Consider the following 54,771-nt stretch of genomic DNA (forward strand, 5'->3'; position numbering starts at 1 on the left):
AGCGGTCGTGAACAGATGCACCCAGGCCATACCGTCTGAAGCGGGCTCGAACTCGACGCGGCGGTCAGCCTCGGAACGCGCTGCACGTGCCGTGATGGACTCCGGGTGGAGTCGCTCGCGAAGGTCCTTCGCGAGCTGCTTCAGCCGCGCAACGGTAGACCGTTCCGCGATGGGAAGGACCTCGGCGAGGAAGGAGACACGGCCGACGGTCGGGACCTCGCGGAGCTGGTCCGTGATCGTGCGCGCATGCCGGCCGGAGATGAGGCCAGCCTCCAGTGCCGCCAACNATGCAGGACTGTCCGCTCGGCCGAGCGGGTCGCCATCGCGAGCATCGCGCACGTCGAGCGGCGCGACAGTGCCCGCCGCTCCGCGGGCGGGTAGATGGCGGGAACCACCGTGTCTGCGAGGGCGTCCGCGTACGCAGCAGATTTGGCGAGCAGGCGCGCTTCACGCGCGTCGAGCACGGCGCGGAGCCGGCCGATCTCCGCGTATTCATCCGAGAACTCCGCGAGCTGCGCGGCGTACTCGTCGCCAGCTCGAACTGCGAAGGTGGTGGTCTCGGTCATGACTCCAGTCCACCATGGACCACTGACATTCCAGATGCCGAGTTCGGGAGGGTGTGGAGATGCCCCGATGAGCACTTCGACTGGCTCAGTGACCGGGGTTAGTTGGCGGGAGTCGGTCGGGACGCGGCCCTGCCGCTCGGCACACCTCGACAGGCTCGGTGACCGGGTCTGTCGGGTTCGGCGAGCCTCGCGCAGGCCACGCGACCGCCCCCACCGCACACCGACGACCCACCGGCAGTACGCTGCTGAGCACACACGCCGTCACGATGGAGAGACCGCATGAGAGCCCTACGCATCACCGCCCCGAACACGGCGACCGTCCTCGACCGACCGGACCCGCAGCCCGGCCCCGACGACGTCCTCATCCGCATCGAACGCGCCGGAATCTGCGGCACCGACGTCGCCCTCTTCCGCGGCACGATGCCCTACCTGGCCGACGGCCGCACCACGCTCCCGCTCCAACCCGGGCACGAGTGGGCGGGCCGCGTGGTCGCGGTGGGCGACGACGTCACCACGGCGACCCCGGGAGACCTCGTCACGGGCGACACCTTCATCGGCTGCGGACACTGCGAACGCTGCACATCCGGACGCCACCACCTCTGCCCGGAACACCTCGAACTCGGCGTGCTCGGCCAACTCGACGGCGCCCTCGCGGAACTCCTCGTCCTCCCCGAACGCGCCGTGCACCGCCTCCCACCAGGCGTCGAAGCCGACCTCGGTGCGATGGTCGAGCCGGCCTCCTGCTCGCTCCGCGGCGTCCGCCTCACCGAGGCCGGCCCCGGCGACCGCGTACTCGTGTGGGGCGCGGGGACCCTCGGCATGTTCGCCGCGCTCTTCGCCGCCGAGTCCGGAGGCACCGTCACCGTCGCCGCCCGACGCGAATCCGACCGGGGGTTCGCAGCCGGGTTCGGCCTCGACACCCGCGATCCGGCGGAGCTCGGCGACGAACGGTTCGACGTCATCATCGAGGCGACCGGCTCCGGCGAGGTCACGCGTCGCCTGCTCGACAACGCCACCGCGGGCGTCCGCATCGCCCTGCTCGGGGTGCCCGCCGGTGACGCCGGCCTCCCCTCCGGCACGCTCATCGCCCGCGACGCGACCGTCCACGCCGTCCTCGGCGGTTCGGCGTGCATCGACGAAGCCGCCAGCCGGTTCGCCGCCATGCCCGACACCGTCCGACGCCTGATCGGCACCGTGATCACCCTCGACGAGGTCCCGCAGGTGCTCGCAGACGGACTCCCCCGGGCGACGGGAGCCGGACCGAAGACGCAGATCCGGTTCTGAAGGGGCTGGAGCCCCGCACCCTCACACGGAGTCGCGCTCCACCAACCCGCACGGGATCGTCGTCATCTCGGGGACGTCCTCACCGGCGATCAGCCGGTGGAGGGTCTGCACGAGCAGCGCCCCCTTCTCAGCGGTGCGGAGGTCGACGGTCGTCAACGCCGGGTAGGCGTCCGCCGCGAACACGTTGTCGTCGACCGAGGTCATCGCGATCCGCACAGGCACCGGGATCCCCCGGTCGCGCAGCACCCCGAGCGCCCCCGTGGCCATCTGCGCGGATGCCGCGAACACCGCATCGACCGGCCGCCCGGCGGCCAGCAACCGCTCCATCGCCCGGGCACCGCTCGTGGGCGTGAAGTCGCCCTCCTCCTGGAGCCCCGGCTCGAGCCCGGCGGCACCCAGCGCGCGTCGCCACCCCGCCAGACGGTCGACGCCCGCCGCCGTGTCGAGCGGACCGGTGATCGTCGCGATGTCACGCCGCCCCGCCTCGACGAGCCGTCGCGTCGCGAGCGCACCCGCCTCCACGTTGTCGACGTCGACCACGTGCCCTGGCGGGTCCGTCGGTTCGACCCCACGGACCCCGAAGACCACCGGGAGTGAGGCCGCGAGCTTGGCGTACGCCTGCATGCTCGTGTGATGGGACAGCACCAGCGCCCCGTCGACGTTGCCGCCCGTGAGGAACCGACGCGTCTTGTCGGGGTCGACGTCGGATTCGATCAGGAGCGTCAGGGTGTAGTCGGTCGACGAGGCGTACATGGCGGCGCCCTGGATGACCTCGGCGAAGTACGGGTCGGCGAAGAACTCCGCCGTGCGCTGCGGGATGACCATCGCGATCGTCTGCGCCCGCCGGCGGACGAGGCTGCGGGCCGCGCGATTGGGCACGTAGTGCAGTTGCTCGACGGCGGCGTTCACGGAGGCCACCGCCTCCGGGGTCACCTGGGAGGAGCCGTTTATGACCCGGGAGGCGGTGGACTTCGAGACGCCGGCGAGCGCCGCGACCGCGATGAGTGTGGGGACGGTGATGTCCGCATCGGTGTCGATGGTGTGTCTCCTCAGTCGTGCCGGTGTGAAGACACCTTATGCGGCGCGGGCGTCACCCCTTGACCGCGCCCTGCATGATCCCGGCGACCAACTGCTTGCCCGCGAGGATGAAGAGGATCAGCAGGGGGATGACCGACAGCACCGCGCCGGCGAGGACGAGCGAGTGGTCGGGCGTCTGTCCCCCGCTGGCGCTCAGTGCGGCGAGCGCCGTCTGCACGCTCGGGTTCCGCGGTCCGAGCACGAGGAGCGGCCAGAGGAAGTCCGTCCACGCGGCCATGAAGGTGAAGAGGGCGAGGACCGCCATCGCCGGGCGTGCGGCCGGGAGGGCGACGTGCCAGAAGGTGCCCCACATGGAGGCGCCGTCGACCCGGGCCGCTTCGATGAGCTCGTCGGGGATGACGTCGACGAGGTATTGGCGCATGAAGAACACGCCGAACGCGGTGACGAGTCCCGGGATGATGACGGCCTGCAGCGTCCCGACCCACTGCCATTCGGCCATGAGCATGAACAGCGGGATGATGCCGAGCTGGGTGGGGATGGCCATGGTGGCGATCACGGCGAGCAGCAGGCCGTTGCTCGCCCGGAACTTCAGCTTCGCGAAGGAGTACCCCGCGAGTGTGGAGAAGAAGACGACGGAGACGGTGATCGCGCCCGAGATGATGACACTGTTCGCGAGGGCTTGGAGGAAGGGCGCCGACTCGAACACCTTCGTGGCGTTGCTGAGGAAGTTCGGGCCGGGGAGGATCGCCGGCGGCACCAGGTTGGTGTCGGACGACTGCCGGCTGGAGATGACGAACGACCACCACAGCGGGAACGCGGAGACCGCGAAGAAGGCGATGAGGATGGCGTAGGTGAGGACGCCGGGCCGTTCGTGGTCCTTGCCCTTCCGGTACTGCGGTTCCGCGGATGTCACCGGTGGTGCGGTCCGGGTGCGTTCCATCAGGGTGCTCATGCTCGTCCGCCTCGCTGCTCGGTGGTGCTCGTGGTGTCCGCACGGCTCGTGGTGTTCGCACGGCGCTTGGTCGACGTGGTGGTGATCGCCCGCGTCGTGATGAGGGGGTCGCGCACCTTCGGGATGCGCACCGGGCGTGCGTCGTTCGTGCGGATCGCCCGGGTGATCGCGAAGTTGATCAGCCCGGCGAGGATGATCACGAGGAACAGGATCCACGCCGTCGCGGAGGCCCGCCCGAAGTCGCGTCTCGGGAAGGCGAGTTCGTACAGGTAGAGCACGATCGTCTGGAACTGCCGGTCCGATCCCCCGTTGCTCCGAGGGTCGAACAGCTTCGGTTCCGTGAAGATCTGCAGCCCGCCGATCGTCGAGGTGATGACGACGAAGATGAGCGTCGGCCGGATCATCGGGATCGTGATCGACCAGAACCGTCGGATCTTGTTCGCGCCGTCGAGGGCGGCCGACTCGTAGACGTCCCGCGGGATGGCCTGCATGGCCGCGAGGAGGATGAGGGCGTTGTACCCGGTCCAGCGCCAGTTCACCATGCTCGCGATGGCGACGTGGGACGGGAAGACGTCGAACGCCCACCGGATCGGGTCGAGCCCGAACGCCTCGAGGAGCCCGGCGATCGGTCCGTGGTACTGGTTGAAGATCTGCAGGAAGATGACGGCGACGGCGACGGGCGCGACGATGTACGGCAGCAGGATGCTCATCCGCCAGAAGGTGCGTCCGCGGAGCGTCTGGTCGAGGAGCGCCGCGATCACCGTCGCGATGACGAGCTGCGGGACGGCCGACAGCAGGAAGATGCTGATCGTGTTGCCGAACGCGTTCCAGAAGAACGGGTCGGAGAGGACCGAGACGTAGTTGTCGAGTCCGACGAAGTCGCCCTGCCCCTTCAGCAGGTGCCACTCGTAGAGCGACACGTTGAAGGTGTAGACGATCGGGAAGATGCCGATGAGGGCGAAGAGGATGAAGAACGGCGCGATGTACAGGTACGGCGACGCGCGGTAGTCGAAGCGGTTCAGCTTCTGTCTGAAGGTCAGCGCGGCCGGTGGCCGGCGGACGGTTGCGGTGCTGGTCATGGCTCTGCCAATCCGAAGGAGGGAGCGGGAGGGGTGCCGGGGCGTCCGCGTGCGAACGGACGCCCCGGCGAGCTGCGTCGGAGAGGAGGTCAGCCGACGAGCTGGTCGAGCAGCTTGACCGCCTCGTTCCAGGCGGTCTCACCGTCGGTGATCTCGCCCTGGCTCACGCGGTCGAGGATCGGACCGAACACGTTGTCCTGGATGTTGGAGTCCTCGGGACCCTTCACCTGGGCGACGACGCCTTCGGATCGTGCGGCGAAGATCTCGCCGACCGGTGCGTCGTTGAAGAACGGGTTGGTGGAGCCCTTCACGAGCTCCTGCCCGTCGAGCGTGCTCGGGAACGGTCCGGCGAGTTCGAACGACGCAGCCTGTGCCTCGGGGGACGCGAGCCAGAGGGCGAGCTCGGCCGCCTCCTCCTTGTGCTCGGAGTTCTCGGCGACACCGAGGAACGCGCCACCCCAGTTGGCCGCACCGCCGGGCATCACGTCGGCGAAGTCCCAGCCGCTGTCGGTCGTGCCCTCGTCGTAGTAGCCCTGCACGATGCCGAGCATCCAGCTCGGGCACATGTAGGTGGCGAACTTGCCCTCCTTGGCCTCCGGGCCGACGTCCCAGCCGGGGAGACCGGCACCGAGGCCGGCGTTCTCCGCCTCGACGATCTTCTCGAACTGTTCCTTGAGCACGTCGTTGCCCTCGATGTTCAGGGTCTCGCCGTCGGCCTTGTAGTAGCCCTCCTCCTGCTGGTTCACGAACGAGTTCCAGAAGAATCGGGGGCTGTGGTAGAACGCCTGGCCGGTCGCGGCGACGTACTCCTCACCGACCTCGAAGAAGCGGTCCCAGGTCGCGTCCTCACCGCCGAGGTACTCGGCGACCGCGGCCCGGTCGCTCGGCAGGCCGGCGGCGGCGAAGAGGTCGCCTCGGTAGCAGATGCCCTGCGGGCCGATGTCGAGACCGGCGCCGATCACGCGGCCTTCGGCGTCGGTGCCCTGCTCGTACTTCCAGTCGAGCCAGGTGTCCTTGACGTCCTCGATGCCGTAGTCCCGCAGGTCGACGAAGGAGTCGCTCACCTCGGAGATGGTCCCGAGCCAGCCCTCCTCGATGGCGACGACGTCGCTCAGGCCGGTGCCCGCGGCGATCTTCGCGTAGGCGTCGTCACGCGCGGCTCCACCACCCTCGAGGTTGGTCGCCTCGATGGTGATGTTCGGGTGCTCCTCCATGTACTGCTCGTAGTTGGCGTCGACGCCCATGGTGCCGAACGTCGTGACCGAGAGGGTGATCTTCTCGTCTCCGCCACCGCCTGCGGGCGAGCTGCACCCGCTGGCCAGGACGGCGAGGATCGAGGCCCCCGCGATGGATGCGGCGGCGATGCCGCGGCGCGTGCTGTTCACAGTCACTCCTTTGTGTGTGCGCTTCGGTGGCCGCTGAACCCGTCTGCAGGGTCCGCGGTCCAATCCCGTGGGAACGTTCCCACGGGCATGCAGGACACACTAAGCGCTCGTTCGGACGAGGTCAAGAGAGCGCTCTCATTTGTTGCAGAACCGGTTGCTCCGCGGTGAACGCTCGGAGACGGGGAGATGCGGGCAGACGTTCAGCGTTCCGATTCGATCCAAATCATGATCGACTCATACCCATGACCGGCTTTGATTCAGGCTTCCTCGACATCGACGAACCGCTCGCCCTCCCGGCCCCGAACGACCCGCAGGAACGCGCTCGACTCCGGCGCCTCGACTACACGCACTTCTCCGTCCTCCTCGACCCCGACCGCCGGCTCGCAGCAGCCACCGGGGTCGACATCGACGGTGCCGCCCTGCTCGACCTGGGTCGCGGCGACGACTGGCACCTCGACGAGCGCATCCCCGCCGACGAGCAGGCGGGACCGGAGCTCTACGCGCGGAACGACCTCGACCGCGGCCACCTCGTGCGCCGCCGGGACCCGGTGTGGGGTCCTGCGGACGTCGCCCGCCGGGCCAACGTCGACACCTTCTGCTACACGAACGCGGCTCCGCAGGCCGCGGACTTCAACCAGTCCCTCGAGCTCTGGAACGGCCTCGAAGACCTCGTCCTCGAGTACGCCTCGGCCGGACGGCTGCGGCTGTCCGTCTTCACCGGCCCCGTGTTCGCCGACGACGATCCGCTCTACCGCGGCATCCGCATCCCGAAGCGGTTCTGGAAGGTGGCGGCGTGGTCGTCGGCCGGTGCGCTCGCGGCCTCCGGCTACCTCCTCGATCAGTCCGCGCAGCTCGACGACATCGACCTCGACGAGCCGACGGCCACGGGTGATCGCGACGACGATGCCGTACCGCCACTCGGCCCGTTCCGTACCTTCCAGCTGCCGATCCTCGACCTCGTGAGCATCACGGGCCTCGACTTCGGGCCGTTGAGCCGGGCGGACGTCCTGGAAGCCGCCCCGGCGACCGTCCGGCCCGACGTCGACACCTGGATCGAATTGGAACGGCCCGACGACCTGCGGTTCTGAGCCGATGGAGCCGGCCCGGCATTCCCGGACTACCGATAAGGCGAGCCTCAGTTAGGGTTACCTTGGTTCCTCGGATCAGCGTGCCTATGCTGCACGGGTGAGCGCATCACGCGCCGCATCGCCGAAGGAGTCTCCCGTGCACGAGCAACGCCTGTCCACCTCCGTCCTCGTCATCGGAACGGGCGGCTCCGGTCTCCGCGCAGCGATCGAACTCGCCGAACGGGGTGTCGACGTCATCGCCGTCGGCAAGCGTCAGAAGGCCGACGCACACACCTCGCTCGCGGCCGGCGGTATCAACGCGGCGCTCGCGACGATCGACCCCGAGGACTCCTGGCAGCAGCACGCCGCGGACACCCTCAAGGAGAGCTACCTGCTCGCCAACCCGCACACCGTGCAGATCGTGACCGAGGGGGCCGCCCGCGGGATCGAGGACCTCGAGCGCTACGGCATGCCCTTCGCCCGCGAGGAGGACGGCCGGATCTCGCAGCGGTTCTTCGGCGCCCACACCTTCCGGCGCACGGCCTTCGCCGGCGACTACACCGGACTCGAGATCCAGCGCACGCTCGTGAACCGGGCGGCACAGCTGGACATCCCGATCCTCGACACCGTCTACATCACGAGGCTCCTCGTCCGCGACAACGTCATCTTCGGCGCGTACGGCTTCGACCTCGAGACCGGGACCCGCTACCTCATCCACGCCGACGCCGTGATCCTGGCGGCGGGTGGCCACAACCGGATCTGGCGACGCACCTCCTCGCGCCGCGACGAGAACACCGGCGACTCGTTCCGCCTCGCGGTCGAGGCCGGCGGCCGGATCCGCGACCCCGAGCTCGTCCAGTTCCACCCCTCAGGCCTCATCGAGCCCGAGAACGCCGCGGGGACCCTCGTCTCCGAGGCGGCACGCGGCGAGGGCGGCATCCTCCGCAACGGGCTCGGCGAGCGCTTCATGGCGCGGTACGACCCCGAGCGCATGGAGCTGTCGACCCGCGACCGCGTCGCCCTGGCCGCGTACACCGAGATCAAGGAGGGGCGCGGCACCCCGAACGGCGGCGTGCTCCTCGACGTCTCGCACTTGCCGCGCGAGACGATCATGCGCCGCCTGCCACGCGTGTACCAGACGCTGCTGGAGCTGCAGATGCTCGACATCACCACCACCCCGATCGAGATCGCCCCGACGGCGCACTACTCGATGGGCGGCGTGTGGGTGCGGCCCGAGGACCACGGCACGGACGTCGACGGGCTGTACGCGATCGGCGAGGCGTCGTCCGGATTGCACGGCGCGAACCGGCTCGGCGGCAACTCCCTCATCGAACTGCTCGTGTTCGGGCGCATCGTCGGCGAGGCCGCAGCCCAGTATTCGGCGGGTCTCGAGGCCCACGTCCGTTCCGCCGAGGCGGTCGACGAGGCACGGGCGGAGATCGACGGGCTCCTCGCCAGCGACGGACCCGAGAACGTGCGCGCCCTCCAGCGCGCGATCCGGAACACGATGACCGAGCACGCGGGGGTCGTCCGCGACGAGGCCGGGCTCCTCGCCGGGCTCGCCGAGCTCGACGCGATCGAGGCGCGGATCGCGGACGTCGGCGTCCACCCCGACATCGCTGGGTTCCAGGACCTCGCTCACGCCTTCGACCTGAAGTCGGCCGCCCTCGCGGCCCGCGCCACCCTGGAGGCCGCGCTCGAACGTCGCGAGACCCGCGGGTGCCACAACCGCTCCGACTTCCCGGAGCTCGACGAGGAGCTGCAGGTGAACCTCGTCTGGTCGGGGCGGGGCCGGATCGAGCGCGAGGCGATCCCCGCCATCCCCGCGGAGATCCAGGAGCTCATGCAGGACGTCTCCGTCGTCGGCAAGCTCGTGGAGTAGGGCGGAGCCCCGGTCCCTGAGCCCCACCCCGGTCCCTGAGCTTGTCGAAGGGCTAGCCGCGCCCCTCGCCACGTTCGAGGGTCGCGCCGATCACCCGGAGGCTCTCGATGAGCACCGAGATCTGGTCACGGCTGAGGCCGGACAGCATCGCGTTCTCGTCGGCCACCAGACGGCGCATCGCCTCGTCCACCCGCTGCCGGCCGAGCGTCGTGAGGACGACGATCTTGCTCCGGCCGTCGGCCGCGTTCTTCTGGCGGACGACGAGCGAGCGGGCCGCCAAGCGGTCGAGCTGGCTCGCGAGGTTGCCGCTGGTGACGTGGAGTCGGCCGGCGAGCATCGACGGGGTCATCCCCTCGGCGCCGTGCTGCCGCAGCATGGAGAGGAACTCGAACTCCCACGGCCGCAGCTTGCTGGCCGCGAAGGACACCCGACGGACCTCCTGGAGGTGCGGGACGAGCCGGCGCAGGCGCGACACGACGTCGAGCGGCGCGAAGTCCACGTCGGGCAACGCCGCGGCCCAGGCGTCGATGACGATGTCCACATCGTCGTCATCACCCATCGCCATCGTCGGTCCTCCTCGTGTCCTCGCCAACGCTACCCTGGGCTCCGCCACAGCTGGAGGATAGGCGTCCGCTCACGCCGCTGTGGTAAGCGATCCGCCTCGGTGACCCACCACGGTGATCCGTCTCAGCGGACCACCAGCGCCCCGAGTCCGTCGACGAGCAGTCCGACACCGAAGGCGAACCCCTCCGCCTGGTCATCGGGGTCTCGCGGATCGGACGTCGCGCCGGCACCGAGCACGCCGACGCTGTCGTACTGCAGGCGCTGCTGCTCGTGGGACACATGGCCGAGGACGAAGTGCAGGAGCGCGGTGCCCGCTCGTCGGGTGGTCGCCTCGTCGAGACCGGCGAGCGCCACGGCGTCCGTCAGTCGGCGGAGCACGCGTCCGGAGCCGAGCCCGAGCGCGTAGGTGCTCGAGACGACCTCGGCGCCGTCGCGGTAGGCGAGCAGGGCGTCCCGGAGGGCTGCCGCCTCGATCAGGGTCCGTTCCCGCCAGTCGGCGCCGGCGTCTGCGACCGCGTCGACCGGGGCCGGGTGGGCGTCGACGATGCGGTCGGCGAGTTCGGCGATGAGGGTCTGCTTGTTCTCGAAGTGCCAGTAGAGCGCGCTCGGTTGGACGTCGAGGGAGGCGGCCAGGCGACGCATGGTGAGGTCTGCCAGGCCGTGGTCGTCGAGGATCCGGAGGGCGACGTCGGCCACGTCGTCGCGCCGATGGCGACGGGTGGTTGCGGAACCGGACATGGTTCCAACTATAGTGAACGCTGTTCAGGTGAACAGTGTTCAGGTGGGAATCGACCACCCGGATCGCCTGGACGGATCGACCATCCCTCCCCGAGACAGAGGCATCACATGAGCAGGCTCCGGATCGACGCGACCGACATCGCCCGCATCGCCGTCTTCGCCGCGATCGTCGCCGCCCTGGGGCTGCCGGGGGCGTTCTCCGTCCTCGGTGCCGTCCCGATCACGGCGCAGACCCTCGGCGTCATGCTCGCGGGTGCGATCCTCGGTCCGTGGCGCGGGATGCTCTCGATGCTCGTCCTCCTCGCCCTCGTCGCGATCGGGCTGCCGCTGCTGTCGGGTGGTCGGGGCGGGGTCGGCGTCTTCGTCGGTCCGAGCGCCGGCTACCTGTTCGGCTGGATCGTCGGCGCATTCGTCATCGGCCTCATCGTGCACGCCGGCGGCCGACGGCTGCGCTGGTGGCGGACGGCCCTCGGCGTCCTCCTCGGCGGCATCGTCGTGATCTACGCCGTCGGTGTCCCCGTCCAGTCCCTCGTCACCCGGTTGTCGCTCGGCGAGACCGTGCTGCAGAGCCTCGTCTTCCTGCCCGGCGACCTCGTCAAGGCGGTGCTCGCGACGGTGATCACGATGACGCTGGCCCGCGCCTACCCCCGGGCGTTCCGGCACGCCGCGGCTGTCGGGTCGACGCGACCGGGTGAGCCCGCCAGGGTCGCATGACGACGGACGCCGGACGCATCGTCCCGCTGCGGGGAGGGGCTCCGGCGGAACTCGTCCGACGCGCGCTGGAGGTCCGCGCGGCGGGCGACGTCCCGTTGCTCGGCGACGATCGGTGGAGCGACCCGTACTGGCGCGCCGTCTGCGATCGCGCCAGCGCTGCGGGACCGCAGCCCGGCCAGGCGTGGGCGACGACGACCTCGGGCACGACGGGCACCCCGCGCATCGTGCTGCGGACCGCCGGCTCCTGGGCGGGCTCGTTCGCGCCGGTCGCGCAGCTGCTCGGCGCCGGCCCCGACGACGTGCTCGCCCTCGCCTCGCCGCCCGCCTCCTCCCTGTCGCTCTTCTCGATCGCGCACGCTGCGGCTGCCGGGTTCGGGCTGATGCTGCCGAGCCGTCACGTCCTCACCGCCGGCGAGGCGCAGGACGCGACGCTCTTCCACGGCACCCCCAACGGCTTGCGGCGGCTCCTCGACGACGGCCGGCCCCCGCGGTTGCGCGCGGCCCTCGTCGGCGGCGCCTCCCTCGATCCGGCGCTCCGTGAGCGGGCGACGGCCCTCGGCGTCCGCGTGGTCTCGTACTACGGCGCCGCCGAACTCTCCTTCGTCGCGGTCGACGACGGCACCGACCCGGAGCAGCCGGGCCTCCGCGCCTTCCCCGGGGTCGAGCTCGAGGTGCGCGACGAGGTGCTCTGGGTCCGGTCGCCCTACCTCGCGAGCAGCACCCTCGGCGGGTCGGGAGCGCTGCACCGCGACGGCGTCTGGGCCACGGTCGGTGATCGTGCCCGACTCGACGGCGCTCGGCTCTCCCTCCTCGGACGCAGCGACGACGCGATCCTCACGGCCGCCGCGACGGTGATCCCGTCCGACGTCGAGGAGGCGCTGCGGCTGGTGGACGACATCACGGACGCCGTCGTGTTCGGGCTCCCGAACGACGGCGTCGGCGAACTGGTCACCGCGGTCGTCGAAGCGCGGCCGGGCGCCCGTCCGACGCGCGCCGAGCTGCGGGCGGCCGTCTCCCGCCTCCTCCCGCCGTCGCACCACCCGCGCCGGTGGTTCATCGTCGACGAACTGCCCCGGACGACCACGGGGAAGGCCGCGCGAGCCGCCGTCATCGAGCGCGTCCGCGCCGGGGAGGTGTCCACCATTGCGCCCTGACATCAGCACCCGACCGGTGGTCGTCGCCGCGCGCCGCACGCCCATCGCGACGCGCGGTCGGGCCCTCGCCGCGCTGACCGTCGAACAGCTCGCCGTCCCGGTCGTCCGCGCCGTGCACGAGGATGCAGGTGCGGTGCTCGGTGGAGCGCCCGAGATCGCCGACGTCGTGCTCGGCAACTGCATGGGTCCCGGCGGCAATCCGGCCCGGGTCGCCGCCCTCGGCGCCGGGCTCGGGTTCGCGGTGCCCGGCCTCACGGTCGACCGTCAGTGCGGCAGCGGGCTCGCGGCGATCATCGAGGCCGCCACCGCGATCGCAGCCGGCGACGCGCGACCACGGATCGCGGGCGGGGTCGAAAGCGCTTCGACCGCGCCGGTGCGCTCCGTCGACGGCGTCGCCTACGCCCGCGCTCCGTTCGCGCCCGCGGGCTGGCACGACCCCGACATGACGCGGGCGGCGGAGGATCTCGCGCGCCACGACGGGGTCTCCCGCGCACGCCAGGACGCGTACGCGGCGCGGAGCACGCACCGCGCGGCGGTCGCGGAGGAGGCGGGCCGGTTCACCGAGGAGCTGGTCTCCCTGTCCGGCGCGGCCGACCACGACGAGCCGACCACGCGGCACCTCGACCGCCTGCTCCCCCGCTTCACCCCGCTCTTCGCGGACGGATCACTCACCGCCGGCAACACCTGCCGCGTGAGCGACGGAGCCGCGGCCGTCCTCCTCGTTCCGGGTGGAGCCACCTCCCGAGGGACGGTGGCCGGCCTCGCGCTGCGCGGACACGCCGTCGTCGGATGCGACCCGGCTCTCCCGGGGATCGGTGCCGCCCCCGCGATCCTCGAGGCCCTCGAGCGGGCGGATGTCGACCTTTCCTCCGTCCAGGCGGTCGAGCTCGTGGAGGCGTTCGCCGCGCAGACCCTCGCGGTGCTCGACCGGCTCGGCGTCGCCGAGGACGACGAGCGGCTCTGCGCCGACGGCGGCGCCCTCGCCCTCGGCCACCCCTGGGGTGCCAGCGGCGCGGTGTCCGTCGTCCGGCTGTTCTCCCGGCTCGTCCGCGGCGGAGCCCCGGCCGGCACCCTCGGCCTCGCCGCAGCCTCGGTCGGCGGTGGCCTCGGCGTCGCCGCCGTGTTCGAGGTCGTGCGATGATCGAGGACATCGAACCCCCAGCCCTCCGACTCGACCGCGTCACCGCGCGCCTCGGCGACACCACCGCCCTCGACGACGTGACCCTCCAGCTCGACAGCGCACGCATCGCGGTCATCGGGGCGAACGGTTCGGGCAAGTCGACCTTCGCCCGCCTCCTCGGCGGCCTCAGCCGACCGACGACGGGCACCGTCCACGTCCACGGCGTCGACACCGCGCGGGAGACCGCCCGGCTGCGACGCCTGGTGAGCATCGTGTTCAGCAATCCGGACGCGCAGATCGTCATGCCGACCGTCGCCGAAGACGTCGCCTTCTCCCTGCGCGGCACGTCGGGATCGAAGGCCGAGACCGCCGAGCGGGTCGCGCACGCACTCGAGGAGTTCGGGTTGACGGACCTCGCCGACCGCTCCGCCCACGAGCTGTCCGGCGGCCAGAAACAGCTCCTGGCGTTGTGCGGCGCGGTCATCCGCCGGCCGGCGCTCCTCATCGCCGACGAACCGACGGCCTACCTCGACGCCCGCAACAGTGCGTCCGTGGCGGGCCATCTCCTGCGACCGGAGGCCGGGCACCAGCTCGTGCTCGTGACGCACGACCTGGAGCTCGCCGCCCGCTGCGACGTCGCGCTCCTCTTCGACGGCGGTCGGGTCACGGCGCAGGGCGACCCGGCCGACGTCATCGCGAGCTATCGCGCGAGTCTGGCGACGTGACGTCGTGATCACCCTGTATCGACCGGGGACCGGCTGGCTGCATCGGGCGCCCGCCGGACCGAAAGCCCTCGGCATCCTCCTCGTGGTCCTCGCCATCTCGCTGCTGCCCACCAGCTGGTGGACGGCGGGGATCGCCGCGGCGGTCACCGTGCTCGCGTACCTCGTGTCCGGACTGGGCCTCGCGGAGCTCGGCCGTCAGCTCGTGCTCATCCGCTGGATCATCACGATCACCGTCATCGGCCAGCTGCTCTTCGTCGACCTCGAGTCGGCCGTCTCGAACACCGCACGCATCGTCGCGGCCATCCTCCTCGCGGCCCTGCTGGTGCTCAGCACCCGCGTCGCGGACCTGCTCGACGCCTTCGAGCGCGCCCTCCGACCGTTCGGCCGGTTCGGGGTCGACCCGGCCAGGATCGCCCTCATGCTCGCCGTCGCGATCAACACCATCCCGGTGCTCGCCCGGCTGGCGGCAGGCGTGCGGGACGCCCAACGCGCCCGCGGGGTGCGTTCCAACCCCGTCACCTTCGTCGTCCCGTTCCTCGTGGTGTCGCTCAAGCACGCCGACGAACTCGGCGACGCCCTCACGGCACGGGGCGTCCGGTGAGCGGGGTGCGGGTGCTCGGCCGCACCGTGGACGACGAGACGCGGTGCGTGCACTACGCGACGCCTCTCGACGTCATCGCCATCCGCTTCGCCTGCTGCGGCGAGTACTACCCGTGCCACCGGTGTCACGCCGAATGCGCCGACCATCCGGCTGAGCAGTGGCCGCGCGAGCAACGCGACCGCGAGGCGATCCTGTGCGGTGTGTGCTCGAGCGAGCTGACGATCGAGCGCTACCTCACGGTCGACGCGTGCCCGAACTGCTCCGCGGCGTTCAACCCCGGCTGTCGTCTCCACTCGGCGTACTACTTCCAGGCGTGACCTCCGGACGGTAGACCCGGTTCCGCGCGCTGAGGATCGCCGCACCGATGGCCGCCGCGATGAGCGAACCGGCGAGCACCCCCACCTTCACGTGGTCGTCGGACTCGCTGCCGACGCCGAAGGAGAGCTCACCGACGAGGAGCGACACCGTGAACCCGATCCCGGCCACGAAGGCCATGCCGACGAGGTCGACCCACCGGATCGAGGGGTCGAGCCGCAGGCCTGGCAGCCGGGTGACGAGGAACGTCGTCAGGGTGATGCCGAGCGGCTTCCCGAGCACAAGACCCGCGACGATGCCGAGCGCGATCGTGTCCTGGAACGACTCGACGAGGCCGGACAGCCCACCGATGACGACGCCGGCGGAGAAGAACGCGAAGATCGGCACGGCCACCGCGGTGGCCACCACGCTCCAGCGGTCGGCGAAATGTGCGGCGAGACCGTCGTAGATCGGCTTGCCGCTCGCATCCTCCCCCACCCGGACCCGCGCGCGCTTCGTCGCGACGACGGGCACCATGAAGCCGAGCAGGACGCCGGCCACGGTCGCGTGGATCCCCGAGGCGTGGATGAGCGCCCAGGTGGCGAGACCGAGGGGGATGAGGATCCACCAGGCCCGGACGCCGCGCTGCACGAGCACGGCGAAGATCGCGAGCGGCACCGCGGCGAGCGCCAGGGGCAGGAACTCGATGTGGTCGGTGTAGAAGATCGCGATGATGCTGATGGCGATGAGGTCGTCGACGACGGCGAGGGTGAGCAGGAAGGTCCGCAACGCCGGCGGGAGGAACTTGCCGACCACCGCGATGACCGCGACGGCGAAGGCGATGTCCGTCGCGGCCGGGATCGCCCAGCCCTGCAGCGCGTCCGGGCCGGACTGCAGGTTCACGAGCACGAAGATGAGCGCGGGCACGGCGACGCCACCGACCGCTGCGGCGATCGGCAGCGCGGCGGTCTTCGGGTTCCGGAGTTTGCCGGCGACGAACTCCTCCTTGAGTTCGAGCCCTACGACGAAGAAGAAGATCGCGAGGAGCCCGTCGGCCGCCCAGGCGCCGACGGAGAGGTTCAGGTGGAGTGCCTCGGGGCCGAAGGTGAAGTCGCGGAGACCGAGGTAGAAGTCGGAGGCGCCGGTGTTCGCGAGGACGAGGGCGAGGGCGGTGGCGACGACGAGGAGCGCTCCGCCGACGGTGTCCTGCTGGAGGGTCTGGTGGATGCCGCGCCAGATGGAGTGCGGCGCCTGATCGGCCGGCAGCTCGTGGTGGTTCGGTGCATCGGTCATGGGAGTCCTTCGGGGCGGGATCGGTCGAGCGTCGGAGCGGCCCTGCTTGGACCACCCGCCGACCAGACTTCCCGGCACACCGCCCACGAGTTTATCCGCTCAGCGTCGTCGACGGCCCGTTGTCTGGGAGTCCGCTGACCTCGTTGTGACTCGGCTGGGCCTCGGGTGTAGACCTGAAGTGCGTCCACCAGGTCGCCCTGTCGGATTCGATCAGTGCGGATCGACAGCCCGAAGAACACGTGAGGAGCAATATATGAGCGCCGGAGACAAGATCAAGAACGCCGCCGAGGACCTCGCTGGCAAGGCCAAGGAGGCCGTCGGCAAGGCGACCGACAACGACAAGCTCGTCGCGGAGGGCAAGGCCGATCAGACCAAGTCCGACGTGAAGCAGGCCGGTGAGAACGTGAAGGACGCGTTCAAGAACTGACCTCCAGATCACACGAACGCCGGTGACCCCACGGGTCACCGGCGTTCGTCTGTCTGCGGCGATCAGTCCTTGATGAGGAGGATCGGCTTTCCGTCGTAGGAGTCGTACGGGTTCGGCTCGGTGAACCCGCCGTCGTACATGAGGCCGGCCGGGGCGTTGCCGCCCGAGGGTGCAGCCGCGACGTAGCACTGGGTGATCGGTGCTCCACCGTCGAACTCCTCCGTGAAGGATTCGGAGCCGCACTCGTCCCACCCGATGAGCGTGACCTCCTGGACCTTCTCGCCGTCGGCGTCGACCGGGGCGAAGGAGGTCGCGTCGCTGTTGAACGCCACCGGGTCGCCCGAGACCTTCGTCATCTCGAGCCGGATGAGCGTGAGGTCGAGGCCGTCGAGCTCGCCGCCGTCGAACTGCGACTTCAGGAACGAGACCTGCTCAGGCGTCGCGGGCGTGACCTCGGTCAGCTTCGCGCTGATGAGTGCGGTGACGTCGTCGGTGCCCTGCGACTCGTAGACGATCTCCTCGTCGATGCCGACCTCGGCACCGGGCTCGGTGACCTCACCGTCGGCGGATCCCGATGCCTTCGGCTTCTCGGACGGGGTCGCGGATGCCGATGCGGACGCCGTCTCCTTCGGCTTCGCCTCGGGGCCCGGCAGCATGCCGCATCCGGCGAGCACGAGGGCGGCGGCGATCGGGACGGTGATCAGGGCGGTGACGCGGGAGAGCTGCATCGGAGTTCCTTTCGACAGCGGACTCCTGCAGTCTGTCCGCCCCTGCTCGTCGGCGCGATGGGGACAACTCCCCACCCGGGCACCCCGCTGAAGGGTGTTTCGGCAGGGCCTCCCTCGCCGGTCGGGACGTGTCTAGGCTCGTCGGCATGGACAACCGAGAGGACGTTCGCGAGTTCCTCGTCACTCGTCGAGCACGCATCCGCCCCGAGCAGGTCGAGCTCCCGGCAGGCCCCAACCGTCGGGTCCCGGGGCTGCGTCGGGCTGAGGTCGCCCTCCTCGCCGGGATGAGCGTGGAGTACTACTCGCGACTCGAACGCGGTGACCTGCGCGGTGCCTCCGAGAGTGTCCTGCACGCCATCGCGACGGCACTCGTCCTGGACGACGCCGAACGCGAGCACCTGTTCGCCCTCGCCCGGGCCGCCGGGCCGGTCTCCACCCGACGCCCCACCAAGCCGTCCCGCACACCGACGGTGCGTCCGGGGCTGCAGGTGATCATCGACTCCATCACCGCCGGCTGCGCGATCATCCGGAACGGCCGGATGGACATCCTCGCGGCGAACGCACTCGGCCGGGCGATGTACGTGGACCTGTTCGACGGATCCGACCGTCCCCCGAACCTCGCCCGCTTCTGCTTCCTCGACCGCCCGCACGCCGACCGCTTCTATCCGGACTGGGACGCGGCGGCGGACGCGACCGTCGCGATCCTCCGCGGCGAGGCGGGACGCGACCCGCACGACAAGGGCCTCCACGACCTCGTCGGCGAGCTCTCGACCCGCAGCGAGGCGTTCCGCCGCAAGTGGGGCATGCACGATGTGCGCCGACACACCACGGGCCGCAAACACTTCATCCACCCCGTCGTCGGCGAGGTCGACCTCGTCTTCGAGGCGGCCGAACTCCGCGAGGACCCCGGCCTCAGCCTGATGATCTACGCCGCGGAACCCGGCACCCCCACGGAGGAGGCCCTCACCCTCCTCGCCAGCTGGGCGGCCACCCGGGCACTCGCGACGACCACCGCGCCGGCCGACCCCCACTGACCAGACCTCCACCGACCCCACCTCCGTCCCGACGCACCACCCCGAACCCCAGGAGTCCCCATGCACACACGCACCCTCGGCACCAGCGGCCTCACGGTCTCGGCCATCGGCCTCGGCTGCATGAGCATGACCGGCGGCTACAGCGGCCGTCCCGACCGTGGCCCGATGATCGACCTGCTCCGCTCGGCCGTCGATCGCGGCGTCACCTTCTTCGACACCGCGGAGATCTACGGACCCCACCGCAACGAGGAACTCGTCGGCGAGGCACTGCGCCCGGTCCGGGACCAGGTCGTCATCGCCACCAAGTTCGCGAACCACGTCGACCCCGACACCCACGCGGCGACGGGCCGCATGCTCCGCCCGGACGAGGTCGCGACGGCCGTCGACGGCTCGCTCCACCGCCTCGGCATCGACACGATCGACCTCTACTACCAGCACCGCGTGAACCCCGAGCACCCCATCGAGGAGTTCGCCGAGGCCGTCCGCGAGCTGATCTCGGCCGGGAAGGTCAAGCACTACGGCCTCTCCGAGGCAGCCGAGTCGACGATCCGGCGCGCGCACGCCGTGCAGCCGGTCACCGCGGTCCAGTCCGAGTACTCGCTGTGGTGGCGACGCCCCGAAGAGGGTGTGCTCGCGGCCTGTGCGGAACTCGGCATCGGCTTCGTCCCGTTCAGCCCACTCGGCAAGGGGTTCCTCACCGGCACGATCGACACGACGACCGGGTTCGAGGAGGGCAACGACCTGCGGGCCAGCATCCCCCGCTTCGCCCCGGAGGCGCTCCAGCAGAACCTGGCGCTGCTGGAGGGCATCACGGAACTCGCCCGCGGACTCGACGCCACCCCGGCGCAGGTCGCGCTCGCCTGGCTCCTCGGTCGCGAGCCGTGGATCGTCCCGATCCCGGGGACGACGAAACCGCACCGCCTCGAGGAGAACCTCCGTGCAGCCGACCTCACCCTGAGCGAGGCCGACCTCCATGCGCTCACCGAGCGATCCGACTCGGTCCACATCGTCGGCGGGCGCTACCCGGACGAGCTCGAGGCGCAGACGAACCGCTGATCCGGCTGCGCTGGTGAGCCGGGCGCCCTCACAGGGATCTCTCTGCTGCCGTTCATCCGCGCGGCGGACGATGGGCCGACGCGTCAGGTGGTCGCGTCCGAGGAGAAGCCATGACCGCGACGATCACCGTGCCGACAGGACGCCCGCAGGAACGCTGGGGCATGCTCCGCGCGCGTCTCGCCGGCCGGGCGATCGCCCCGCTCGTCGGCGTGTTCGCCACGGTCGTCTCGCTCATCGGGATCGGCACCCCGTCGTACTGGGGCGATGAGGCGGCGAGCGTCCTCGCAGCGGAGCGTCCGCTCCCGGTGATGTTCGGGATGATCGGCCACATCGACGCCGTGCACGGGCTCTACTACCTGTTCCTGCACCTCTGGACCGGCGCCTTCGGAACCGCGGAAGCCGCCACGAGGATCCCCAGTGCGATCGGCGTCGGCCTCGCGGCGGCCGGCGTCGTGGTGCTCGCGCGGTCACTCTTCACCCCGGCGGTCGGCGTCACCGCCGGACTGCTCTTCGCCGTCATCCCGCAGGTGACGCGGATGGGTGCGGAGACGCGCTCGTACGCGCTGGGGATGGCGGCGGTCGTCTGGCTGACGGTGTGGTTCGTCTCCCTCGTCCGCCGCCGGTCGACCTCGCGCCGCAGCTGGGCGTTGTTCGCCGTCGCGAGCGCCGCCTCGATGTACCTGTTCCTCTACCTCGCCATGCTCCTGATCGTCCACGCCGCCTGGATGCTCCTGCAGCGCCCCGGACGCGCCGTGGTCCGGGCGTGGGCCTGGTCGCTCGCCGGGGCGCTGCTCCTCGGCGTCCCCATCGTGATCGCCGGGATCGCGCAGCGGGGGCAGATCGCGTTCCTCGGGCGGCGCGACTACGCGACCCCGGAGTCGGTGTTCATCGGCCAGTGGTTCCAGGAACCCGTCTTCGCCGCCGTCGCCTGGGCGCTCATCGTCCTCGCCCCGATCGGCGTCCTCACGATGCGACGCGCCGTCGGTGAGCGGCGAGGGCTCGCGATGGTCGCCGTCTGGGCACTCGCCCCGACCGTCCTGCTCATCATCGGCAACGCCCTCGTGACCCCGATGTACAACCTGCGCTACGTCACCTTCTGCGTGCCGGCCGTCGCGATCATGATGGCGCTCGGACTCCGGACGCTCGTCGGGCTCCTCCCGGCGCGCGCGGACCGTGCCGTGGCGACCGCCGTCGGCGTCGTCCTGGTCATGGCCGTCGCGGTCCCGGTCCTCGTGACGCAACGCGGGCCGTTCGCGAAGGACGACGGGAGCGACCTCCGACAGACCGCCGAGGTCGTCCAGGCGCACGCGTCGCCGGGCGACGCCGTCGTGTTCGACCAGTCGGTGAAGCCCTCGCGGCAGTCCCGACTCGCCATCGACCTGTACCCGACGGCGTTCACCGGCCTCGACGACGTGGCGCTCGTGGAGAGCTACCGCGAGCGCCCCGAGCTGGCCGACCTCGCCGCCCCGTTGGCGGACCTCCACGACGAGCTCGCCGGCCACCCGCGGGTCTGGGCGGTGGAGGGCTCTGACGCGGCCCCGGACGTCGCCGACCTCGAAGCGCTCGGGTACCGGGTCGAGCGGATCTTCCCGGTGCACCGCAGCACGGTGTACGAGCTGGTGCGCGACTGACGCGTCTGCGACTCCGCGTCGACGGACCGCGTCAGCGACTCGCGTTGTGCTGGGACACCGCGTCGCTGACCCAGGAGAACTCGTCGACGAACCGCGACAGGAGCCGGGCGAGTTCGGTGCGGTCGCGCTCGCTCCACTTGCCGACGAGCGTGTTGTAGACCTGCTGGGCCGCCTGCCGGTGCCGGTCGAGGGCGATCCGGCCCTCCTCGGTGGCGCTCACGAGGACGGCGCGGCGGTCGCTCGGGTCGGTCACGCGCTCGACGAGCCCGCCCTGCTCGAGGCGGCGGACCTCGGCGGTGGCGGTCGACTTGTCGACGGACATCCAGCCGGCGACGGCGGACATGCGGATCGGCCCGGCCGAGAGCACGTAGTCGAGGAGCCAGGCGTCGGTGCTCGTGAGTGCCGCGCCGTCGGCGTCGTGCAGCGTCCGTCGGTTGTCGGCCCGGCTCGACCAGCGCGACACCGTCGCGAGCGAGGCTTCGATGACCGCACCGGCGTCGTCTGGGCCGAGATCCTCGCTCATAGCTGAATTCTTTCTGAATACGGGCGTTCGGGTGTTCGTTGGACCATACCAACTATATAGTGGGACAGCACCAACTAACCCTCAACTGTCCCCCACCTCGAGCGCTGCGGAGAACACAGCCCATGGAAATCCCCGGATACGTCTGGCTGCTGACGATCGTCGGCATTCTGGCCCTCCTCGCCTTCGACTTCATCTTCCACGTGCGCAAGGCCCACGAGCCGACGCTGCCGGAAGCCGCGAAGTGGTCGGCCCTCTACGTCGGCATCGCCATCGTCTTCGGCCTCGGCGTCCTCTTCTTCGGCGGTGGCACGCTCGGATCCGAGTACTTCGCCGGCTACATCACGGAGAAGGCCCTGTCGGTCGACAACCTCTTCGTCTTCCTCATCATCATGTCGAGCTTCCGCGTCCCGCGGGCCGACCAGCAGAAGGTGCTCCTCTTCGGCATCGTCTTCGCCCTCATCGCTCGCACCGGCTTCATCTTCCTCGGTGCCGCCGCGGTCAACGCCTGGTCCTGGCTGTTCTACATCTTCGGTGCGTTCCTCATCTTCACGGCGATCAAGCTCCTCCGCCCGGAAGAGGAGAGCGACGACGCGAACAACTTCGTCATCCGACTCGCCAAGCGTCTCTTCAAGACCACGGACCGCTACGACGGCGACAAGCTCGTCACCATCGAGAACGGCAAGAAGGTCCTCACGCCGATGCTGCTCGTCATGGTCGCCATCGGCGGCACCGACCTGCTCTTCGCGCTCGACTCGATCCCCGCGATCTTCGGCCTCACGCAGAACCCGTACATCGTCTTCACCGCGACGGCGTTCTCGCTGCTCGGCCTCCGTCAGCTCTACTTCCTCATCGACGGCCTGCTCGACCGCCTCATCTTCCTCAGCTACGGTCTGGCGGCGATCCTCGGCTTCATCGGTGTGAAGCTCGTCCTGCACGCGCTGCACGAGAACACCCTGCCGTTCCTCAACGGTGGCGAGCACATCCCGGTGTTCGAGATCAGCACGGGCCTGTCGCTCATCGTCATCATCGGCATCCTGACCGTCACGGTCCTCGCCTCGCTCCTCAGCCCGGCCGGTCGTGCGCACACGATCATCAGCGACGCCCGCACCCAGGCGAAGAAGATCGTCGACCACGCCGACTCCCCGGAGGACATCCCGGACGGACACCACGTGGACGAGGTCGAACTCGAGACGAGCTACACCCGCATGGTCGAGCGCCAGAAGTCCTTCGCGAACCTGAAGCCCAAGCACCAGGCGAAGGCGGCCGACGACGAGGAGCTCCAGCGGCTGCTCGCCCGGGCCCACGAGCTGCAGGCGAATAGCTCCGATTCGCGCGGTCTGCTCTGAACGGACCGGGAATCCGGGCGTTCACCTCGCTGAACCGATAACGTTGACGTGCGCTCCCAGCTTCGGCCGGGGGCGCACGTCGGACACCTCACCACCCGCAACACGATGATGCATCTAGGAGACGGAACCATGGGTCTGAGTCTGGAAAAGGGCCAGTCGCTCTCACTGACGAAGCAGGACGGTGGCGCACTCACGCGGATCCGTCTGGGCCTCGGCTGGGACGGCGTCGCACCGGTGAAGCGCGGCCTCTTCGGTCGCTCCTCCGCCCCCGACATCGACCTCGACGCCTCGGCGATCTTCTTCGACGCGACCGGCAAGGTGCTCGACACCATCTGGTTCCAGCAGCTCGCCAGCAAGGACGGCTCGGCCACCCACACCGGCGACAACCTCACGGGTGCGGGCGACGGCGACGACGAGACGATCCTCGTCGACCTCTCGAAGGTGGCCCCGTCCGTCCAGCAGATCGTCTTCGTGATCAGCAGCTACAGTCGCCAGACCTTCGACACCGTGCAGAACGCGTTCAGCCGCATCATCGACGACTCGACCCCCGGCTCGCCCGAGGTCGCCCGGTACCAGCTGACCGACTCCGGCCCGCACACCGCGATGATCATCTCGAAGGTGTCGCGCGAGGGCAACGGCTGGGCCTTCAAGGCGATCGGCGAGCGCGCGAACGGCCGCTCCGTCATGGACCTCCTCGGCCCCGCCGCCCAGGTCCTCTAGCACCACCCCCAGCAGTCCCCGGCGCCTCAGCGCGTGTTCCATCGAAGGAGAAGCGATCACCATGGCAGGACTCAGCCTCGAAAAGGGCAACAACCTCTCGCTCACCAAGACCAGCCCGGGCCTCACGGTCGCGACGGTCGGCCTCGGCTGGGACCCGCGCACCACGAGCGGTGAGGCCTTCGACCTCGACGCCTCGGCCCTGCTCATCGGAGCAGACGGCAAGGTGCGCTCCTCGGCGGACTTCATCTTCTACAACCAGCCCGCGGCCGCGGACGGCTCCGTGAAGCACCTCGGCGACAACCGTACGGGCGACGGTGCCGGCGACGACGAGCAGATCTCCGTCGACCTGAGCGCGGTCGCGGCCGACGTCGAGCGCGTGGTCATCGCCGTGTCGATCGACAAGGCCGACGAGCGTCGCCAGAACTTCGGACAGGTGCGCGGCGCGTACTGCCGCGTCGTCGACCAGGACGGCACGGAGATCGTGCGCTTCGACCTCAGCGAGGACGCGGCCCCCGAGACCGCCATGCTGTTCTCCGAGCTCTACCGCAACGGATCCGAGTGGAAGTTCAAGGCCCTCGGCCAGGGCTACACCACCGGTCTCGCCGGCATCGCCGGTGACTTCGGCGTCCAGCTCGGCTGAGCGCCCGACGCACCCCATCACGAGCAGCCACACACGAGAGCAAGGTCGAAGCCATGAGCACGCCACTCACTCCGCCGGACGCCAACGATCAGGCCGCAGCCTCCCTCGTCCTGCACGCACCGGACGCACCGGACGTCGTGCAGGCCGAAGAGGCACCTGGCATGGTCCCGGTCCCCGCTGAACGCCAGACCGAGATCCAGCAGCAGGCGCGGTCCTTCGTGACCGAGGTGGCGACGCTCGACCCGCGGTCCCCCGAGTTCACGCAGAAGATCGAGGGGATCAACCAGATCGGCGGCAAGGAGATGGTGCAGTCCAGCGGCTACTCCTCCCGCATGCTCGAACGATCCTCGACCTCGGTGGCCGGCGCGAAGCGTTCCGGTGACAGCGCGCAGATCAAGGTCGCGACGACGCTCGGCGACCTCCGCAGCACCGTCGAGGACCTGACGCCGAACCAGGCCGACCTCGGCGTGGGCCGGAAGATCCTCGGCTTCATCCCGGGTGGCAACAAGCTCGCGAAGTACTTCCAGAAGTACGAGTCCGCGCAGACCCAGCTCGACAAGATCATCAAGTCGCTCATGGCCGGCCAGGACGAGCTCCTCAAGGACAACGCCGCACTCGCCGGCGAGAAGGTCCAGCTGTGGGAGACGATGCAGGCGCTCAGTGAGTACGCCGTCTTCGCGAAGGCGCTCGACGCCGCGTGTGTCGAGAAGATCGACCAGGCGCGCTCCGCCGGCCGTGTCGAGGAGGCGCAGAAGCTCGAGGCCGACGTCCTGTTCCCCGTGCGCCAGCGCCACCAGGACATCCTCACGCAGCTGGCCGTGTCGGTGCAGGGCTACCTCGCGATGGACCTCATCCGGAAGAACAACCTTGAACTCATCAAGGGTGTCGACCGGGCCCGCACCACGACGATCGCCGCCCTGCGGACCGCCGTCATCGTCGCCCAGGCGCTCGCGAACCAGAAGATGGTCCTCGACCAGATCGACGCGATCAACACCACGACGAACAACATGATCCTGCAGACCAGCGAGATGCTGAAGGACCAGACGACGCGGATCCACCAGCAGGCCTCCACCGCCGGCGTCAGCGTCGACACCCTGCAGCGCGCGTTCGACAACGTGTTCCAGACGATGGACGCGATCGACACCTTCCGTGCCGAAGCCGCGAAGAACATGGAGGGCACGGTCACCGCTCTGGAGTCCGGCCTCGAGAAGGCGAAGCCGTACCTCGAGCGCAGCCGTCAGGCTGAGCAGCGCGAACTCCGCTAGTCTCGGCTCGCTGCGAGGTCAGGGCGCTGAGGACGAGGGGGACGAGAGATGGCATTCGGACGATTGCTGAACGCACTGCGGACCGGTGGGACCGATCCGCTGGGCGTCGTCGACGCCGCACCGGCACCGGTGGGCGAGACGGAGGACGAAGCGACCGCCCGACACCTCGACGAGCTCCGTGACTCGGTGCGCTCCGTGGGGCGCGACCTCCCGACGCTGCTCACCTCGCAGCTGCGGCAGATCGACGACCAGCTGCGGCTCGTGGTCGCGACGATCGCCGAGCAGGGCGCCTCGACGGAGCAGCGGGTGCTCCTCGACGCGATGATCACCGACTACCTGCCGACGCCGCTGCGCTCGTTCCTCGCCCTCCCCGCCGAGGACCGCGGCGACGACTCCCGCAGCACGATCGTCTTCGCGCGGCAGTTGGAGCTCATCGAGGAGACCATCCGCGACCTCCTCAACCAGATCCGCATCGGCGCGATCGCCGAACTCTCCACCCACGGCCGGTTCCTCTCCGACAAATTCCAGGAGCCCGACGCCGGGCTCGTGCTGGGCGGGCACTGATGGCCTCGCTCGTCGCGGGCGCGAACGCCGCACTGACCGCTGAGAACCCCGGTCTCGACAAGCTCCTCATCGGCTTCGGTTGGGACGTCATCGCGAGCCGCGGCCCGCAGAGTGAACCCGTGCCGCTGGCGATCATGTGCGGCGACGACGGCAAGGCGCTCTCCGACGACCACCTCGTGTTCTTCAACCAGGTCGAGAGCCAGGACGGTGCGGTCACCTTCGCATCCGAGGCCGACGACGAGGAGATCGACGTCGACCTGTCCCGCGTGCCGGACGCGGTCACGAAGATCGCGTTCCTGCTGTACATCGACCCCGACGTCCGGGGGCCCGGGGACTTCTCCCCCGTCCGCTCCGCCTTCGTGCGCGTCGCGACCGCCGACGACCGCGAGCTCGTGCGTTTCGACATCCCGATGTCGGAGGTGCGCTCCAGCCAGGCGCTGCTGCTCGCCGAGCTGTACCGGCACCGCGACGACTGGAAGTTCCGCGCCCTCGGCCAGGGCTACGCCGGCGGGCTCGCCGGTGTCGCGCGCGACTTCCGAATCGACCTCTGAGCCGTGCCGCTCAACACCTCCCCGGTGCGACGGGACATCGACTACCTCCGCCGTCGGGTGAAGCCGCGGCCTGAGCCCGTCGTGGCTGCGCCGGTGGCGCAGGCGAGCGCACCGACCGCGCCTCCCACCGCAGCCGCAGCGCCGTCGACCGGACTCACACTCGGCGGGCCGTCGAGCCCTGCGGCGACGGTACCGGCGCCGGCGGCCCCGGCCCCGACGCAGCCGTCCGCGCCGTCGACCGGGCTCACGCTCGGCGGCGGCTCGTCACCCGCTCCGGCCACACCGTCGGCACGCCCTGCGGCCCCCGCAGCGCCGAGCACCCCGCAGCCGTTCCCCGCACCGACCGCGGAGGAGGTCCGCGTCCTCGACGACGAGACCCCGCTCGTGCGGTTGGACCCACGGCAGTCGGCGATCGGCAGCCTCATCGTCGGCGGTGCGACGGCGATCGTGTGGGAGACCGTCGACCGCGTCACGGGTGTCGCTTCGGCCGACGGCGGAGCCGACGGGACACCGGTGACCACGCCCGGCAACCGACCGCTCCTGGGCTTCGACGGCGGCGACGCGATCCTCGCGCTCCGCCACGTGCACCTCATCCGACGCGCGCTGTTCGTCGGAACGGCGGGACAGCCGCTCACGGTGCAACTCTTCGACGACGAGAACTTCGCCGCCGCCGACGAGGCGGGCGGCGTGCCGGTCGTCTCCCTGCTCCGCATCGGCTCCCGTCTCGAGCTGCGCCTCGAACCACTTCCAGCAGACATCCCCCTCAAGACGCTTGTCCGGCAGTTCGGCTTCGAGCCGACGCCGTACGTCGTCGGCCGCGAACCCCGGAGACGATGACCATGCGCCACTTCAGCTACGTGGACGACAAGCGCGCCGCGAAACTGTTCCACAAGCTCCCCGAGCCCATCAGCATCGACTCACCTCCCGAGCATCTCGCCGCCGCGCTGGGCGCCACGCTGTACAGCCCTGGCACGCGCACCACCCTGGCGAAGGACGTCGTGAAGCAGGCGAAACACGGCTGCCTGAGCATGGTCCTGTGCCTCGAGGACTCGGTCCCCGACGACGCGGTCGAGGTCGCCGAGACGAACGTCGCGGAAGCGATGCAGCAGCTCGCCGCCAAGCGTGCGGGGTCCAAGCGCCTCGTGCTGCCGCTGCTCTTCATCCGCGTCCGCACGCCGGAGCAGCTCGAGCGGGTCGCCGGCATGCTCGGTCCCGGCCTCGACCTGCTGAGCGGCTTCGTCATCCCCAAGTACGAGAACAGCGACGGGGTGGCCGACCGCTTCTTCGAGGCACTCGGCCGGGTGCAGCGCGAATACGGCCAGGACGGCTCGAACGGCGCTCGACGACTCCGCGTCATGCCGATCCTCGAATCGCCGCGGATGATCCACCGCGAGACCCGCGACGACACGCTCTCCGGCATCGTCGACGTCACGAAGGCCCACCGCGAGGACGTGCTCGCCGTCCGGATCGGCGCCACCGACCTCTCGAGCGCCTTCTCACTCCGGCGCTCCCGCGACCTCACCGTGTACGACGTGAAGCTCGTCTCCTCGGTCATCGCCGACGTCGTCAACGTCTTCGGTCGCCCGGGCGACGACTTCGTCATCACCGGAACCGTGTGGGAGCACTTCCAGACGGCAGAGCGCCTCATGCGCCCGCAGTTGCGCATGACCCCGTTCCAGGACGCCAACGAGGCCCAGCTGCGGCAGAAGCTACTGCTGAAGGGCCTCGACGGTCTCATCCGCGAGATCGCCCTCGACCAGGCGAACGGCTTACTCGGCAAGACGGTCATCCACCCGAGCCACGTGCCGGTCGTCCACGCGATGTCGGTCGTGAGCCACGAGGAGTACGTCGACGCGCTGTCCGTGGTGGGCGACGTCGGCGGCGGGGCGAACGCCTCGCCGTACCGGAACAAGATGAACGAGATGAAACCGCACCAGGCGTGGGCGCGGAAGACCCTGCTGCGCGCCGAGGCCTTCGGGGTGGCGGCGGAGGAGACGACCTTCGTCGACCTCCTCGAGACGAGCATGCGGTGACGGTCTGGACGGGCGGCTTCGTCAGCGAGGCCGTGGGCATCCGCCTGCGCTCGGACGAGGCCCGGAGCCTGATCCCCGTGGAGGACCTCGTCGGGCTGGCCCTCCGCGACAACCCGAAGCGCGCGCAGCTGCTCGTCTCGACGGTGCTCGCCAAACACGTCCCGACGGTGCCGGCGCTCGCCCTCGCGGCGGGTGAGCTCCTCGGCCTCCTCGTCCGGTGCGCGCTCGACGGCACCGAACCGGACCCGGCCCCCTTCGAGACGGTCGCGCGGCTCCTCGCCCGTCGCGGCCGACCGGACGCAGCCGGGCTCGCCGAGCTCCGCACCGTCCGACAGCAGCTGGCCGGCCTCCGCGACGCGGCGCCGGAGCCAGGCTCCGAGCTCGTCACCATCGGATACGCCGAGACGGCCACCGGGCTCGGCCACGTCGTCGCCGACGCCCTCCGCTCGCCCTACCTCCACTCGACGCGCCACGAGGAGGACGCCCCCTTCACACCCTTCGAGGAGGAGCACTCCCACGCGAGCGACCACCGGCTGTACCCGAGCGATCCCGACTGGGCCACCGCCGGCGGGACGACGGTGCTCGTGGACGACGAGCTGAGCACCGGCCGAACGGTCCGGAACACCATCACCGCGCTCCACGCCACCACCCCGCAGTCCCGGTGGGTCGTCGCCGCCCTGATCGACCTCCGATCCGAGGAGGACCGGCGGGCGTTCGACGAGCTCGCCGCCCGACTCGGCACGACGATCTCCGTGGTGGCGCTCGGCGCGGGTGCCGTCGACCTCCCCCACGACGTGCTCTCGCTCGCGCGACAGGTCATCGACGCAGCACCGCCGGCCGCCGTCGCTGACCGGGCCGCCGGGGTGGTCGACCTCGTCGACGCCACCGACCTCCCGCCGGTGCGGAGCGCCCGGTTCGGCACCGCCGGCCGGTTCGACGAGGCGGCGATCCGGGCGGTCGCCGAACGGGTCCTGCCGTCACTCCCCGCCGGCGAGGTCCTCGTCCTCGGCTCCGAGGAGTTCATCGCTGTTCCGCTCGTGGTCGCCGACCAGCTCGACGAGGCTCGCGGGGCCACCCGCTTCTCGACCACCACGCGGTCGCCCATCGCGGTGATCGACCGCGATGACTACGCCGTCGCGAGCGCCGTGTCCTTCACGAGCCACGACCGCACCATCGACGGCCGTGGCCCCCGGTTCGCCTACAACCTCTCGCGCGGCGGATCCCGCTTCGCGGCGGTGGTCCTGTTCCCCGAACCGGGCGCCGACCGCGAGCTGCTGCTCGAACCCGGCGGCGTCGTCGAGGCGCTCCGGACCGTCACCGACGTCGTCCTCCTCGTCCTGCTCGCCGAATCCGTCCCCACCCCAGCCGAATGGAACCCCGCACCGTGACCATCGACGCCGCCGCCCTGCCCGAGCCGCTCACCGGCCCCGACTTCGGGTCGTACGACGCGAGCGAGGTGCAGTGGCTCCTCACCGACCTCGGCGACACCCGCCTCGAAGCCGACGCGTCCGAACGCGAGGCCGCGATCCAGAGCGGCCGCGCGCACTACGCCGAGTCCCTGCCCATCGAGTACCTGCCCTCGCCCGAGTACGAGGAGCTGTACCGGGACGCCCTCGTGCGGTCGAGCCGTCGGCTCGCCGTGGCCGTCGGCGTCGTCACGGACCTCGTCCTGGCGTCCCGCGCGAACCGGCCCGTGCTCGTGTCGCTCGCCCGCGCCGGCACGCCCATCGGCATCCTCATGCGCCGCTGGGCGAAGGAGGTCCGCGGGATCGACGCCCCGCACTACACGATGAGCATCGTCCGCGGCGTCGGGGTCGACGGGACGGCGCTGCGGTACCTCGCCGCCCACCACGACCCCGAGCAGATCGCCTTCATCGACGGCTGGACCGGCAAGGGCGCCATCGCACGTGAACTCACGGAGGCGCTGGAGCTGTTCGCCCAGACCGACGGTGTCCGATTCTCCGACGAGCTGGCGGTCCTCGCCGACCCGGGCCACTGCGTCCCCGTGTACGGCACCCGCGACGACTACCTCATCCCTTCGGCCTGCCTGAACTCCACCGTCTCCGGGCTCGTCTCACGCACCGTCTACAACCGCGAGCTCCTCTCCGACGACCAGTTCCACGGCGCCAAGTTCTACCGGGAGTTGAGCAGCCACGACGTCTCCGGAGCCTTCCTCGACGCCGTGTCGGGCCGCTTCTCCGAGGTGCTCGACGATGTCGCCGCCGGCGTGCAGGAGGCCTCCACGGCCGACCGTGAGCCGAGTTGGATCGGGTGGGCCGCCGTCGAGCGCATCCGCGAGCAGTACGACATCCCGAGCGTCAACCTGGTGAAGCCTGGCGTCGGCGAGACCACGCGCGTCCTCCTCCGCCGGGTGCCGTGGAAGGTGCTCGTGTCGCCCGACGCCCTCGACGACGTGGCGCACGTACTCCTCCTCGCCGAACAACGCGGGGTGCCGGTCGAGGTCGTGCCCGGCCTGCCCTACAGCTGCGTCGGGCTCATCAACCCGCTGAGCGACGCCGCCGCCGGAGACGCCCAGTGAGCGCGCTCGTCGCCTGCGACCTCGACCGCACCCTCATCTACTCGCCGAAGGCGTTCTGGCTCGAGACCCCGGACCCGGAGGCGCCGTCGATCGTCGTCTCGGAACTCTGGAACGGCGTCCCGATCTCGTTCATGACGCGCGAATCGGAGCGTCTGCTGATCGAGCTGCGGACGCAGGCCGTGTTCATGCCGGTCACGACCAGGACCGTGGCGCAGTACCAGCGGGTGCAGTTGCCGGGCGGCGCCCCTGATTACGCGATCACGAGCAACGGTGGCGAGATCCTCGTCGACGGGGTCCCCGACGCCGACTGGCGTGAGCGCGTGCGGACGCACCTCACCGACCACACCGCACCACTCGACGAGGCGCTCGCGCGATTCGAGGAGCTGGCGTCGCCGACGTGGATCCACAAGACGAACGTCGCGGACGCGTTGTTCTTCTACTCGATCGTCGAACGCGACGCGATCCCCGCAGGCTGGTTGGAGCAGGTCGAGCAGGAGTGCGAGCGACTCGGGTGGACGGTGTCCCTGCAGGGGCGCAAGCTCTACTGCGTGCCGCGGACGCTCACGAAGCACGACGCCGTCAGCGAGGTCGCGCGCCGACTCGACGGCCCGCTCGTCCTCGCCGCCGGAGACTCCCTCCTCGACCAGTCGATGCTCGAGACCGCCGACCTCGCGTTCCGGCCGGCCCATGGCGAACTCGACGACGAGGGGTTCGCGCTCGACACCCTCACCGTCACCGGGCGACGTGGCATCCTCGCCGGCGAGGAGCTGCTCCGGCTCATGACGGCCGCGGCGCAGGGCGGACGAGCGATCCGCTGATCCGCTGATCCGCTGACCGCCGATCTCTGGCCCGGCCTGCCGCTACCAGGGCAGGTCGAGGGACGGCACCACCGTGCCCGCCGCCGCACCGGTGCCCGGGTGCACGAGCACGCCGTCGGCGTCGGCCAGGCCACGGAGCATGGCGGCTCCGTGCCACGGTGACGGCTCTGCGGTGACGGCCGCCGAGTCGGCGTCGAGCACCGCCCGGTACGGACGCAGCACCGTCTCGGAGCGGGTCGGGTCGACGGGAGACGCGAGCACCACTGGCCGGAGGGGCGGCAGCCCGAGCCCCTGCTGGCCGGCGAGCAGCGGCTGCACCAGGGTGAGGACGCTGAGCAACGCCGCGAGCGGATTGCCCGGCAAGCCGACGACGAGCCGGCCGTCCGGCAGCCTTGCGAGCAGTGCCGGACCGCCGGGGCGCACCTCGACACCGTCGACGAGGAACTCCGCTCCCGCATCACGCAGGAGGGCGCGGACGTGGTCGGCTCGCGAGCCGCCCGTCCCACCGGTGGTGACGATGACCTCGCCTGCCCGACGGGCGGGTGGCTCGGTGAGCGCGGTGGTGCCGAGCGTCGTGGTGCCGAGCGCCTCGGCCGTCGCGGAGGCGTCGTCGCGCACCCGGACACTCGAGGTGACGACGCCGCCGAGCGACGCGATCACCCCCGGCAGCGACGGGCCGAAACTGTCGCGCACGAACCCTGCGCCGGGCACCCCGCTCGTCACGACCTCGTCACCGGTGAGGACGAGTCGGACCTTCGGCCGCGGCACCACCGGCACCCGGTCGAAACCGCCGCCGGCCGCGACCGCGAGGTGCACGGGCCCGAGCCGGGTGCCCTGGTCCAGCAGGATCGTCCCCGCCGGTGATTCCGTCCCGGCGTTCCGGATGTGGCGCCCCGCTGCCGGTTCGTCGCGCGGAGCCTGCGGGGAGAGACCGAGTCGGAGCGCGTCGGCAGTCTCCTCCACGACGCCGTGTTCCCGCTGCAGGACGGCGACGGCACCGGTCGGGATGAGCCCGCCGGTCAGGACCTCGACCGCGGTGCCGACCTCCAGGCCGACCGAGCGCGCTCGGTCGGCGGCGGCCCCACGGACCAGCTCCCAGGGCCCTGCGCCGGCGACGGCCCACCCGTCCATCGCCGAGGAGGCGTAGTGCGGGATCGCGATGGGCGACACGAGTGGCGCGGCGAGGACGTGGCCGAGCGCGGTGATGAGCTCGACGCTGTCGACGACCTGCGATCGCTGCTCGACCCCGGCCGCGTGGGCGATGCGGCGGGCGTCCGACCACGACGACCTCGTCATGCCGTGCCGCCGGTGTCGGGAGTATCGCTGTCGGGTTCGTCGGACGCCGCGGCGGCCAGCCGTTCGACCGCCGCCGTCGCCGCCTGCGCGACGGCTGTCGGGTCGGCCCCGGCTGCGACGGCCTTCCCGACGGCGATGCCGACGAGGTAGGTGGTGAGCGGTGCGGCAGGACGACGGACCGCGTGGGCTGCGGTGCCGGCGAGCCCCAGGACGGCGTCGATGTCGACCGGGACGTCGCCGAGGTCGAGCGCCTCGGACACCCGGTCGCTCCATTCGGCGAGGACGGCGTGCAGGTCATCGGTCATGGGGACTCCTCGGGGTGCTGGACGTGGTGGTGGACGCGGGATCCGTCGGAGCCGGCGTCGTCGGCGTATCGCTCGCGACGACGCCCAGCTCGGCCGCGTCGGCCCAGGTGTCGACGTCGGCAGAGCCGCCCTCGGGGACGGCGACGCGTCGGAGGTCGAGTCCGGACAGGAGGTGACGCACGGCGACCCCCGTGAGATCGCCGCTCGGCTGTGCAGCCTGCAGCTCGGCCACCCGACGCTCGAGCGCGTCGCTCCGGTACACGCCGAGCAGCGGCTGGTCGCGGCCACCCGCGTCGACCGCGATCCAACCGTCGACGTCTGGTTCCTGGGCGGTCGCGAGCGCCGCGGTCTTGAGGATGACGGCGAGCGCCGGGGCCGCGCCAGGCATGTCGCAAGCGAGGACGGCGACGCCCCTCGACAAGCTCGGGGACCGGAGAGGTGCGCTCGGGGACCGGAGGTTTCGAGTGGGCTGGGGCTCGCGGAGCGCGTGCAAGCCCGCGGCGATGGCGGCGGCGGGACCACCGAAGGCGGGGTGCTCGCGGACGAATCGGACGGGCTCGGTCGTCTCAGCGGCGGGCTCGGCGGTCTCGGCATCGGGTCCGACGACCACGATCGCCCCGCCGGTGAGGCGTGCGGCCTCGATCGCGAGCTGGAGCAGCGTCCGTCCGTCGTGCAGCAGCGAGGCCTTCGCGACCCCGCCGAGACGGGACGACCGCCCTCCCGCGAGGATGATCGCGTCGACGGGCATGGCACCAGCCTAGGCCGCTCGTCAGCCTCACCGGCGGCTGCGGATCCGGTGAGGCACCTTGCCCTCGTCGGGAGGTGGTGATAGCCATGAGCCATGACTCGCATCACGGCGCGTAGACGCGTCACCCGGATCACCGTGGGACAGCCCGCGCGCACTCGCGAGGACGTCCTCGCCGTCGAGGAGCCGCTCGAGATCCGCGTCGGCGGCCGTTCGCTCGCCATCACCATGCGGACGCCCGGTCACGACGTCGACCTCGCCATCGGGTTCCTCGTCTCGGAAGGCGTCGTCGCTCGGGGCGACGAGGTCAGGACCGCCCGGTACTGCGCCGGTGCGACCGACGAGGGCGTCAACACCTACAACGTGCTCGACGTCGCCCTCGCTCCCGGCGTCCCCGCCCCCGACCCGAGCCTGGAGCGGAACTTCTTCACGACGAGTTCGTGCGGGCTCTGCGGGAAGGCGAGCATCGACGCCGTCCGGACGAGTTCGCGGTACACCGTCGCGGACGACGACTTCCGCCTCGACCCGGCGCTCCTCATCACCTTCCCCGACCGCCTCCGCGCCCAGCAGGCGGTGTTCGAGCGGACCGGCGGCCTGCACGCGGCGGGCCTGTTCGACGCGACGACCGGCGAGATGCTCGTGCTCCGGGAGGACGTCGGTCGCCACAACGCGGTCGACAAGGTGGTCGGTTGGGCGACGAAGGAGGGCTTGCTCCCGCTGCGGTCCATGGTGCTCATGGTGTCCGGTCGGGCGAGCTTCGAGCTCACCCAGAAGGCTTCGATGGCCGGCATCCCGATGCTCGCCGCCGTCTCCGCGCCGTCGTCGCTCGCGGCCGAGTTGGCGACCGAACTCGGGATGACGCTCGTCGGGTTCCTCCGCGGCGACTCCATGGTCGTCTACAGCGGTGCGCACCGACTGGCGTCGCCGGACCCGGCGGTCGTCCACGAGGTCGTCGAACACGGCGTGGTCGAGCACGGGGTCAGCGCATGACCGCCGAGCCGCCCGTCGAGGACGTCACCGACGCCGCGATCAAGGTCTCCGACCCGAAGCACGTGGCCGTCGGACTCCCCGGCATCCTGCACTCGATGGAGCCGGCGCTCCGCCAGCTCGGGCCGCTGCGGACCGCCGAGCTGCTGACGTCGATCAACCAGCGCGGGGGCTTCGACTGCATGAGCTGCGCCTGGCCCGACCCCGACGACCGCAAGAAGCTGGAGTTCTGTGAGAACGGGGCGAAGGCCGTGATCTGGGAGGCGACCCCGATCGTCATCCCGAGCGCGTTCTGGGCGGAGCACTCGCTCACCGACCTCGCCGACAAGTCGGAGTACTGGCTCGGCATGCAGGGCCGACTCTCGGAACCGGTCTACAAGCCGGCGGGCTCCGACCACTACCAGCCGGTCAGCTGGGACGAGGCCTTCGCGCTCGTCGGTGAACAGCTGCGCGGGCAGGACTCCCCGGACCAGGCCGCGTTCTACACGAGCGGACGGGCGTCCAACGAGGCGGCGTTCGCCTACCAACTGTTCGTGCGGGCGTTCGGCACCAACAACCTGCCGGACTGCTCGAACATGTGCCACGAGTCCACGGGCACCGCGCTCGGCGAGGTGATCGGCATCGGGAAGTCCACGATCTCCTACGCCGACTTCGAGCAGGCCGACCTCATCGTCGTCATGGGCCAGAACCCGGGTACGAACCACCCGCGCATGCTCACGGCCCTCGAGGACGCGAAGCGGGCCGGGGCGACCATCGTCTCCGTCAATCCGCTTCCCGAGGCCGCGCTCGAACGGTACAAGAACCCACAGACGGTGCGGGGCATGGTCGGGCGGGGCACCGTCATCTCGGACCAGTTCCTGCAGATCCGGCTCGGTGGCGACATGGCGCTCCTGCAGGCCGTCTCGAAGCGCGTCCTGGCGGCCGAAGCAGCCGCACCCGGAACCGTGCTCGACCACGCGTTCCTCACCGAGCACTGTCTCGGGCTCGAGGAGCTCACGGCGCATCTGGCCGAGCTCGACGAGGCGGAGGTGCTCGAGGCGACCGGGCTCACGAGCGAGCAGATCGACGAGTTCGCGCAACGGTACATCGACTCGAACGCGACGATCGTCACCTGGGCCATGGGGTTGACGCAGCACAAGGCCGCCGTGAACGGGATCAAGGAGATCATCAACCTGCTCCTCCTCCGCGGCAACATCGGCAAGCCCGGTGCCGGCGCCTCGCCGATCCGCGGGCACAGCAACGTGCAGGGCGACCGGACCATGGGCATTTGGGAGCAGATGCCGGAGTCCTTCCTCACCGCCATGGAGGACGAGTTCGGTGTGCCGATGCCGCGCGCGCACGGGGTCGACGCCGTGAACGCGATCCGCGCCATGCAACGCGGCGAGATCCGCACCTGGGTGTCACTCGGCGGCAACTTCGTCGCCGCGATCTCCGACACCGCCGCCGCCGAAGCGGCGATCCGCGGAACCGGGATGTCGGTGCAGATCTCGACGAAGCTCAACCGCTCGCACGTGGTCACGGGCGACGCGGCGATCATCCTGCCGACCCTCGGACGGACCGAGATCGACCTGCAGGCGAGCGGCCCGCAGATGGTCAGCGTCGAGGACTCCGTCTGCGCCGTCCACGCCTCGCACGGACGGATCCCACCCGCAGCGCCCGGGCTGCTCTCCGAGGTCGCGATCATCACGCGACTCGCGCGGGCGACCCTCGGCGAGGACTCCGGGATCGCCTGGCAGGCGTTCGAGGACGACTACGACACCATCCGGGAGCACATCGGACGGGTCATCCCGGGGTGCGAGGACTACAACGAGCAGATCCGTCGTGAGGACGGGTTCGTGTTGCCGAACGGTCCCCGCGACTCGCGGACCTTCACGAACCCCGAGGGTCGTGCGCTCCTGACGGTGAACGAGCTGGAACCGCTCCGCTGCCCGCCGGGCCGTCTGCTCCTGCAGACGCTGCGGTCGCACGACCAGTTCAACACGACGATCTACAGCCTGAACGACCGGTACCGGGGGATCAAGCAGGGACGCAACGTCGTGTTCGTCAACCCGGACGACCTCGCGGAGCTCGGGCTGGAGGACGGCCAGACGGTCGACGTCTTCAGCGAGTGGCCCGGGCAGCCGGACCGGGAACTCCTCGGCTTCCGGGCCGTCTCCTACCCGACGGCCAGAGGGTGCGCGGCGGCGTACTTCCCCGAGGCGAACGTCCTCGTCCCGCTCGACGCGACGGCCGACCGCAGCAACACCCCGGTCTCGAAAGCCATCGTGGTGCGGCTGCAGCCGGCGGGCGCGCGGCTGTCGTGACCGGCGGCGCGGGTCATTCGTAGGCCCGCAGGAGCTGCCAGCGGCCGCGGACCGCGTCGAGGCGGATGTCGAAGACGAAGGTCCGGCCGTCGGTCGCGGTCGCCTGGAACCGCCATGCCGGTGTGGCCGCCGGTGGGTGGGTGAGGAAGGCGACGTTCGGCTCGAGCGGTGTCGGGGTGTCGGTCACGAGGTACCGGGCCCCTTCCCAGAACAACCGCTCCGGCACACCCGCAGGCGTCGTCCAGACCGCGATCTCGGTGCTCGTGATCAACATGAGTGGCCTCCCGTCATTCGAACATACGTTCGATAGACAGCGAGCCTAACCCGACATCGGTCGACACGCCAGCCCGGATCCGCCCGGGTCGTCAGCCGGTCGGCGTGTCGCCGAGGAACCGCTTGATGTCGGCGCCCATCTGCGGCGACTCGGTGTGGTGCAGGTAGTGACCGCCGTCGAGGAGGACGAGCTCGGACCGTGCGATGCCAGCGAGCTGGGCCTCGTGGAGCGATACCCAGTCGGCGAGTTCCGGGTCGTTTCCGACCACGAACATGAGGATCGGGAGGTCTGCGGGGAACGACTGCGACCGGGCGGCGCGGAAGTTGTCGGGGGTGTGCGCGATCTCGTCGAGCAGTGTCGGCGTCATGGCGTTGCGGTTCGCGAGGATCGCGAGTTGTCGTTTCGTCGCGGCGTCGTAGGGCAGCCCGGCCGAGGGGTCGGGCGCGATGGCGGTGAGCAGCCGGAGGATCCCGAGTGCTTTCAGCGCCTCGAGGCCATCGGTCGGCGTGGCCTCGTCCGCACCAGGTTGTGTGGGGACGCTCGTGTCGATGCCGATGAACGCGGTGACCTCGTCGCGGTACCGCTGGAGGTATTCCAGGGCGGTGATGCCGGCGATCGAGTGTCCGGCGAGCACGTACCGGCCGATGCCGAGGCTACTGAGGGCGGTGTGGACCTCGTCGGCGATGTTGGCCGAGGTCCGGGGGACGTCGGTCTGGTCGCTGAGGCCGTATCCGAAGGGTTCGACGACGACCACGCGGTACTGGTCGCGGAGTTCGGCGACGAGCGGCTGGAAGTCGAGACCGGGTGCGGCGGTGCCCTGCCCGGGCAGGAGGACGATCGTCTCGGATGCGTCGCCGCTGATGACGACGTTCATCTGCTTGCCGTCAACGTCGACCAGCTGACCGTACGGTTGCAGTTCCGCCGCCTCAGCGGCGCTGGCGACGGCGTTGACGATGCTCGTGGTGGCGAGGGTCGCTCCGATCAGTCCGGCGATCGTGGCGATCGTGATCAGTGGAACCTTCAGGAGCTTGCGCATCGTCACCCGTCGTGTGGAGCCGGCGGCGGGCGGTCGCACCGCGCCGATTCCATCCTCGCGGGAGGCCGCCCGCCGCACATCCGTCGTGAGGCGAAGATGCCCCGTCCGGCCGTACGCGGATCTGCGCAGAGCGGCTCGTACGACAGAACCGGCTGGAAGCGAAGGCTTCCAGCCGGTTCATCGTGCGTTCGCCTACTCGGCGGGTGGCGTCGGCCGCTCGGGCGGCGCCACCTCTTCCGGAGGAGCGGGCGGCTGCACCTGCTGCTGCACCTGCTGCGGCGGAACGGGCGGCTGCTGCGGGTTCGACGGCCGTCCTGGCGCCTGCGGCCCGGCCTGCGGAGGTCCCCACTGCTGCGGCGCGCCGTTCGGCGTCGGCCCCTGCTGACCTGGCGCCGAGCCCTGCCACGCGGGTGCCGACCATTGCTGGCCGGGCTGCGGTGCGGGCTGCCCCTGCGGCTGCCCGTACTGCCCCTGGGACGGCGCAGCTTGGTAGCCCTGGCCCTGCTGACCCTGACCCTGACCCTGACCGTGGCTCGGCTGCCCCGGGTAGGACTGACCGGGATACGGCTGACCCTGGTACCTCTGCTGCGGCTGGTTCGGGTAGCCCTGACCCTGGTATCCCTGCTGCGGCTGGCCCTGATAGCCCTGCTGCGGCTGCCCCTGGTAGGGCGGCTGGTGCTGCCCGGAGTGGCCCTGGACCGGGTACGCGGGCGCGCTCTGGTACACCTCGGGACGGTACGGCTGCTGGCCGTAGTTCACCGGTTCGCCCTCGGGCTTCGGCGAGAACGCACGGACGATCACCGGGATCACGGCGGAGATGGCTGCAGCGAGCGTCGTGGCCGCTGCGATGCGCCACCACCAATCCGCCCAGGTGCCCTCGGGGAACGCCATCGGCAGCACGAGCACGAGGACCGTCGCGATGATGAGCGAGATCGTCACGATGCCGGTGGCCCTGATCACGGTGGAGGAGGCACGCGTGACGAAGTGCAGGAAGTACACCTGGATGATGATCAGTGCCACGCGGGTGATGATGACGATGCCGAAGAACAGCATGATCTGCCCGGACCAGACGAAGCCGTCGTCGGTGTTCGGGGGCTGGAGCCACCCGTTCCACAGCTTCAGCAACCCGACCGTGACGAGGAAGATGTTCACCAGGGTCGAGACGGCCAGGTACCACTTGTTGGGCCCGTGTCCGGCTGCCGCGTCGAGTGAGACGGCTCCGACGAACGCCGCGAGCAGCAGCAGTGTGAGCCAGACGCGTCCGGCGATGTCGGCCTGATCGCCGACGATGATGAAGTACCCGCCGATGATCGCCGCCGCGACGAGCGTTCCGATCGTCAAGGTCAGCGCGAGCACGGCCGACCGTGAGCGGCGCGGTGTGGTCTCGACCATTCGAAATCCCCTATCTGTCGTGAGTGCCAACAGTACCGGGGTGGTATCCGAGCGGAAGGGAGCAGCCCCTACCCGATGGACGACGCCCGCGCCAGCGTGCCTGTGATGCGCACTCGACCGCCTGCGACGCCGCGGATCCGCACTACTCTGGACTCCGTCCCCGCCGAGCCCGCGGTGGCGCGACACCCGAGTCAAGGAGAAGCACATGTCGGTCGGCCTGCTCGCCGTTGTCGATGACATCCTCAGCGCCGCCCTGAAGGCGAGCGCGAAGACCGCGGGTGTCGTCATCGACGATGCCGCCGTCACCCCGCAGTACGTGCAGGGACTCACGCCGGCGCGGGAACTGCCGGTCGTCTGGCGCATCGCCCGCGGCAGCCTGATCAACAAGTTCGTCATCATCATCCCGATCGCCCTGCTGCTCACCGCCTTCGCACCCTGGGTCCTGCCGTTCCTCCTCATCATCGGCGGCACCTACCTCTGCTTCGAGGGCGCCGAGAAGGTCATGGAGTGGTTCGGCGTCCACCACGAGGCAGCCGAGGAGGACGTCCGCGACGAGAAGAAGCTCGTCTCCGGCGCCGTCCGCACCGACCTCATCCTCAGCACCGAGATCATGCTCATCTCGCTGGCCAGCCTCGACGCCGACATCGGCATCTGGATGACCCTCGGCGCACTCCTCGTCATCGGCCTCGTCATGACCGCCGTCGTCTACGGCGCGGTCGCGCTGCTCGTGAAGATCGACGACATCGGACTCCGGCTCATGAAGAACCCCTCGCGCGGCGTCCGGCGCACCGGTGCGCGCATCGTCGCCTCGATGCCCGCCGTCTTCCGCGTGATCAGCATCGTCGGCACGGTCGCGATGCTGTGGGTCGGTGGCCACCTCGTCGTCGCGAACCTCGCCGAGACGATCTGGCACGGCCCGTTGGACCTCTTCCACGCCGTCACGCACGCGATCGAAGCCGCGGGGCCCGTGGTCGTCTGGATCGCCGACACCGCGATGTCGGCTGTGGTCGGACTCGTGCTCGGCCTGATCGTGGTCGGGATCGTCCTCGGCATCTCGCGCCTGCGCTCCGGCAAGCAGCCAGCGACCACGTCGCACTGACGACGGCCGCCGCACGAACGACCGGACGCTAGCGCAGCTGCCGTGCGTAGCAGAGCGACATCGGGATGACCTCGTACGGCGGGTAGATGGGGATCGGCTCGTAGCCGAGCCACTCGTACAGGCGGACGGCCTCAGGCTGCCGGTCGCCGGTCTGCAGGATGAGTCGCTCGGCGCCCTCGGCCCGCGCGGCATCCTCGACGGCCGCGATGAGCAGGCGCGAGACGCCCCGGCCACGGTGGCCGGGCAGGGTCACGACGCGCTTGAGTTCCCACTCCTCGCCGAGCCGTCGCAGCGCGGCATGGCCGACCGGCTCGCCGTCGACGAGCGCGAGGAAGGTCGCCCGGATGTCCGCTGGATCCACGGTGAACGCCGCCTGCGCCCGCTGGGCCGCCTCAGCGTTCCAGTCCTCCCAGGCGGACGCATACCGCGCGCCCATCTCCTCGTCCATGGCGGCACGCAGCCGCACCGCCCGCTCGTCGTCCCAGGAGACGGACTCGATGCTGGCTGGGGTCACGACGGTCATGTGCTTCTTCCGGGGCGGGCTGCGACGGCGTGATCGAGCGACCGACGCCGTCTGCCAGTCTCCCACGCACCACAGGGCCCGAGCGCGTCAGGAGGACACCGATGCGACCGGGGCACGCCCGGCGACCGACCGCGTGATCAGTTCGCGGTGTCGGCCACCTGCACGGCCACGTGGTACTTCGTGCCCTCGACGTCGCTGATCGTGACGACGGCGTCGTACTCGGAGCCCGAGGACGGGTCGGTGAGCGTGCAGTCGACGGTGGTCTCGTCGATGAGCTTGACGCGCTCGTCCCCGCAGTCGAGGTCCGGCCGAGTGCCGACCTGCTCCTCGAGGGCTCCGGCCGCGGCGTCCGCGATGTCCGAAGCGGGGACGGTGAGGCCGGCACTGGCGCTGAAGCTGCAACCGGTGAGCAGGAGCCCCATCGGCAGCAGAGCGATGGCGAGGGACGACAGGAGACGGTGACGGGTCATGCCGCCAGTCTGTCCGCTCTCCGGCACGTGGGCGATGGGGAGTCCTCCCCAGCGGGCGCTGCTACCGTGGCGGCACCGTCCAGAGAAGAGGCACCGTGTTGATCGTCCCCAACGCCCTCGTCGGCCCGGCGCTCCGCCTCATCCGCGCGAACCGCGCCTTCGTGAGCGAAGCGGGTGCCCGGCGCCGGATCCGGGAACGGACGCTCCGACCGGTGCCCTACGGACCACCGGCCACGCTGCGGCCGGACGTCCGGGTCGATGTCGAACGGTTCGGCGACTGGCCGGTGTACACGGTCAGCCCGACGAAGCGTGCCTCCGCCGGCGGGGTCGTGTACGCGCACGGCGGCGGGTGGGTCGGCGAGATCGCGCCCCAGCACTGGGTGCTCGCGGCCACCATCGCGGCGGAGACGGGCGCGACCGTCACCCTGCCGATCTATCCCCTCGTGCCCTACGGCACCGCGGCGGAGGCCCGGACGGGCATGGTCGAGCTCGTCCGACGCAGCCTCGACCGACATGGACCGACCGTCCTCGCGGGCGACTCCGCCGGCGGCCAGATCGCCCTGTCCGCGGCGCTCCGCCTGCGCGACGAGGGCATCGTCCTCCCCATGACCACCCTCCTGTCCCCCGCGCTCGACCTCACGTGGAGCAACCCACGGATCCCGCTCGTGCAGCCGAGCGACCCGTGGCTCGCCACCCCTGGCGGTCGGGTGTTCGCGGAGTACTGGCGCGGCGACCTCGAGCTCACCGACCCGGCGGTCAGCCCACTCTTCGGCGAGCTCGCCGGGCTCGGGCCGATCACCCTGCTGAGCGGCACGCGGGACGTCCTCAACCCCGACGCCGCGCTGCTCGTCGAGCGTGCCCGAGCGGCCGGGGTGTCCCTCGACTTCCACGAGGGTGTCGGTCAGTTCCACGTGTGGGCGCTGTTGCCGACCCGCTCGGGGAAGGCGGCGACGCAGACGATCGTCCGGAGCGTCGCCCGCGGGCTGCGCTGACCCAGCCGCTGACCCAGCCGGGAGTCGACCGGTCGCGCGCCTAGGCCGTGCGGCGCTTGCGGACCTCGCGGAGCACCATCTGCTCCGGGCACACCGTCGACAGGAAGTCGCCGACCGACAGCGCGAGGCGTTCGCCGACGAGCGAGTAGAGGATCCGGTTGGCGTCGCGACGCTCGGAGACGAGCCCCGCCTGGCGCAGCACACTGAGGTGGCGCGAGATGGTGGGCCCCGTGGCGTCGAACCGCGACGCGATCTCGCCGGCGGCCAGCTCGCCGTCCTTGAGGTCCTGGAGGATCTGTCGTCGCGTCGGGTGCGCGAGTGCGGCGAAGATGTCCGACGCTGTATCTGCCATGGTTGCAATCTAGCACAATTGCGATATACGGTTTAGCTCTATTGCTAACAAGCGAAGGAGTTGTCATGCGCATCGCCATCACCGGCGGGACCGGGTTCGTCGGTCGCCACCTGGCCGAACGCCTGCAGGGGGACGGCCACGAGGCGGTGATCGTCTCTCGGCGCACCGGGGTCGACATCGACGACACCGAGGCACTCGCGACGGCGTTCGCGGGCTGCGACGCCGTCGCGCACTGCGCCGGCATCAACCGGGAGATCGGCGAGCAGACCTTCGAGCGCGTGCACGTGCGAGGCACCCAGGCCGTCGTGGACGCGGCCCGCCGAGCCGGCGTCGGGCGCCTCGTCCTCGTGAGCTTCCTCCGCGCCCGCCCCGACTGCGGCTCGGGCTACCACGAGACGAAGTGGGCGGCCGAGGAGCTCGTCCGCGGGTCGGGCATCCCGCACACGGTCCTGAAGTTCGGGATGATCTACGGGGCCGGCGACCACATGATCGACCACGTGACGAAGGCCGTCCGCACCTTCCCAGTGTTCGCGACCGTCGGCTACCGCGAACGCCTCGTCCGCCCGGTGCCGGTCGCCGATGCGGTCGACGTCCTCCTCGCCGCCCTCGAGGGCCGGGTCACCGAGCCGACGGTCGCGGTGATGGGCGCCGAGACGCTGCCGCTGGGGACGGCCGTCCGGCGGATCGCTCGCGTCGCCGGCCGACGGCCGCTGTACGTCCCGGTGCCCGTCTGGACGATCCGGTTGCTCGCGCGTCTGACCGAGCGGCTCATGGTGACACCGCTCGTCGCGAAAGCACAGGCGCAGATGCTCGCCGAGGGCGTCGACGCCGCGGCCCCGCCGACACCCGAACTCCCCGAGGCACTGCGACCCCAGCGGCGGTTCGACGAGGCACGCATCCGCGCAGCGCTCCCCGCCGGACGGTTCACGCTCGCCGACCTGCGACGGTTCGCCTGATCGGAGCGCGGCGCTGAACGACGGGTGCCGACCGATCAGCGGTCATCGGGCCGACGGGGACCGGTCGACTCCCGTTCGATGAGCGTCGTCGCGAGCTCCAGGTGGTGCGAGAACGGCCGCTCTCCCGCCTGCAGCCGGAGCAGGGTGTCGACGGCCGCGCGGCCGATGTCGTGCATGGAGGTGTGCACCGTGGTCAGGCGAGGAACGGTGAGCATGGCCGAGTACGTGTCGTCGTAGCCGACGACGCTGACGTCTTCCGGCACGCGGAGCCCCGCCTGGAGCAGGGTGCGGATGACCGCGAAGGCGTCGGCGTCGTTGGTCGCGAAGACGGCCGTGGGTGGGTCGTCGAGTGCGAGCATGCGCTCCACGGCGGGCGCCGACGTACCCATCCCCTCCTCCGACACGAGCTCGGGGTCGAGCGGGATGCCGGCCGAGCGGAGCGCCTCGCGGTAGCCGACCGCCCGCGCCCGCAGCCCCGGATTCGCCGGGTGACCACCCACGAAGGCGATCCGCCGGTGGCCGAGGCCGATGAGATGCTCGACGGCCTGCTGCCCGCCGACCGCGTGGCTGGAGCCGATACTCGCCACCGACCGGGCGAGCGGATCCGGGGAGTCGACCGCGACGAGCGCGACGCCCGCATCCAGGCAGGCGTCCACCACGTCGGCGTCGATCGGTGTCGTCACGACGATCATGCCGAGCGCGCCCCGCGCGGCGACCCGCTCGACGAAGGCGCGGTCGAGCGCCAGCTCGTCACCGGTCGCGCCGTCGGTCCCGAATCCGGAAGCGGGCGACAGCACCCGGGTCACGAGGTCGACGTCGAGGCGTTGCGCGGCCGCGACCATGCCGTCGAGCACCCGCAGGGAGTACACGCTGTGCAGGGTGTCGAACACGACGTGGACCTGGCGTAGGCCGCCGCCAGCCGAGCGCGCGGCCGGGCGGTACCCGAGCTCACGGACAGCCGCCTCCACGCGCGCCCGCGTCGCCTCGGACATGCCCTGGCGGCCGTTGACGACCTTCGAGACCGTCGCGACGGAGACCCCGGCGTGTTCCGCGATCGACGCCAGGGTCGGGCCGGTCATCGGCGTGCGTGCCATGCGGCTCCTCCAGGATCAGGGTCACGGATCGACCCAGCGTAGCGAAACAGTTTCGTGATCGACGCGTTGACCGGAACGAAGCCGCTCGCATAGCGTGAGCGGACCGTCGACCACAGACGAAAGACTTTCGCATCGAATCGCACTGGAGCGCGCCATGACCATCACCTCGTTCACCGACGGCTGGATCGTCCGGGCACCTCGGGGGCCCTTCGCGGCCGTGCAGGGCGGCGCCGACGACTCGGTGGCCGTGACACTCCCGCACGACGCACTCCGCGACGCCGACCGCTCAGCCGACGCCCCGGCCAAGGGTGGGGCCGCCTACTTCCCGGCCGGGGCCTTCAGCTACGTGAAGACCTTCGAGGTTCCAGCCGCGTGGGCGGGGCGGATCGTGCGACTCGAGGTCCAGGGCGCCTTCCGCCACGCGATGGTGTACCTCAACGACGAGTTCGCGGGCAACCGATCCGACGGCTTCGCCCGGTTCTTCGTCGACCTCACGCCGTACCTCCGAGCCGGTGCGACGAACACCCTGCGCATCGAGGTGCGCTCAGGCCAGGACTCGCGATGGTACGCCGGCGCAGGTCTCCACCGGCCGGTCCTCCTGCACGTGGACGAGCCGACGCACATCGTGCCCGACGGCGTCCGCATCACGACGGTCCGTATCGAGGACGACCAGGCGGTGTTGGAGGTCGTGACCACCGTCGCCAACCGCGGCCTCACGACGAGGTCCCATGTCCTCACCACGGAGCTCACCTCGCCTGCGAGTGTCGTCGTCGAACAGGACCGCACGCCCGTCACGGTCGCGCCGGGCGGCACGGCGACCATCCGGCAGCGACTCTACGTCCAGGATCCGGCGCTCTGGAGCGTCGAGTCCCCCTCGCTGTACACCGCGCAGACCACGCTGGCACCCGCCGCCGACGAGTCGGACGCCGGCAGCACCGTGCACACCGTCCACGGCATCCGAACCGTCACCGTCGACCCGCGGAAGGGACTCCGGATCAACGGCGAACCCGTGCTCCTGCGGGGTGCCTGCATCCACAGCGACAACGGCCCGCTCGGGGCGGCCTCGATCGCGCGTGCCGAGGAGCGTCGCATCCAGCTCCTCAAGGACGCGGGGTTCAACGCCATCCGGGCCGCCCACAATCCGGCCTCACCGGCCATGCTCGACGCCTGCGACCGGATCGGGATGCTCGTGATGGACGAGGCCTTCGACCAGTGGCACCGCGGCAAGACCACCTTCGACCCGTCACTCGACTTCGAGCAGTGGTGGCGATCGGACCTGGAGTCGATGGTGGCCAAGGACGTCAACCACCCGAGCGTCATCATGTACTCGATCGGCAACGAGATCGTCGAGGTCGGGACCCCGCACGGCGCGATCCTGGCCCGCGAGCTCGCCGAGCACGTCCGCGCACTCGACCCGACCCGACCGGTCACGAACGGCGTGAACGCGACCCTGTCGGTGCTCGACGAACTCGACGAGATCATGGCGTCGGACCAGGGGCTGAACGAACTGATGGGCGAGGCCGGCGCGAACATGATGAGCCTCATCGGCTCCTCCGACGCCGTCACGACCCGCACCGAGGAGTCCAGCGCGGCGCTCGACGTGCTGGGCCTCAACTACGCGGACGGCCGCTACGCGAGCGACGCCGAACGCTTCCCCCACCGGGTGATCGTGGGTTCTGAGACGTTCCCGACGCAGATCGGCGAGCTCTGGCCGCTCGTCGAGGCCAACCCGAACGTCATCGGCGACTTCACGTGGACCGGCTGGGACTACCTCGGCGAGGTCGGTATCGGGGCGACGTCCTACGCCGAGGACCCCGAGGCGAACGGGGCCCTCGAACGCGAGTTCCCGTACCTCACCGCGTGGTGCGGTGACCTCGACCTCACGGGCTGGCGCCGACCTGTCTCCTACTACCGGGAGATCGTCTTCGGCCTGCGCACGGAACCGGCGATCGCCGTGCTGCGCCCCGAGCGCCACGGGCAGACGGTCACGATGCAGTCGCCGTGGGCGTGGAGCGACTCGGTCGATTCATGGACGTGGCCGGGCTTCGAGGATGCTCCGGTGACGGTCGAGGTCGCGGCGGACGCCGACGAGGTCGCGCTGCTCCTCGACGGGACGGAGGTCGCACGCGGGCCGGTGGGTGGACGCCGACCGATGCTCGCCTCGTTCGAGACCGTCTACCGGCCGGGCACGCTCAAGGCCGTCGCCTACCGCGCGGGAACGGTGGTCGGCCGCACCTCACTCGTCTCCGCCACCGGGCCGACCCAGCTCGTCGCGACCGCCGACCGCACGGTGATCCGCGCCGACGACACCGACCTCTCCTTCGTCGCGATCGAACTGCGCGACACCGCCGGCGTGCTCGTCACGGGCGCCGACCGCCAGGTCTCGATCGACGTCTCCGGTGCCGGGGTCCTCGCGGGGTTCGGCACCGGCACGCCGAGCACGACCGAGCGGTTCGACGCCACCACCCGCACCACCTTCGACGGGCGGGCGCTCGCCATCATCCGCCCCACCGGGCCAGGATCCATCACGGTCACGGTCAGCGGTGCCGGCCTGCGCGAAGTCGTCCTCGACCTGGAGGCTGTGGAGGCTCCTTCGACGTCCTGACCGTCGGCGCCAGTGCCCGCCGCGTGTTATACAATGCTCTATATAAGACGGGAGCATCCATGACCATCACCTCCATCGACATCGACCAAGCCGAACTCAAGCAGGCGAAGGAGCTCGCCGGAACCACCTCCAACCGGGAGACGGTCGACCTCGCCCTCAGGACGCTCATCGCCGTCCGCCGTCAGCCTGCCGCTGTCGAACGCATCATCGGGCGGTCGTTCGAGCCGGATCAGTTGGATGCACCCACGATCACGCCGACGGTCGGGCCTGCCGCCCGGTGACCGTCTACCTCGTCGACAACAGCATCTGGCAACGGGCGCACACGAGTGCCCGCATCGCGCAGCGACTTCGGGACCTCTCACCGCACCACTTGATCATCACGTGTCCTCCGCAGGTCCTGGAGTACTGCCATTCGGCGCGCACTGCCGACGAGTATCGCGAGCTTCGCGAGGACATGGACGGGCTGCTCCCTGCGTGGGAGCACCCGTCCGCGTCTGAGGCTCTGGCCCTGCAGCAGGCGCTGTGGGAGAACGGGCTGGTCCGGGCGGCAGCGGCATTCGACTGCCTGATCGCCGCGTATGCGGTCGCCAACGACGCAGTCGTCCTCAACGCGGACCACGACTTCGGGTACCTCGAGCTGGCCACCCGGGGCGCCGTCCGCCAGGAGTACGTCGAACCCTGACTCGGTTCGGAGTGATGCTGAGTCAGTTCCCGTGCGGGTCGAGCCGGTTGACCGTCGCGACGGTCTGCGCGTAGTCGCCTCGGGCCTCGGCGAACCGGAGGAACTTGACGTTCTCCACCAGGATCTCGGTCGCGTCGGGCTGGGCCTCGATGAGCGCCATGACCTCGTCGACGTAGGCGTCGAGCGGCATCGCGAAGTCGCTCGTCTCCTGTCCCGGCATGAGCGAGGTGCGGACGGCGGGCGGGACGAGTTCGACGACGTGCACGCTCGTGGATGCGAGCTGCAGGCGGATGGACTCGCTCAGCATGTGGATCGCGGCCTTGCTCGCGTTGTACGTCGGGGTGACGCGCAACGGCGTGAACGCGAGGCCCGAGGAGACGGTCATGATGGTGGCGTCCGGCCGGCTGCGGAGGTGCTCGATGAACGCACCGATCAGCCGGATGGGGCCGAGGACGTTCGTCGTGATGATCTTCTCCGCGGTCGCGACGAAGTCCGGAGCCGTCCAGTCCTCGCCACGCATGACACCCGCCATGGTGATGAGGACGTTGAGCTCGGGGTGTTCGGCGATGACCTGGGCCGCGGCCACCTCGATGCTCGCCGGGTCGGTCGTGTCGATGCGCACGGTGTGGAGACCGGGCTCCTCGGCCGCGATCGACTCGAGGAGTTCCGTGCGACGCCCACCGACGATGACGGTGTTGCCGGCCGAGTGGAGGCGTCGTGCGAGAGCGAGGCCGATGCCGCTCGTCGCGCCGGGGATGAAGACGGTGTTTCCGGTGATCTGCATGCGTCGAGTCTGCGGCCGTCCGACGCTCGCCACCAGGGTTCGTCGATCCAGGGATCCGCGGTCCCTGGATAGCCGAACCTCAGGGGCGGATACTGGCGGGATGGATCGCCCAGCGCTCGCAGACTTCCTCCTCCGTCATCGATCGGCCTTGCAGCCCGCGGATGTCGGCTTGAGTGCCGGTCCTCGTCGCCGGACGGCGGGGCTCCGACGCGAGGAGGTCGCGCAGCTCGCCTCGATGTCCACCGACTACTACGCGCGGCTCGAGCAGCAGCGCGGCCCCCAGCCGAGCACGCAGATGCTCGGTTCGCTCGCCCGTGCGCTGCGGCTGAGCGCCGAGGAACGCGACTACCTGTACCGGATCGCCGGCCACAACGCACCCACGCGCCTCGCGACCTCGGACTACGTCGCCCCCGCGCTGCTGCGGGTCCTCGACCGGCTCACGGACACGCCGGCGCTCATCCTGTCGGCCCTCGGCGAGACGCTCGTCCAGAACGACCCCGCCCGCGCGCTGTTCGGCGACGAGAGCCGGTACCAGGGCCTCGAACGCAGCGCGATCCACCGCTGGTTCGTCCGGCCCGAGGAGCGACTCCGCTACCCGGAGGAGGACCGTGAGCGACAGAGTCGGGCCCAGGTCGCCTCCCTCCGTGCGGCCTACGGGTCACTCGGCGCGCAGTCGCCGGCGGGCGAGATCGTCGACGCCCTCTCGGCGCACAGCGAGGAGTTCCGCCGCCTGTGGGCGACGCACGAGGTCGGGCGCCGGTTCGAGGACCACAAGGTGCTCATCCATCCCGAGATCGGTCCCATCGAGCTCGACTGCCAGGCGCTCTTCACCGAGGACCAGTCGCAGTCCCTGCTCGTGCTCACCGCCGCACCCCATACGCCGGCCGAGGGCAAGCTGAAACTGCTCGCCGTGCTCGGGACGCAGACCTTCGAGGGGGCGCGGTGAACGCCAGGCGCCGTTGAGGAGACCGCCGAAGGGAGGACTGCCCATGCCGCGGGCGGCGACCGCCCGGTACGGTCGATGGATGACCGAGGACGAACGCACCGGGACCAGCGAGCCAGGGAACCTGCCGGAGCAGGACAGCCTGCTGCTCGAGTGGCTGGAGATCATGCACCCCCGCCTCGCGCGGTTCGAGGACTTCCTCACCCCCCGCGAGGTCGTCACCGATTACACGCGAGACTCGCTCGTTTCCCTCGAGCGGCTCATCCTCGACCGTTGGCCTGACCGGCAGTCCTTCGCGCAGGAGCAGGACACCGATTTCAACGATGGTGCCACCCGATACATCGGTGAGACCTACCTGCGGATCGCCGGGGGCGGGTGGTTCGTGAACCACGATCCGAACTTCCTGTACTCGGGTCGGCTCTGCATCCTGCTCGACGTCGAGATGCCCGTCCCGATCTCGCCGCTCAACCTGATCACCACGATATTGAGTCGGCGCGCCGGCAATGTGCTCACCCGGATCTGGGACGGGCAGACGAAGAACGTCGCCGAGCGGCGTCTCGCCGAACCAGGCTGGGAGCCGGTGCGTGCGCCGTTCCCCGGTGCGATCCCACTGTCCCGCTTGGGTTCGGCGCTCACCCCCTCCGTCCGTTGAGCTTGGATCGGAGCTGATCGGTCAGACGGGCGCCGTGCGGAGCTTCCGCCGACGGACCGCGCCGCCGATCGCGAGGCCGACACCGGCGATGATCGCGGGGACGACGAGACCGAGGACGACGACCGCGACGAGCGCCAGGGCGAGGCTCGGCATCAGCCCGCCACCGAGCAGGTAGACCACGAGCAGCGGGATGAACGCCAGGAGCATCAGCCAGGCGAGGCCAGGCTGCCGCGAGACGGCGAGGACACCTGCGACGAAGAGCAGCGACGCGAACCACAGCAGGACGCCCAGTAGGAACCGCCAGGAGTCGTACGCCGCAGCCGGCAGCAGTTGCGGCCCCGACGACGAGAGATCGCGGTTGCCGAAGAGCAGCAGCACCCCGACCGCCAGGCCGAGAGCCGCCAGAACAATGGCGATCACACCGAAAACACGCACAGGACCTCCCCATGGAACACTGGAGATCCTGCCGGTCGCGGCGCTGGATGACAAGGGGTGATGCCGAGGTCGTTCATCACTCGGCGGGCGCGCCTCCCGCACCGTCGCCGACGACGGCGTCGCGCAGCGCCGAGAGGTGAGCACGGCTCAGGGCGGACGCGACCTCGCCGTCACGGTCTGCGACGGCGTCGACGATGCGCTCGTGCGCCTGCTGATCGTGATCGGTGCCCGGCTCGCCACTGAGCCGCAACATCTGGATCATGGCGTCGCGGCTGCGCTCGGCGAAGGTGTCGAACAGTTCGGTCAGGATCGGGTTGCCAGAGGCGGCCACGATGCTCCGATGGAGCGCGGTGTCGGCGTCCACCCTCGACGGGATCGTCGCCCGCTCGACGTTCCGGCGGTCGAGCGCCGCACGGATGACGCCCAGATCGGCGGCGGTGTGACGCTCTGCGGCGAGCGCCGCCGCCTCGCTCTCGATGGCGAGGCGTGCTTCCAGGATCGAGGCGATGTTCGTCCGGAGCACGAGTGCCTCCCAGTCCTGCTGCGGCGCGAGGGCCTGCAGGAAGATCCCCGACCCCTGGCGGCTCATCAGGATGCCTTGTCCGGCCAACTGCCGGATCGCCTCCCGCATGGTGGATCGGCCGACCCCGAGTTGCGGGCCCAGTGTCGTCTCGCCGGGGAGCTTCTGGCCGATCGCCCACTCGCCGCGCTGGATCCGTTCCAGGAGAAGACGGGCTGCCTGGTCCGACAGGGATTCGCGGCGCACGGTGGTCATGTCTCGATCTTAGTCCTCAGCTTGTCTGACAAGTTGTGTTACCGTGGCCGCGTGATCCTCTCCGACTCCCGCCTCTCCACCCCAGCCGGCCCCGTCCCTCCGCACGCTCCCACCTGGAACCGCCAGCGGCGTTCACAGATGCCGTCCGACCGCTACCAGGACCTCTTCTCCCGCGTCGACGTGCCGCTCATCGACCGCGAGTGGCCGGCACGACGCCTCACCGAAGCCCCACTCTGGGTGCCGGTGGACCTGCGCGACGGCAACCAGGCGCTGGCCGAGCCGATGGACCCCGCGCGCAAGCGGAACTTCTTCGAGCTCATGGTCACCATGGGCTACAAGGAGATCGAGGTCGGCTACCCCTCCGCCTCGCAGACGGACTACGACTTCGTGCGCCTCATCGCCGAGACCGACATCGCCCCCGAGGACGTCACCATCGTGGTGTTCACCCCGGCCCGCCGGGACCTCATCGAGCGGACCGTCGAGTCGATCCGGGGCATCCGCAACCAGGTCGTCATCCACATGTACACGGCGACCGCCCCGCTCTGGCGGGAGGTCGTGCTCGGCCACGACCGGGACTCGTTGCGGTCGTTGATCCTCCAGGGCGGGTCGGATGTGCTCGAGTTCGCCGGCGACCTCGACGGCGTCCGGTTCGAGTTCTCGCCCGAGGTGTTCAACCTGACGGAGCCCGACTACGCGTTGGAGCTCTGCGATGCCGTCACCACCCTCTGGGACGCGTCCGAGGACCGACCGGTGATCCTCAACCTGCCGGCGACCGTCGAGGCGGCGACGCCGAACGTGTACGCGGATCAGATCGAGTACATGCACCGGAACCTCGCCCGACGGTCGTCGGTCATTCTCTCCGTGCACCCGCACAACGACCGCGGGACCGGCATCGCGTGCGCGGAACTCGCGGTGCTGGCCGGCGCGCAACGCGTCGAGGGCTGCATCTTCGGGAACGGCGAGCGTACCGGCAACGTCGACATCGCGACGCTGGCGTTGAACCTCCACACGCAGGGCGTCGATCCCATGATCGACTTCTCCGACATCGACCACATCCGTCGGGTCGTCGAGCACAGCAACCGCATCGACGTCCACCCGCGGCATCCCTATGTCGGCGAGCTGGTGCACACGGCGTTCTCCGGCACGCACCAGGATGCGATCAAGAAGGGCTTCGCCGAGCACCGCGCTCGGGCCGAGGCGAGCGGCAGGCGGGCCGAGGACCTCCCATGGCGGGTGCCGTACCTGCCGGTCGACCCGGGAGATCTGGGGCGGAGCTACGAGGCCGTCATCCGCGTGAACTCGCAGTCGGGCAAGGGCGGGATCGCGTACCTGCTCGAGCGCGACTACGGCATCGAGATGCCGCGGCGTCTGCAGGTCGACTTCTCCCGCCGGGTGCAGCAGCACGCGGACGACTCCGGGAGCGAACTCGATGCGGAGGCGCTCTTCGGGATCTTCGAGCGCGACTATCTCACGCAGCCCGGGTCGACACGCCTGGTCGAACTCGACACCACCAGCGCGAACGGGACGACCAGGACGTCCCTGCGGATCGAGGTCGACGGCTCCGCCCACGCCGCGACGTTCCCCGACGTCGGCCCGGTCGAGGCGACGACCCTCCTGCTCGCCGAGCACGGTCTGCCGGTCGAGATCGTCTCCCTGCATCAGACCTCGCTGACGTCGGGGAGCGACGCGCAGGCGCTCACTCTCGTCGAGTACCGCCTCGGCCAGCGGACGGGCTGGGCA

At 70.4% G+C, this 54,771-nt stretch carries 57 protein-coding genes (1 of these 57 cut by a window edge); 35 read left to right on the plus strand and 22 right to left on the minus strand.

The features are described 5' to 3' along the window. The first annotated feature begins 845 nt into the window (after positions 1 to 845). Positions 846 to 1,850, plus strand: a complete 1,005-nt coding sequence (locus ASE44_RS11315; RefSeq protein WP_056779823.1) for a zinc-binding dehydrogenase — start codon at positions 846 to 848, stop codon at positions 1,848 to 1,850. Positions 1,851 to 1,871: 21 nt separating this feature from the next. Here ASE44_RS11315 and ASE44_RS11320 read toward each other — a convergent pair whose 3' ends face one another. The 4 genes from ASE44_RS11320 to ASE44_RS11335 all read right to left on the minus strand — a co-directional run bounded on the left by ASE44_RS11320 (position 1,872) and on the right by ASE44_RS11335 (position 6,310). Continuing rightward, positions 1,872 to 2,903 (minus strand): LacI family DNA-binding transcriptional regulator, encoded by a 1,032-nt coding sequence (locus tag ASE44_RS11320; protein ID WP_327078818.1) that lies wholly within the window; start codon positions 2,901 to 2,903, stop codon positions 1,872 to 1,874. 37 nt (positions 2,904 to 2,940) lie between these two features. Then, positions 2,941 to 3,840, minus strand: a complete 900-nt coding sequence (locus tag ASE44_RS11325) for a carbohydrate ABC transporter permease (RefSeq protein ID WP_056779829.1) — start codon at positions 3,838 to 3,840, stop codon at positions 2,941 to 2,943. Beyond that, positions 3,837 to 4,919, minus strand: a complete 1,083-nt coding sequence (locus ASE44_RS11330) for a carbohydrate ABC transporter permease (RefSeq protein WP_082455972.1) — start codon at positions 4,917 to 4,919, stop codon at positions 3,837 to 3,839. Before ASE44_RS11330 ends, ASE44_RS11325 begins: the two co-directional genes overlap by 4 nt. Positions 4,920 to 5,008: 89 nt before the next feature. After that, positions 5,009 to 6,310, minus strand: a complete 1,302-nt coding sequence (locus ASE44_RS11335; RefSeq protein WP_369796441.1) for an extracellular solute-binding protein — start codon at positions 6,308 to 6,310, stop codon at positions 5,009 to 5,011. A gap of 236 nt (positions 6,311 to 6,546) precedes the next feature. Here ASE44_RS11335 and ASE44_RS11340 point away from each other — a divergent pair, with 236 nt between their 5' ends. Together ASE44_RS11340 and ASE44_RS11345 are read left to right on the plus strand one after the other, a co-directional pair. Next, positions 6,547 to 7,392, plus strand: a complete 846-nt coding sequence (locus ASE44_RS11340) for a DNA/RNA non-specific endonuclease (RefSeq protein WP_056779831.1) — start codon at positions 6,547 to 6,549, stop codon at positions 7,390 to 7,392. Between the two features lie 97 nt (positions 7,393 to 7,489). Continuing rightward, positions 7,490 to 9,253, plus strand: a complete 1,764-nt coding sequence (locus tag ASE44_RS11345) for an L-aspartate oxidase (RefSeq protein WP_157579907.1) — start codon at positions 7,490 to 7,492, stop codon at positions 9,251 to 9,253. A 52-nt stretch (positions 9,254 to 9,305) separates the two neighbouring features. Here ASE44_RS11345 and ASE44_RS11350 read toward each other — a convergent pair whose 3' ends face one another. Continuing rightward, positions 9,306 to 9,818 (minus strand): MarR family winged helix-turn-helix transcriptional regulator, encoded by a 513-nt coding sequence (locus ASE44_RS11350; RefSeq protein WP_235522588.1) that lies wholly within the window; start codon positions 9,816 to 9,818, stop codon positions 9,306 to 9,308. A 122-nt stretch (positions 9,819 to 9,940) separates the two neighbouring features. Beyond that, positions 9,941 to 10,555: a TetR/AcrR family transcriptional regulator C-terminal domain-containing protein gene (locus ASE44_RS11355; RefSeq protein WP_056779834.1), complete on the minus strand. Its 615-nt coding sequence runs from the start codon at positions 10,553 to 10,555 to the stop codon at positions 9,941 to 9,943. 108 nt (positions 10,556 to 10,663) lie between these two features. Between ASE44_RS11355 and ASE44_RS11360 the strand changes: the two genes are divergently transcribed. From ASE44_RS11360 to ASE44_RS11385, 6 genes are read left to right on the plus strand one after another with little or no spacing between them, the layout of a single operon-like run. Then, complete coding sequence (locus ASE44_RS11360) at positions 10,664 to 11,269, plus strand: biotin transporter BioY (protein ID WP_056779838.1); 606 nt, start codon at positions 10,664 to 10,666, stop codon at positions 11,267 to 11,269. Further along, a complete protein-coding gene (locus tag ASE44_RS11365; RefSeq protein WP_056779842.1) occupies positions 11,266 to 12,423 on the plus strand; it encodes a class I adenylate-forming enzyme family protein in 1,158 nt (385 codons plus the stop codon). The genes ASE44_RS11360 and ASE44_RS11365 overlap by 4 nt, the downstream gene beginning before the upstream one ends. Next, the gene (locus tag ASE44_RS11370; RefSeq protein ID WP_235522589.1) at positions 12,413 to 13,564 is read left to right on the plus strand and encodes a thiolase family protein; all 1,152 of its coding nucleotides are present in this window, start codon (positions 12,413 to 12,415) and stop codon (positions 13,562 to 13,564) included. The genes ASE44_RS11365 and ASE44_RS11370 overlap by 11 nt, the downstream gene beginning before the upstream one ends. Then, positions 13,561 to 14,268 carry an energy-coupling factor ABC transporter ATP-binding protein gene (locus ASE44_RS11375; RefSeq protein WP_056779845.1) on the plus strand — a complete coding sequence of 236 codons (708 nt, stop codon included), beginning with the start codon at positions 13,561 to 13,563 and terminating at the stop codon, positions 14,266 to 14,268. Before ASE44_RS11370 ends, ASE44_RS11375 begins: the two co-directional genes overlap by 4 nt. A gap of 4 nt (positions 14,269 to 14,272) precedes the next feature. Next, on the plus strand, positions 14,273 to 14,869 hold the full coding sequence (locus ASE44_RS11380; RefSeq protein ID WP_056009585.1) for an energy-coupling factor transporter transmembrane protein EcfT: 597 nt from the start codon (positions 14,273 to 14,275) through the stop codon (positions 14,867 to 14,869). After that, entirely contained in the window at positions 14,866 to 15,186 is a 321-nt protein-coding gene (locus ASE44_RS11385; protein WP_056779848.1) for a CHY zinc finger protein, read from the plus strand. The genes ASE44_RS11380 and ASE44_RS11385 overlap by 4 nt, the downstream gene beginning before the upstream one ends. On the opposite strand, the gene nhaA is transcribed toward ASE44_RS11385, so the two are convergent. Continuing rightward, positions 15,140 to 16,456, minus strand: a complete 1,317-nt coding sequence (gene nhaA, locus ASE44_RS11390; protein ID WP_056779851.1) for a Na+/H+ antiporter NhaA — start codon at positions 16,454 to 16,456, stop codon at positions 15,140 to 15,142. The two genes, ASE44_RS11385 and nhaA, sit on opposite strands and share 47 nt — an antisense overlap. 253 nt (positions 16,457 to 16,709) lie before the next feature. On the opposite strand from nhaA, the gene ASE44_RS18215 reads away from it, so the two are divergent. Next, positions 16,710 to 16,883 carry a CsbD family protein gene (locus ASE44_RS18215; RefSeq protein WP_082455973.1) on the plus strand — a complete coding sequence of 58 codons (174 nt, stop codon included), beginning with the start codon at positions 16,710 to 16,712 and terminating at the stop codon, positions 16,881 to 16,883. Positions 16,884 to 16,945: 62 nt separating this feature from the next. Here the strand turns inward: ASE44_RS18215 and ASE44_RS11395 are convergent, their stop codons facing one another. Then, positions 16,946 to 17,611, minus strand: a complete 666-nt coding sequence (locus tag ASE44_RS11395) for a hypothetical protein (protein ID WP_056779854.1) — start codon at positions 17,609 to 17,611, stop codon at positions 16,946 to 16,948. 146 nt (positions 17,612 to 17,757) lie between these two features. Here ASE44_RS11395 and ASE44_RS11400 point away from each other — a divergent pair, with 146 nt between their 5' ends. The 3 genes from ASE44_RS11400 to ASE44_RS11410 all read left to right on the plus strand — a co-directional run bounded on the left by ASE44_RS11400 (position 17,758) and on the right by ASE44_RS11410 (position 21,332). Beyond that, positions 17,758 to 18,645: a helix-turn-helix transcriptional regulator gene (locus ASE44_RS11400; RefSeq protein WP_056009594.1), complete on the plus strand. Its 888-nt coding sequence runs from the start codon at positions 17,758 to 17,760 to the stop codon at positions 18,643 to 18,645. A gap of 60 nt (positions 18,646 to 18,705) precedes the next feature. Beyond that, the gene (locus ASE44_RS11405; protein WP_056779856.1) at positions 18,706 to 19,701 is read left to right on the plus strand and encodes an aldo/keto reductase; all 996 of its coding nucleotides are present in this window, start codon (positions 18,706 to 18,708) and stop codon (positions 19,699 to 19,701) included. Between the two features lie 110 nt (positions 19,702 to 19,811). Then, a complete protein-coding gene (locus ASE44_RS11410; RefSeq protein ID WP_056779859.1) occupies positions 19,812 to 21,332 on the plus strand; it encodes a glycosyltransferase family 39 protein in 1,521 nt (506 codons plus the stop codon). A 31-nt stretch (positions 21,333 to 21,363) separates the two neighbouring features. Here ASE44_RS11410 and ASE44_RS11415 read toward each other — a convergent pair whose 3' ends face one another. Continuing rightward, positions 21,364 to 21,855, minus strand: coding sequence for a MarR family winged helix-turn-helix transcriptional regulator (locus ASE44_RS11415; RefSeq protein WP_056009603.1), 492 nt, complete (start codon positions 21,853 to 21,855; stop codon positions 21,364 to 21,366). 122 nt (positions 21,856 to 21,977) lie between these two features. Between ASE44_RS11415 and ASE44_RS11420 the strand changes: the two genes are divergently transcribed. From ASE44_RS11420 to ASE44_RS11465, 11 genes are all read left to right on the plus strand, one after another. Further along, complete coding sequence (locus ASE44_RS11420; protein WP_056779861.1) at positions 21,978 to 23,201, plus strand: TerC family protein; 1,224 nt, start codon at positions 21,978 to 21,980, stop codon at positions 23,199 to 23,201. Positions 23,202 to 23,330: 129 nt separating this feature from the next. Further along, positions 23,331 to 23,921, plus strand: a complete 591-nt coding sequence (locus ASE44_RS11425; protein WP_056009608.1) for a TerD family protein — start codon at positions 23,331 to 23,333, stop codon at positions 23,919 to 23,921. 61 nt (positions 23,922 to 23,982) lie between these two features. Next, on the plus strand, positions 23,983 to 24,561 hold the full coding sequence (locus ASE44_RS11430) for a TerD family protein (protein WP_056779864.1): 579 nt from the start codon (positions 23,983 to 23,985) through the stop codon (positions 24,559 to 24,561). 53 nt (positions 24,562 to 24,614) lie between these two features. Continuing rightward, positions 24,615 to 25,826 carry a toxic anion resistance protein gene (locus tag ASE44_RS11435; protein ID WP_056009614.1) on the plus strand — a complete coding sequence of 404 codons (1,212 nt, stop codon included), beginning with the start codon at positions 24,615 to 24,617 and terminating at the stop codon, positions 25,824 to 25,826. 48 nt (positions 25,827 to 25,874) lie between these two features. Further along, entirely contained in the window at positions 25,875 to 26,390 is a 516-nt protein-coding gene (locus tag ASE44_RS11440) for a hypothetical protein (protein WP_056009617.1), read from the plus strand. Next, a complete protein-coding gene (locus ASE44_RS11445) occupies positions 26,390 to 26,941 on the plus strand; it encodes a TerD family protein (protein WP_056009620.1) in 552 nt (183 codons plus the stop codon). The genes ASE44_RS11440 and ASE44_RS11445 overlap by 1 nt, the downstream gene beginning before the upstream one ends. Before the next feature lie 3 nt (positions 26,942 to 26,944). Further along, a complete protein-coding gene (locus ASE44_RS11450; RefSeq protein WP_056779867.1) occupies positions 26,945 to 27,778 on the plus strand; it encodes a hypothetical protein in 834 nt (277 codons plus the stop codon). A gap of 2 nt (positions 27,779 to 27,780) precedes the next feature. Beyond that, positions 27,781 to 28,974: an HpcH/HpaI aldolase/citrate lyase family protein gene (locus ASE44_RS11455; protein ID WP_056779870.1), complete on the plus strand. Its 1,194-nt coding sequence runs from the start codon at positions 27,781 to 27,783 to the stop codon at positions 28,972 to 28,974. Then, the gene (locus ASE44_RS18550; protein WP_162235750.1) at positions 28,971 to 30,362 is read left to right on the plus strand and encodes a phosphoribosyltransferase domain-containing protein; all 1,392 of its coding nucleotides are present in this window, start codon (positions 28,971 to 28,973) and stop codon (positions 30,360 to 30,362) included. Before ASE44_RS11455 ends, ASE44_RS18550 begins: the two co-directional genes overlap by 4 nt. Continuing rightward, positions 30,359 to 31,513 carry a cysteine protease StiP family protein gene (locus ASE44_RS18555; RefSeq protein WP_162235751.1) on the plus strand — a complete coding sequence of 385 codons (1,155 nt, stop codon included), beginning with the start codon at positions 30,359 to 30,361 and terminating at the stop codon, positions 31,511 to 31,513. Before ASE44_RS18550 ends, ASE44_RS18555 begins: the two co-directional genes overlap by 4 nt. Further along, on the plus strand, positions 31,510 to 32,331 hold the full coding sequence (locus tag ASE44_RS11465) for an HAD family hydrolase (protein ID WP_056779872.1): 822 nt from the start codon (positions 31,510 to 31,512) through the stop codon (positions 32,329 to 32,331). The genes ASE44_RS18555 and ASE44_RS11465 overlap by 4 nt, the downstream gene beginning before the upstream one ends. A gap of 42 nt (positions 32,332 to 32,373) precedes the next feature. Here ASE44_RS11465 and ASE44_RS11470 read toward each other — a convergent pair whose 3' ends face one another. The 3 genes from ASE44_RS11470 to ASE44_RS11480 are packed head-to-tail and all read right to left on the minus strand — an operon-like array spanning position 32,374 to position 34,680. After that, positions 32,374 to 33,627, minus strand: a complete 1,254-nt coding sequence (locus ASE44_RS11470) for a molybdopterin molybdotransferase MoeA (RefSeq protein WP_056779875.1) — start codon at positions 33,625 to 33,627, stop codon at positions 32,374 to 32,376. Next, the gene (locus tag ASE44_RS11475; RefSeq protein WP_056779876.1) at positions 33,624 to 33,932 is read right to left on the minus strand and encodes a DUF6457 domain-containing protein; all 309 of its coding nucleotides are present in this window, start codon (positions 33,930 to 33,932) and stop codon (positions 33,624 to 33,626) included. The genes ASE44_RS11470 and ASE44_RS11475 overlap by 4 nt, the downstream gene beginning before the upstream one ends. Further along, positions 33,922 to 34,680, minus strand: a complete 759-nt coding sequence (locus ASE44_RS11480) for a molybdenum cofactor guanylyltransferase (RefSeq protein WP_056779879.1) — start codon at positions 34,678 to 34,680, stop codon at positions 33,922 to 33,924. Before ASE44_RS11480 ends, ASE44_RS11475 begins: the two co-directional genes overlap by 11 nt. A 93-nt stretch (positions 34,681 to 34,773) precedes the next feature. Between ASE44_RS11480 and fdhD the strand changes: the two genes are divergently transcribed. Then, a complete protein-coding gene (fdhD, locus tag ASE44_RS11485) occupies positions 34,774 to 35,667 on the plus strand; it encodes a formate dehydrogenase accessory sulfurtransferase FdhD (RefSeq protein WP_056779883.1) in 894 nt (297 codons plus the stop codon). Beyond that, positions 35,664 to 37,967, plus strand: a complete 2,304-nt coding sequence (locus ASE44_RS11490; RefSeq protein ID WP_056779887.1) for an FdhF/YdeP family oxidoreductase — start codon at positions 35,664 to 35,666, stop codon at positions 37,965 to 37,967. Before fdhD ends, ASE44_RS11490 begins: the two co-directional genes overlap by 4 nt. A 13-nt stretch (positions 37,968 to 37,980) precedes the next feature. Here ASE44_RS11490 and ASE44_RS11495 read toward each other — a convergent pair whose 3' ends face one another. The 3 genes from ASE44_RS11495 to ASE44_RS11505 form a co-directional block, all read right to left on the minus strand. Next, positions 37,981 to 38,241, minus strand: a complete 261-nt coding sequence (locus ASE44_RS11495; protein ID WP_056009647.1) for a hypothetical protein — start codon at positions 38,239 to 38,241, stop codon at positions 37,981 to 37,983. Positions 38,242 to 38,332: 91 nt separating this feature from the next. Next, positions 38,333 to 39,277, minus strand: coding sequence for an alpha/beta fold hydrolase (locus tag ASE44_RS11500; RefSeq protein WP_056779890.1), 945 nt, complete (start codon positions 39,275 to 39,277; stop codon positions 38,333 to 38,335). A gap of 192 nt (positions 39,278 to 39,469) precedes the next feature. Beyond that, entirely contained in the window at positions 39,470 to 40,669 is a 1,200-nt protein-coding gene (locus ASE44_RS11505) for a hypothetical protein (RefSeq protein WP_056779893.1), read from the minus strand. Positions 40,670 to 40,874: 205 nt separating this feature from the next. Between ASE44_RS11505 and ASE44_RS11510 the strand changes: the two genes are divergently transcribed. Further along, positions 40,875 to 41,768, plus strand: coding sequence for a DUF808 domain-containing protein (locus ASE44_RS11510; protein WP_056779895.1), 894 nt, complete (start codon positions 40,875 to 40,877; stop codon positions 41,766 to 41,768). 28 nt (positions 41,769 to 41,796) lie between these two features. On the opposite strand, the gene ASE44_RS11515 is transcribed toward ASE44_RS11510, so the two are convergent. Next, the gene (locus ASE44_RS11515) at positions 41,797 to 42,291 is read right to left on the minus strand and encodes a GNAT family N-acetyltransferase (RefSeq protein ID WP_056779899.1); all 495 of its coding nucleotides are present in this window, start codon (positions 42,289 to 42,291) and stop codon (positions 41,797 to 41,799) included. Between the two features lie 137 nt (positions 42,292 to 42,428). Continuing rightward, complete coding sequence (locus tag ASE44_RS11520; RefSeq protein ID WP_235522590.1) at positions 42,429 to 42,761, minus strand: DUF4333 domain-containing protein; 333 nt, start codon at positions 42,759 to 42,761, stop codon at positions 42,429 to 42,431. Between the two features lie 95 nt (positions 42,762 to 42,856). On the opposite strand from ASE44_RS11520, the gene ASE44_RS11525 reads away from it, so the two are divergent. After that, complete coding sequence (locus tag ASE44_RS11525; protein WP_056779904.1) at positions 42,857 to 43,753, plus strand: alpha/beta hydrolase fold domain-containing protein; 897 nt, start codon at positions 42,857 to 42,859, stop codon at positions 43,751 to 43,753. Between the two features lie 40 nt (positions 43,754 to 43,793). On the opposite strand, the gene ASE44_RS11530 is transcribed toward ASE44_RS11525, so the two are convergent. Beyond that, a complete protein-coding gene (locus tag ASE44_RS11530) occupies positions 43,794 to 44,105 on the minus strand; it encodes a metalloregulator ArsR/SmtB family transcription factor (protein WP_056009664.1) in 312 nt (103 codons plus the stop codon). 65 nt (positions 44,106 to 44,170) lie between these two features. Between ASE44_RS11530 and ASE44_RS11535 the strand changes: the two genes are divergently transcribed. Next, positions 44,171 to 45,061: an NAD-dependent epimerase/dehydratase family protein gene (locus ASE44_RS11535; RefSeq protein ID WP_056914193.1), complete on the plus strand. Its 891-nt coding sequence runs from the start codon at positions 44,171 to 44,173 to the stop codon at positions 45,059 to 45,061. A 35-nt stretch (positions 45,062 to 45,096) separates the two neighbouring features. Here ASE44_RS11535 and ASE44_RS11540 read toward each other — a convergent pair whose 3' ends face one another. After that, complete coding sequence (locus ASE44_RS11540; protein ID WP_200921063.1) at positions 45,097 to 46,155, minus strand: LacI family DNA-binding transcriptional regulator; 1,059 nt, start codon at positions 46,153 to 46,155, stop codon at positions 45,097 to 45,099. Between the two features lie 154 nt (positions 46,156 to 46,309). Between ASE44_RS11540 and ASE44_RS11545 the strand changes: the two genes are divergently transcribed. The 3 genes from ASE44_RS11545 to ASE44_RS18560 are packed head-to-tail and all read left to right on the plus strand — an operon-like array spanning position 46,310 to position 49,442. Then, positions 46,310 to 48,760: a glycoside hydrolase family 2 TIM barrel-domain containing protein gene (locus ASE44_RS11545; protein ID WP_056779911.1), complete on the plus strand. Its 2,451-nt coding sequence runs from the start codon at positions 46,310 to 46,312 to the stop codon at positions 48,758 to 48,760. 59 nt (positions 48,761 to 48,819) lie between these two features. Continuing rightward, entirely contained in the window at positions 48,820 to 49,041 is a 222-nt protein-coding gene (locus ASE44_RS11550) for a type II toxin-antitoxin system VapB family antitoxin (protein ID WP_056779915.1), read from the plus strand. Then, entirely contained in the window at positions 49,038 to 49,442 is a 405-nt protein-coding gene (locus ASE44_RS18560) for a PIN domain-containing protein (RefSeq protein ID WP_056779917.1), read from the plus strand. Before ASE44_RS11550 ends, ASE44_RS18560 begins: the two co-directional genes overlap by 4 nt. Before the next feature lie 22 nt (positions 49,443 to 49,464). Here ASE44_RS18560 and ASE44_RS11560 read toward each other — a convergent pair whose 3' ends face one another. Further along, positions 49,465 to 50,226, minus strand: a complete 762-nt coding sequence (locus ASE44_RS11560) for an SDR family oxidoreductase (RefSeq protein ID WP_056779919.1) — start codon at positions 50,224 to 50,226, stop codon at positions 49,465 to 49,467. Between the two features lie 100 nt (positions 50,227 to 50,326). Between ASE44_RS11560 and ASE44_RS11565 the strand changes: the two genes are divergently transcribed. Together ASE44_RS11565 and ASE44_RS11570 are read left to right on the plus strand one after the other, a co-directional pair. Next, positions 50,327 to 51,172 carry a helix-turn-helix transcriptional regulator gene (locus tag ASE44_RS11565; protein WP_056779922.1) on the plus strand — a complete coding sequence of 282 codons (846 nt, stop codon included), beginning with the start codon at positions 50,327 to 50,329 and terminating at the stop codon, positions 51,170 to 51,172. A gap of 79 nt (positions 51,173 to 51,251) precedes the next feature. Continuing rightward, positions 51,252 to 51,821 (plus strand): hypothetical protein, encoded by a 570-nt coding sequence (locus ASE44_RS11570; RefSeq protein ID WP_157579915.1) that lies wholly within the window; start codon positions 51,252 to 51,254, stop codon positions 51,819 to 51,821. A gap of 21 nt (positions 51,822 to 51,842) precedes the next feature. Here ASE44_RS11570 and ASE44_RS11575 read toward each other — a convergent pair whose 3' ends face one another. Further along, on the minus strand, positions 51,843 to 52,256 hold the full coding sequence (locus ASE44_RS11575) for a hypothetical protein (RefSeq protein ID WP_157579917.1): 414 nt from the start codon (positions 52,254 to 52,256) through the stop codon (positions 51,843 to 51,845). A 76-nt stretch (positions 52,257 to 52,332) separates the two neighbouring features. Continuing rightward, on the minus strand, positions 52,333 to 53,031 hold the full coding sequence (locus ASE44_RS11580) for a FadR/GntR family transcriptional regulator (protein WP_056779935.1): 699 nt from the start codon (positions 53,029 to 53,031) through the stop codon (positions 52,333 to 52,335). Positions 53,032 to 53,169: 138 nt separating this feature from the next. Here ASE44_RS11580 and ASE44_RS11585 point away from each other — a divergent pair, with 138 nt between their 5' ends. Then, positions 53,170 to 54,771 carry the 5' portion of a 2-isopropylmalate synthase gene (locus ASE44_RS11585; RefSeq protein ID WP_082455975.1) on the plus strand. 84 nt of this gene lie beyond the right edge of the window, so only the first 1,602 of its 1,686 coding nucleotides appear in the window; the start codon lies at positions 53,170 to 53,172; its stop codon lies beyond the right edge, outside the window.

This window comes from Plantibacter sp. Leaf1 (assembly GCF_001421315.1).
Classification (GTDB): Bacteria; Actinomycetota; Actinomycetes; order Actinomycetales; family Microbacteriaceae; genus Plantibacter.

Excerpts from the sequence above, each read along its gene's own strand:
- ASE44_RS11315 (WP_056779823.1), top strand. The coding sequence starts at position 846 with ATGAGAGCCCTACGCATCACCGCCCCGAACACGGCGACCGTCCTCGAC.
- ASE44_RS11325 (WP_056779829.1), bottom strand. The coding sequence starts at position 3,840 with ATGAGCACCCTGATGGAACGCACCCGGACCGCACCACCGGTGACATCC.
- ASE44_RS11330 (WP_082455972.1), bottom strand. The coding sequence starts at position 4,919 with ATGACCAGCACCGCAACCGTCCGCCGGCCACCGGCCGCGCTGACCTTC.
- ASE44_RS11340 (WP_056779831.1), top strand. The coding sequence starts at position 6,547 with ATGACCGGCTTTGATTCAGGCTTCCTCGACATCGACGAACCGCTCGCC.
- ASE44_RS11350 (WP_235522588.1), bottom strand. The coding sequence starts at position 9,818 with ATGGCGATGGGTGATGACGACGATGTGGACATCGTCATCGACGCCTGG.
- ASE44_RS11355 (WP_056779834.1), bottom strand. The coding sequence starts at position 10,555 with ATGTCCGGTTCCGCAACCACCCGTCGCCATCGGCGCGACGACGTGGCC.
- ASE44_RS11360 (WP_056779838.1), top strand. The coding sequence starts at position 10,664 with ATGAGCAGGCTCCGGATCGACGCGACCGACATCGCCCGCATCGCCGTC.
- ASE44_RS11365 (WP_056779842.1), top strand. The coding sequence starts at position 11,266 with ATGACGACGGACGCCGGACGCATCGTCCCGCTGCGGGGAGGGGCTCCG.
- ASE44_RS11375 (WP_056779845.1), top strand. The coding sequence starts at position 13,561 with ATGATCGAGGACATCGAACCCCCAGCCCTCCGACTCGACCGCGTCACC.
- nhaA (WP_056779851.1), bottom strand. The coding sequence starts at position 16,456 with ATGACCGATGCACCGAACCACCACGAGCTGCCGGCCGATCAGGCGCCG.
- ASE44_RS18215 (WP_082455973.1), top strand. The coding sequence starts at position 16,710 with ATGAGCGCCGGAGACAAGATCAAGAACGCCGCCGAGGACCTCGCTGGC.
- ASE44_RS11395 (WP_056779854.1), bottom strand. The coding sequence starts at position 17,611 with ATGCAGCTCTCCCGCGTCACCGCCCTGATCACCGTCCCGATCGCCGCC.
- ASE44_RS11400 (WP_056009594.1), top strand. The coding sequence starts at position 17,758 with ATGGACAACCGAGAGGACGTTCGCGAGTTCCTCGTCACTCGTCGAGCA.
- ASE44_RS11405 (WP_056779856.1), top strand. The coding sequence starts at position 18,706 with ATGCACACACGCACCCTCGGCACCAGCGGCCTCACGGTCTCGGCCATC.
- ASE44_RS11410 (WP_056779859.1), top strand. The coding sequence starts at position 19,812 with ATGACCGCGACGATCACCGTGCCGACAGGACGCCCGCAGGAACGCTGG.
- ASE44_RS11415 (WP_056009603.1), bottom strand. The coding sequence starts at position 21,855 with ATGAGCGAGGATCTCGGCCCAGACGACGCCGGTGCGGTCATCGAAGCC.
- ASE44_RS11420 (WP_056779861.1), top strand. The coding sequence starts at position 21,978 with ATGGAAATCCCCGGATACGTCTGGCTGCTGACGATCGTCGGCATTCTG.
- ASE44_RS11425 (WP_056009608.1), top strand. The coding sequence starts at position 23,331 with ATGGGTCTGAGTCTGGAAAAGGGCCAGTCGCTCTCACTGACGAAGCAG.
- ASE44_RS11430 (WP_056779864.1), top strand. The coding sequence starts at position 23,983 with ATGGCAGGACTCAGCCTCGAAAAGGGCAACAACCTCTCGCTCACCAAG.
- ASE44_RS11435 (WP_056009614.1), top strand. The coding sequence starts at position 24,615 with ATGAGCACGCCACTCACTCCGCCGGACGCCAACGATCAGGCCGCAGCC.
- ASE44_RS11440 (WP_056009617.1), top strand. The coding sequence starts at position 25,875 with ATGGCATTCGGACGATTGCTGAACGCACTGCGGACCGGTGGGACCGAT.
- ASE44_RS11445 (WP_056009620.1), top strand. The coding sequence starts at position 26,390 with ATGGCCTCGCTCGTCGCGGGCGCGAACGCCGCACTGACCGCTGAGAAC.
- ASE44_RS11455 (WP_056779870.1), top strand. The coding sequence starts at position 27,781 with ATGCGCCACTTCAGCTACGTGGACGACAAGCGCGCCGCGAAACTGTTC.
- ASE44_RS11470 (WP_056779875.1), bottom strand. The coding sequence starts at position 33,627 with ATGACGAGGTCGTCGTGGTCGGACGCCCGCCGCATCGCCCACGCGGCC.
- ASE44_RS11475 (WP_056779876.1), bottom strand. The coding sequence starts at position 33,932 with ATGACCGATGACCTGCACGCCGTCCTCGCCGAATGGAGCGACCGGGTG.
- ASE44_RS11480 (WP_056779879.1), bottom strand. The coding sequence starts at position 34,680 with ATGCCCGTCGACGCGATCATCCTCGCGGGAGGGCGGTCGTCCCGTCTC.
- fdhD (WP_056779883.1), top strand. The coding sequence starts at position 34,774 with ATGACTCGCATCACGGCGCGTAGACGCGTCACCCGGATCACCGTGGGA.
- ASE44_RS11490 (WP_056779887.1), top strand. The coding sequence starts at position 35,664 with ATGACCGCCGAGCCGCCCGTCGAGGACGTCACCGACGCCGCGATCAAG.
- ASE44_RS11495 (WP_056009647.1), bottom strand. The coding sequence starts at position 38,241 with ATGTTGATCACGAGCACCGAGATCGCGGTCTGGACGACGCCTGCGGGT.
- ASE44_RS11500 (WP_056779890.1), bottom strand. The coding sequence starts at position 39,277 with ATGCGCAAGCTCCTGAAGGTTCCACTGATCACGATCGCCACGATCGCC.
- ASE44_RS11505 (WP_056779893.1), bottom strand. The coding sequence starts at position 40,669 with ATGGTCGAGACCACACCGCGCCGCTCACGGTCGGCCGTGCTCGCGCTG.
- ASE44_RS11510 (WP_056779895.1), top strand. The coding sequence starts at position 40,875 with ATGTCGGTCGGCCTGCTCGCCGTTGTCGATGACATCCTCAGCGCCGCC.
- ASE44_RS11515 (WP_056779899.1), bottom strand. The coding sequence starts at position 42,291 with ATGACCGTCGTGACCCCAGCCAGCATCGAGTCCGTCTCCTGGGACGAC.
- ASE44_RS11520 (WP_235522590.1), bottom strand. The coding sequence starts at position 42,761 with ATGACCCGTCACCGTCTCCTGTCGTCCCTCGCCATCGCTCTGCTGCCG.
- ASE44_RS11530 (WP_056009664.1), bottom strand. The coding sequence starts at position 44,105 with ATGGCAGATACAGCGTCGGACATCTTCGCCGCACTCGCGCACCCGACG.
- ASE44_RS11535 (WP_056914193.1), top strand. The coding sequence starts at position 44,171 with ATGCGCATCGCCATCACCGGCGGGACCGGGTTCGTCGGTCGCCACCTG.
- ASE44_RS11540 (WP_200921063.1), bottom strand. The coding sequence starts at position 46,155 with ATGGCACGCACGCCGATGACCGGCCCGACCCTGGCGTCGATCGCGGAA.
- ASE44_RS11545 (WP_056779911.1), top strand. The coding sequence starts at position 46,310 with ATGACCATCACCTCGTTCACCGACGGCTGGATCGTCCGGGCACCTCGG.
- ASE44_RS11550 (WP_056779915.1), top strand. The coding sequence starts at position 48,820 with ATGACCATCACCTCCATCGACATCGACCAAGCCGAACTCAAGCAGGCG.
- ASE44_RS11560 (WP_056779919.1), bottom strand. The coding sequence starts at position 50,226 with ATGCAGATCACCGGAAACACCGTCTTCATCCCCGGCGCGACGAGCGGC.
- ASE44_RS11565 (WP_056779922.1), top strand. The coding sequence starts at position 50,327 with ATGGATCGCCCAGCGCTCGCAGACTTCCTCCTCCGTCATCGATCGGCC.
- ASE44_RS11570 (WP_157579915.1), top strand. The coding sequence starts at position 51,252 with ATGACCGAGGACGAACGCACCGGGACCAGCGAGCCAGGGAACCTGCCG.
- ASE44_RS11580 (WP_056779935.1), bottom strand. The coding sequence starts at position 53,031 with ATGACCACCGTGCGCCGCGAATCCCTGTCGGACCAGGCAGCCCGTCTT.